We start from the raw sequence: 56,924 nt of genomic DNA, 5'->3' as shown, positions 1-56,924 counted from the left end.
CCAAGCTGCTCGGCATCTGCAACGTGAACGGCTCCACGCTGCCGCGCGAGTGCGACGGCGTGCTCTACACCCACGCCGGGCCGGAGATCGCGGTCGCCTCCACCAAGGCGTTCCTCACCCAGCTCGTCGCGGTCTACCTGATCGCGCTCTACCTGGCCCAGGTCCGCGGGACCAAGTGGGGCGACGAGGTCTTCGCCATGGTCCAGCTGCTCGCGGCGATGCCGGAGAAGGTGGAGAAGGTCCTGGAGACCATGGAGCCGGTGCGCGAGCTGGCCCGGTCGCTGGCGGGCGAGAAGAGTGTGCTGTTCCTCGGCCGCCACGTGGGCTTCCCGGTGGCGCTGGAGGGCGCGCTGAAGCTCAAGGAACTGGCGTACATGCACGCCGAGGGCTTCGCCGCCGGTGAGCTGAAGCACGGCCCGATCGCGCTGATCGAGGAGGGCCTGCCGGTCATCGTGGTCGTCCCGCCGCGCGCCCGTGACGTCCTGCACGACAAGATCGTCTCCAACATCCAGGAGATCCGCGCCCGCGGCGCCCGCACCATCGTGATCGCCGAGGACGGCGACACCTCCGTCGCCCCGTACGCCGACACCCTGATCAGCGTCCCCGCCGTACCGACGCTGCTGCAGCCCCTGGTGACCACCGTTCCGCTGCAGGTGTTCGCGTGCGAACTGGCCACCGCCAAGGGCCACGACGTCGACCAGCCCCGCAACCTCGCCAAGTCCGTCACGGTCGAATAGGCCCAGTCGCCCGGCTCGCCGGGTCCGCCCGATCCGTCACGGTCGAGTAACGGACGGAACCGCCCGCTCGCCCTTCCGCGTCCTTAGGTGAAGCCCGAGGGCGCTGGAGGTGGCGGGTGGACGAGCTCGGAGTCGAGGCACACGGCGTCACGCGGAGCTTCGGCGCCGTGCAGGCGCTGCGGGGGCTGGAGCTGACCGTTCCGTACGGGCAGGTCACCGCGCTGGTCGGGCCGAACGGGGCGGGCAAGACCACCCTGATGCTCATCCTGGCGACGCTGCTGGCCCCCGACACCGGCCAGGTCCGGATCGCCGGGTACGACCTGAGCACCCACCCCGAGCAGGTGCGGAGCTCGCTCGGCTGGATGCCGGACACGTTCGGCGTGTACGACCAGCTGAAGGTCCACGAGTACCTGGAGTTCTTCGCCGACGCCTACAGGCTGCCGCGCGATGAGAAGGGGCGCCGCGTCCGGGCGCTGCTGTCGCTCGTGCGCCTCGAGGAGACGGCCGTACGGCCCGTTCATGCGCTGTCGCGGGGGCAGAAGCAGCGGCTGGGGCTGGCGCGGGCGCTCATCCACAAGCCTCGGGTGCTCCTGCTGGACGAGCCCGCCTCCGGCCTCGACCCGCGTTCCCGGATCGAGTTGCGCGACCTCCTGCGCTCCCTGGCCGCCGACGGCGTCGCCGTGCTGGTGTCCAGCCACATCCTGAGCGAGCTGGAGGAGATCGCCGACCGGGTCGCCATGGTCGACCACGGCCGCAGCGCGGGCGAGCACCGCATGACCGACCTCACCTCCGCCGGGCCCGCGGGCCTGGGCGGGGCGCGCTGGCGGATCCGGGCGCTGGACCCGTCCGGGCTGGTCGAGAGCCTGCGGGTGCGGCCCGGCTTCGGCCTGGTCAGCGACCTGTCCGGCGGCGCCGAGGTCGGTCCGCTCACCGAGGAACAGGCGGCCGGCCTGCTCGCCGAGCTGGTCGCCGAAGGGGTGCGGGTCGTCGCGTACGGCCCGGTCGGGAGCGCGCTGGAGTCGGCGTACCTGGCCATGACAGAGAGCCGGCGGTAAGGGGAGGTCGACGCCATGACCCTGCACGGAATCGGACTGGTGGCCGGGCAGGAGGTCCGGACCCGGCTGCGTACGGGTCGCTGGAAGATCCTGCTGGCCACCTGGTGCCTGGTGGTGAACGCGCTCGGGATCATGTTCCGGGTGTCCCTGGACGGAACGGCCGGTCCCTACACCGGGGAGAACGACAACGGCGTCATCATGTTCGGCGCCCTGCTGCTGGCGGTCCTGGTGCTCACCCTCCTGGTGGTCCCGGTCCTCAGCGCCCAGTCGATCAACGGCGACCGTGAACGTGGCACCCTCGCCACCCTCCAGGTCACCCGCCTCACCGCGGGCGACATCGCGTTCGGCAAGCTCGCCGCCGCCTGGGGGACCGGCCTGGTGATCCTGGGCCTCGCCCTGCCCGCCGCGCTCATCCCGGTCATCGAGGGCGCGATCGGCCCCGGCAGAGCCCTGGTCGTCGTCGCCGTCGTGGCCCTGCAGATCGGCATCATCTGCGCGATGGCCCAAGGCTGGTCGGCCATCCTGGCCCGCAGCATCACCTCGATGATGATGTCCTACCTCACCGTCTTCGCTCTCCTCGCGCTCACTCCGATCGTCTACAACCTCGCCCTCCCGCTCACCGCCGAGAAGGTCCACGGCGGCGACTACAGCTACAACAAGAGCCACAGCGAACGCGTCTGGTGGCTCCTGGCGCCCAACCCGGTGGTCGTCCTCGCCGACGCCAGCCCACGCGTCCCCAAACGCCCCGTGGGCCCCGACGAATACCGCAGCGAACCGACGGACCCCCTGGGCGATCTGGGCCGCGACGTACGCCACATCCGCACCGGCCATCACGGCGACGACACCGACGGATTCGGCGCCGCCGTCTGGCCCTACGGCATGGGCTTCAATCTGGCCCTCGCCGGCGGCGCCGTCTGGCTCACCCGGCGACGCCTCACCATTCCCGCCCACCACCTCCCCAAGGGCATTCGCGTCGCCTAAAGTATTTGGCGCAGGCAGCGGTTCCGCATCAAGAAAGAACGCCACTGTGGAGGATCGGTGCGAGGATTTCTTGTATCCGTGCGTGGACTGCGAATCCTCGCACTGGCTCTGCTCCTGTTGGCGACCATCATCGGGGTGCTGGTGTCACCCTTCGCGATGCGCTCCTTCTTGCTCAAGTGGTCGATCGACTGGCGTCTGCTCAGTGATGTAGGCCAGACGTATGGTGCGATTGCGGCGGTCCTCTCTGCCGGTGCGCTCGTTGCTCTGGGCTTCTCTCTCTTTTTCCAGACGCGTGAGCTGCGGCAATCGCGCGAACAGGCCGCCAGAACGACTCATGCCGAACTCATGAAGATGGTTCTGGATGAGCCCGTTTACAGGGAGTGCATAGGGGCGGGCGATATGACTGACATTGAGCTGCGGCAGGGCATCTTCCTGAACCTGCTGCTGAACTGGTGGCAAATGAGGTGGGTGTTCGGGGACATCTACGAGAGTGAAGTTCACGAGCTGGCCCGGAACGAGATATTCGGCGCCGAACCAGGCCGAAGGTACTGGGAGCTGCACGGGATGACACGTATCGACCGTGCGGACGGCAGTCGAGCTCGGCGGTTCAATGAGATCTTCGATGAGGAGTACGCGGCCGCGGTCGCTTCGGGGCCGCTGCGAGCTCGGCCGGACAGCAGTGCGGCCGCCCTCCCGGGCGGCTCGCTTCGCTGGTCTGCGTCGCTACTTGGAGCGGTGGGCCTGGGGGCGGGACTGGCGGTCGTCGGCGGGCGCCTGATCAACCGGACGAGTGGTGTCCGGAGTCGAGGGCGCCGGTCTTGATCTCTCTGATCAGGGAGTGCCAGTCACGCTGGGTGAGAACGATGGCCGGAGGATCACCGGCCTGATGCTCTCCACGGATCGCGATCGTGTCGCCGGACAGCCGGCGTACCTCCACGCAGGTGTTGCTGGCGCCGCAGTGCCGGCTCTTGATCCATGGACTCGGGGATGCCTGCTCAGCGCGCATCCCACCTCCTCGATGGGTCGGCGGACGTGGACAGGCGTCATTGCCAAGCTGGTTCTACCCATCGCTAAGGCAAAATATTGACGCGCCGAGCGACCTTGTCGGAGGTTACGGAGCGCGTTCGCCGCCTAGATCGGTGGGCCGCCACTTGCCCGGCCGGTCGGCGGTGTGGAACGAAGATTCAAAGTGGCAGAGCGCCCGTCGATGATCTTTGAGACGGGCGCCCCTTTCTCGGTGTGCCGTGTGCTCAGCGATTAAAGGTCGAAATCGCCGCTCTTGATGTTCGTGATGAACGAACGCCAAGTCTTGGCTTCGAACCGTAGTACCGGCCCGTTGGTGCCATCTTTGGTGTCGCGCGTGCCGATCAGGCCGTCCTCGAGCACCCCTACTTCAACGCATGTCGCGCTTCCGCCGCACTGTGTACTTTTCCGCCAGATGACGGATTTCGTCGCCAAGGGTGGCACCTTGGGTCCTCCATGGTTCGGTGTCCGATTTTGAGCGCGCAGGCGGATGCCCTAAGAACCCACAACGGCGTTAAGGCCGTGAAAGCGGGAGTGGCTCAGTCACACTTCGCGCCGGACTTTACCATCGCCCACGCCGCGGGCGTGCCAGGGGGCGCGCCCGCGTCTGGCCGTTTTTCTCAGCTGCTGCGGCGCCACCAATCGCGAATTTCTTCGAGGAGGAGCCTGGACTCGTCAGGTGAAAGGGAGTCCTGGCCCATTTGGTCATGTGCGAGACGATACATGTTCGTCTCGCGTTCGTTTTCCAGATAATGCAGTGTCAGGCTTTCGGTGTGAACGGTGTCCGGGAATGGAGTGTCATAGAGCGGGGGGAACTCCAGCAAGGTGAACGAGCCGCCCAGAATTCGGTGCGGATTGTTCAGTGGCATTATTTGAATCTGAATGTGCGGTGCGGTGGAGATCCGGTGCAGGTGCTCGACCTGTTCGATCATCACTTCCGGGTCCCCGATTCTGCGCTTCAGAACGGCTTCGTCAAGGACGACTCCGAGCTCGAGGGGGCGGGTCTGGCGGTGCACCACCTGCTGGCGCCGCATCCGGACCTCGATGCGCCGTTCGATCTCCTGTGGCGTCAAGGTGTCGACGACCTGCCAGCCCCGGATCACGGAGCGGGCGTAGGCCTCGGTCTGGAGCAGGCCTGGGATCACGAGGTTCTCCCAGCACAGGGCCTTGCTGGCGTCGGCCTCGAGGGCGATCAGCTGGGCGTACCCGGACCCGATGGACGGGTAGTCCTCCCACCAGCGCTTCTCCGCGGCGTCCTTGGCGAGCTCGACGAGTTCCTCGCGGTGCGGGCCGTTGACCTCGTAGAGATCCAGCATGCGGCGGACGTCGGCCAGCCGTGCCCCGGTGCGGGCGTTCTCGATGCGGCTGACCTTGGCCGTGCTCCATTCGAGCCGTGCCGCGACGTCGTCTCCGGTGAGGTCCAGATCCTCGCGGAGCCGGCGCAGCTCGGCGGCGAGCCGGCGCTGGCGAACCGAGGGACGTGGCGATGCGCTCATGGCTGCGGCCTCTCCCGCCCGACGGGGTGCTCTGTTCTCGACCCGTGCGATCCGCGGCGCCGTGGCGAGATTGAGCCTGGCGACGCAGGACCGCGCGTTGATTGATTGTACGACTGAGGGGAATCCTTCACCGTACATGACACTGTAACTTGCACAGCAACCTGCATTTGACCACAATCAGATAAAGCGGCCGACACTAGACAACGACCGCCACGGTCGGACGTTGACCAGGCCACAAGCGTGATCGAGCGCCGATCCCCCTACGATCGCGCCGGCGGCTGGCACCGGCGCGGCAGCAGGGCCCGCGACCGCAACGGAGCCTCGCAGGGCCACCCCCAATTGATCATCTCGGCTCACCCGCCGGGAGAAATGGAGGGGTCCGGTGGACAATCTTCCCCTGCACCGAAGCATCCTCGCCGTCGATATGGAGAGATCGACTAGCCCGCTCCGTACCAATCCCATCAAGGGCGAGCTGCGCGGCCACCTCTACCGAATGCTCGAACAGGCCATGGCCTGCGCCGGAATCGGAACGCGCCAGTGTGACCCGTTCGAAGACCGCGGAGACGGGGTGCTCGCGCTGATCCATCCCAGCGACCACGTCCCCAAGACCTACCTGCTGAGCCGATTCATCCCCGAGCTGTCCCGTCTCCTGGTGGAGTACAACCTCGGCCTGCCTCCGGACGAGTGGCCTCGCCGGGGCCTGCGCCTGCGGGCCGTCGTTCACGCGGGCGAGATCCACCACGACCGTCACGGCTACTTCGGTGAGGCCATCGACGTGGCCTGCCGCCTGCTGGACGCCCGTCCCGTCAAGAAGGCGCTCCAAGGAGTCACCGCTCCGCTCGTCCTGGTCGTTTCGAAGGAGATCTTCGAGACCGTCGTCAAGCACGAGTACGACGGCATCTCCATGGCCACCTACCAGCCCGACGTGCGCCTTCATGTGGCCGGCCAGCGCCGTCAGGGCTGGCTCCACATCCCCACCGAGGCGATGGAACTGCGTGCTTGCGAGCCTTTGGCCTCCGCGCGGGCCCTCCGTCGTTTCAGCCCTGAAGCCGATCACTCGGCAGCCTGATGCCCTGATGCCCTGATGCCGGGTCCGGGATTCCGGGGGTTTAGGAGTCCCGGGCCGCTGAGTTCTCCTGCCGTCGGGTGGCTCACTGGTCGGCGTCACTACTGAACGCCGGCGGGTGGGCGTGGCAGGGTGGGGGCGTGATCGTGGGTGTGGGGATCGACGTGGTCGACATCGCGCGGTTCGAGCGGGCGCTGGAGCGGACGCCGGGCTTGCGGGATCGGTTGTTCACCGAGGTGGAGCGGGGGATGCTGCCGCGGTCGCTGGCGGCTCGGTTCGCGGCCAAGGAGGCGCTGGCCAAGGCCCTCGGGGCGCCGCGCGGGTTGTTGTGGACCGATGCCGAAGTGCAGCGGGGCGAGCGGGGGCGGCCCGTGCTGAAGGTGACGGGGACCGTCGCGGCGGCGGCCGAGGAACGCGGGGTCGATCGCTGGCATGTGTCGCTGAGCCATGACGGTGGGATCGCGACGGCCGTTGTCATCGCCGAGTCTGGGGAGCTGGGATGAGGTACGCGCACGAGGTGGGCAAGGTCCGGGCCGCGGAGGAGGCCCTGATGGCGCGCCTGCCTGAGGGGACCTTGATGCAGCGGGCGGCGGCCGGGCTGGCCGCTGTTTGTGTTCGGCTGCTGCCGGGGGTCTATGGGGCCGAGGTTGTGCTCTTGGTCGGTGGTGGGGACAACGGTGGAGACGCGCTTTATGCGGGTGCGCGGCTTGCCAGGCGGGGCGCTCGGGTTGTCGCCGTTCAGGCGGGGTCTCGGATTCATGAGGGCGGGCTCGCGGCGCTTCGGGCGGCGGGGGGACGGCTTGAGAGCGATCCTGAGGTGCTTGATAAAGCCGATCTCATTGTTGACGGACTGACCGGGATCGGTGGAACGGGGGCGCTGCGGGAGCCTTATGCGGGGCTTGCCGCCAGGGCGTCGGAGTCCACGGGGATCGTGGTCGCCTGTGATGTGCCGAGTGGTGTCGATGCGGGATCTGGACAGGTCGAGGGGGTTGCCGTTCAGGCCGATGTGACGGTCACGTTCGGCACGCACAAGCCCGGCCTGCTGATCGATCCGGGGGCTTCGCGGTGCGGGGTCGTGGAGTTGGTCGATATCGGGTTGGGTGCGGATCTGCCGGATCCGGATGTTGTTGCCCCCTGGCCTGCTGACATTCGGCCGCCTGAGCCCGGGGCCGAGTCCGACAAGTACCGGCGCGGGGTCGTGGGGATCCTTGCGGGCAGCGAGGAGTTCACCGGCGCGGCCGTTCTGAGCACGGGCGGCGCGGTGCACGGCGGTGCGGGGATGGTTCGGTTCGCGTCGGTGCCGCATGCGGTGGAGGTCGTACGGCAGCGGTGGCCGGAGGCCGTCACGGCCGTCGTTGAGCCGGGTCCGAAGGTCGTCGAGCAGGTCGGGCGGGTCCAGGCGTGGGTCGTCGGGCCTGGGCTCGGAACGGGCGCCGAGGCCGAGGCTCTGCTGGAGTCGGTGCTGGGGACCGATCTGCCGGTGCTGGTTGACGCGGACGGGCTGACGGTGCTGGCTCGGCGGCGTGACCTGCTGCGGCGGGAGGCGCCGACCGTGCTGACTCCGCACGCGGGGGAACTGTCCCGGCTGATCGGTGCCGAACGTGAACTGATCGAGGCGCGGCGCCTGGAGTACGTACGGCGGGCAGCGGCGGAGCTGTCGGCGACCGTGCTGCTCAAGGGCTCGACGACGCTGATCGCCGAGGAGGCCCGGCCCGTACGGGTGAATCCGACCGGCACGCCGCGGCTGGCGACGGCCGGGACCGGTGACGTGCTGTCCGGGCTCATCGGGGCCTTGCTGGCGGGTGGGATGGCGGCTATCGACGCGGCGGCGGCCGGGGCCTATCTGCACGGGCTCGCCGCGCGGATCGCGTCCGCCGGGCCGTTCGGGTCGGAGGGCGAGTCGCCGATCAGCGCCTACGACGTCGTAAGCGCCCTGCCCCAGGCCTTTCGGTCGCTAGGCTGAACTTAGGCTGGGGCCCGCACGTCCAATGGATGTGAGACAGGTAAAACCCGACCACGCACGCGAGCGCGCAACCTGAGCGGGGAGCGAGCCGCAGGCGAAGCTCCTCGCGAAGACGGCGAAGCCGTGTCGCGCTCGCCGCTTCGCGGTTCGGGTCCGAGCCGCCAGGCGAGGGCCCGAGGCCGCGAAAGCCAAGCAAGCAAGGTAACCATGAGAAGTCCAGCACTGGCACGGATCGACCTCGACGCCATCAGCCACAACGTCTCGCTGCTGCGGGAGCGGGCCGGTGGCACCGAGGTCATGGCCATGGTGAAGGCCGAGGCCTATGGGCACGGCCTGGTCCCGGCCGCCCGTGCCGCGATCGCGGGCGGGGCGACCTGGCTCGGCGTGGCCAAGCTCGCCGAGGCCGTGGAACTGCGGCGCGCCGGGGTCGTCGGCGTGCCCTTGCTGGTGTGCGTGAGCGTGCCGGGCGAGCCGTACGACCAGGCCGTCACGCTGGGGATCGACCTGACCGCGGGCACGCCCCGGATGGTCGAGGAGATCGCCGCCGCGGCGGAACGGGCCGGACGCCCGGCCAGGCTTCACCTCAAGGCCGACACCGGGATGTCGCGGGGCGGCGCGGCGCCGGACGAGTGGCAGCCGCTGGTGGACGCGGCGCGCAAGGCCGAGACCGCCGGGCACCTGAACGTCGTGGGGCTCTACTCGCACTTCGCGTGCGCCGACGAGCCGGGCCACCCGTCGATCGCGGGCCAGCTCTCGGCGTTCAACGACTTCGTGGCGCTGGCCGAGGGCGCCGGGGTGCGGCCCGAGGTGCGGCACCTGTCCAACTCGGCCGCGATCCTCACGCTGCCCGAGGCCAGGTTCGATCTCGTACGGCCGGGCATCGCGATGTACGGCCTCACGCCGATGCCGCAGCTCGGCACGTTCGGGCTCCGGCCCGCGATGACGCTCACCGCCGACGCCGCGATGGTCAAGCGGGTCCCGGCGGGCAGCGGCGTCTCGTACGGCCACACCTACGTCACCGAACGCGAGACCACGCTCGCGCTGGTCCCGGCGGGTTACGGGGACGGGGTGCCGCGGCACGGATCCAACCTGCTGGAGGTGCTGGCGGGCGGGCGACGCCGCCGGATCGCCGGGCGGGTGTGCATGGACCAGTTCGTGATCGACCTGGGCGACGACAGCCTGTCCGAGGGGGACGAGATCGTGCTGTTCGGCCCGGGAGACCGCGGCGAGCCGACCGCTCAGGAGTGGGCGGACGCGCTCGGCACGATCTCGTATGAGATCGTCACCCGGATCGGATCCCGGGTTCCGCGAATGTACGCAGGCGGTCCGTCGTAGGGGGCGACCATGGACAGTAAGAACAAGCGCAGGTTCGGCATCGCGGGCGCGGTGGCGGGCGTCGGCGCGGCGGGCATCGGTGCCGCCGTCGGGCTGCGGCACCTGGCCGTCGGGCGGGTACGGCTGCGCCCCGACCCCGACGCGGGCGAGCCGTTCGGGGAACTGCGCGGCCGCGAGCTCACCGTGCTGGCGGACGACGGGCTGCCGCTGCACGTGGAGATCGACGGGCCGGACGACGCGCCGCTGACGCTGGTGTTCTGCCACGGCTACACGCTGAACCAGGACTCCTGGCACTACCAGCGCCGCGATCTCGCCGACGTACGGGCCGACGCGAGCCCGGCGTCCCGGCCGCGGATGGTCTTCTGGGACCAGCGCAGCCATGGCCGTTCGGGCCGCAGCAAGCCGACGCACGCGACGATCGACCAGACCGGCGAGGACCTGTACGCGGTGCTGCGCGCCACGACCCGGCCCGGCGACGCGGTCGTGCTGGTCGGGCACTCCATGGGCGGCATGTCGATCATGGCGCTGGCCGAGAGCCACCCCGAGGTCTTCGAGGACCAGGTCAAGGCGGTCGCGCTGATCAACACCTCCGGCGGCTCGCTGGCCGAGGTCTCGATGGGGCTGCCCCTGGTCGTGGCCAAGCTGGTCAGGCCGCTCGCGCCCGGCGCGCTGCGCGGCCTCGGCCGCCAGGCCGTCCTGGTCGACCGCGCACGCGGGCTCGGCGCCGACATCGCGTTCTTCGTCACCCGCCGGATGGCGTTCGCCGACAAGTACGTCAGCCCGACGGTCGTGGACTTCCTCGAGCAGATGATCAGAGCGACCCCGATCGATGTGATCGCGGAGTTCTACCCGGCCTTGATGGCGCACGACAAGGCGGGCGCGCTCAAGGTGATCGGCAAGGTCCCCGTGCTGGTCCTGGCCGGCGGCGAGGACCGCCTCACCCCGGCCGCGCACGGCCGCCTCATCGCCGAGTCCGTCCCGGACGCCGAGCTGGTCGAGGTCGACGACGCCGGGCACGTCCTGCCCCTCGAATACCCGGGCATGGTCACCGGCGGCCTGCGTCGCCTCGTCGAGCGCATCCGCCCCCGCCTGGAAGAACGCACCGCATGATGGGTGGAGTAGTGGTGAAGTGGTTGGAGGGCGGAGCGTGAGCGTGGCGATCTCGGTGCCGGCGGCGGAGGACATGCGGGACCTGGGCCTGCGGCTGGCCGGGCTGCTGCGCGCGGGGGACCTGCTGGTGCTGACCGGGGACCTGGGCGCGGGCAAGACCACCCTCACGCAGGGCATCGGCGAGGGGCTGAAGGTGCGCGGGCCGATCACCTCGCCGACCTTCGTCATCGCGCGGGTGCACCCGTCGCTGTGCGGCGGGCCGCCGCTGGTGCACGTGGACGCCTACCGCCTGGGCGGGTTCGCCGAGCTGGACGATCTGGACCTGGACGCCTCGGTCGGGGAATCGGTCACGATCGTCGAATGGGGCGAGGGTCTTGCCGAGGGCCTGACCGAAGATCGACTAGAAGTGATCATTTCTCGGGAGGCCGAGGACGGCTCCGAGAAACGGTCGGTAAAGATCGCCGGAATCGGCCATCGCTGGGCCGGCATGCTCGACGACCTGGCCTGACAGGAAACATCAACCGTTTTTTCTGTAAGTGTGATCCGACCACTTTGCGGTGGCATGACGTACTCTTTGCCGGAACGAACCTCACCTGCGTGACATGTCAGGTTTTCCCCCACGGGAGTTGAGTTCTGGTGAGTGGCAGCCATCGCAGCGGGAGTCACCGCTCTGACAGCGGGAGCTATCCGGCGGGATCCGGGGGCTACCGCGCGGGCAACAGCGGCGGGTACCGGTACGTCGAGGACCCGCGGCGGACGGGCAGCGGCAGCCACAGGGTCGTCCGCGAGGAGCGCCGCTCCGGCAGGCGCTGGATCTTCGTGTTCGCGGGCGTGGTGGCCGGGGCCGGGGCCTGCGTGCTCGCCGCGTTCGCCATCATGACCGGGCTGAACGCCGGCGAGCGGTCCTCGGGCGGCACGGTCAGCAGCAGCGGCGCCGCCGACAGCACGCCGATGTCGAACGGGGAGCGTTCGGTCGTCCCGGACGCCTGCCAGCTGGTCGGCGACGACCTGGCCGGCAAGCTCGCCCCGAACGCCGACCGCACTCAGGCCGACAACTACCAGAACAGCGACACCCAGAACCAGTGCGTCTGGGGCGCGTACACCGGCAGCAACAAGCGGCAGCTGACCGTCGAGCTGCGCGCGATCAGCGGGGCCCAGGAACAGAGCGCCACCGCCGCCGCCAAGGTCGCGTTCTCGGGTGAGCAGAAGGCCGACGAGTCGGGCAAGTCCCTGCTGGGCGGCCAGGAGCTGACCGAGAAGCAGCGGCTCAGCGACGTCGGCGACGAGGGCTACGTCGTCTACAGCGTGGACAAGGGCCAGGGCTCGGGCGAGGCGATCGCCAACGTGCGCGTGGTGAACGTCCTGGTGACCATCCACTACTCGGGCGCCAACCACGGCGAGCCGCTGGACGCGGGCAACGCGATCAAGGGCGCGATCGACACGGCCAAGAGCGCGGTCACGGGCCTCAGCTCCTCCTGACAGGTCCCCACCTCCTGCGCGGTACGGGTCGCGGTACGCGTGAGCTGCACTACGCTTTGAATTCGTGCTGGTCTTGGCTTTCGACACCGCAACCGCCGCGGTCACCGTCGCGCTCTATGAATGGTCCCCCGGAGAGGGGGTCGGGCGCCGCGGCGCCGCCGAGGCGGTCGACAGGCGCAGGCACACCGAGCTGCTCACCCCCTCCATCGCCCAGGTCATGGCCGAGGCGGGGGCGGCGCCGGGTGATCTCAGCGCGATCGTCGTCGGGGTGGGGCCCGGCCCGTACACCGGGCTGCGCGTCGGCCTGGTGACCGCCCGCGCGATGGGCGAGGCCCTGAAGATCCCGGTGCACGGCGTGTGCACGCTGGACATCATCGCCTGGGCCTCCGGCCGGGAGACGCCGTTCGCCGTGGCGACCGACGCCCGCCGCAAGGAGGTCTACTGGGCCCGCTACGACTCCAAGGGCGTGCGCGCCACCGATCCGGCCGTCGGCCCCGCCGCCGACGTACGGGAGGACGCGCCGGACGACCTGCCGGTGATCGGCGAGGGCGCGGAGCTCTACGCCGACGTTCTCGGTACGCGGGGCCAGGACCCTGCGCCGCTGCTGCCGTCCGCGACCGCGCTGGCCGAGCTCGCCGTGGCGCGCCTGTCGGGCGCCGTCCGCACCACGATGCTGCCGCCCGAGCCGCTCTACCTGCGCCGCCCGGACGCCAAGGAGCCCGGTCCCCGCAAGAAGGTCACGCCCGCATGAGCGAGACGACCCTGCGGGCCATGACGTACGACGATCTACCCGCCGTGATGCGGCTGGAGCACGAGCTGTTCCCCGAGGACGCGTGGAGCGAGCAGATGCTCCGCGGCGAGCTCGACGACCAGCCGCGCACCCGGCACTACGTGGTCGCCGAGACCGCCGAGGGCGAGATCATCGGCTATGCCGGGCTGGCGGCCGCGGGCGGGCAGGCCGACGTTCAGACGATCGGCGTGCTGCCCGGCCATCAGGGCGGTGGCGTGGGCGCGGCGCTGCTGACCGAGTTGCTCGACGAGGCGGTGCGGCGGGGGAGCGAGGCGGTGTTCCTGGAGGTGCGCGCCGACAACGACCGCGCGCGCCGGCTGTACGAGCGGTTCGGGTTCGACCGCGTGGGGCTGCGCAAGCGTTACTACCAGCCGTCCGGGGTGGACGCGATCGTGATGCGCCGCAACCTGGGCGGCGGAGCCGCTTCGGGGGGCGCGGGGGGTCGTCCCCCCTCGGGAAACACTGAGCGTGCGCCGCGCCGCGCGCCCGTCGGCTTCACCAGGGAGCAATCATGATCAGAGACTCCGAGCCCCTGGTCCTGGGGATCGAGACCTCCTGCGACGAGACCGGCGTCGGGATCGTGCGCGGCCACACGCTGCTGGCCGACGCGATCGCCTCCAGCGTCGACCAGCACGCGCGGTTCGGCGGCGTGGTGCCCGAGGTGGCCTCGCGCGCGCACCTGGAGGCGATGACGCCGACGGTCGAACGGGCGCTGGCCGATGCGGGCGTGGCGTTCGAGGACATCGACGCGTTCGCCGTGACCGCCGGCCCCGGCCTGCCGGGCGCGCTGATGGTCGGGGTGGCGGCGGCCAAGGCGTACGCGCTCTCGCTCGGCAAGCCGCTGTACGGGGTCAACCACCTCGCCGCCCATGTGGCCGTCGACCAGCTCGAACACGGCCCGCTGCCCAAGCCCTGCGTGGCCATGCTGGTGTCGGGCGGGCACTCTTCGCTGCTGCTGGTGCCGGACGTGGCCTCCGATGTACGGGCGCTGGGCTCCACCGTGGACGACGCGGCGGGCGAGGCGTTCGACAAGGTCGCCCGCGTGCTCGACCTCGGCTTCCCGGGCGGGCCGGTGATCGACCGGATGGCCCGTGAGGGCGACCCGGCGGCGATCGCGTTCCCGCGCGGCAAGTACGCCGACGGCACCTACGACTTCTCGTTCTCCGGCCTCAAGACCGCGGTCGCCCGCTGGGTCGAGGCCAGGGAACGCGCCGGGGAGCCCGTGCCGGTGGCCGACGTCGCCGCGTCCTTCCAGGAGGCCGTGGTGGACGTGCTGACCCACAAGGCGCTCAAGGTCTGCAAGGACAACGAGGTCACCGACCTGCTGATCGGCGGCGGTGTCGCGGCCAACTCCCGCCTGCGCGCGCTCGCCAAGGAACGCTGCGAGGCGGTGGGCGTACGGGTGCGCGTGCCGAGGCCGAAGCTGTGCACCGACAACGGCGCGATGGTCGCGGCCCTCGGCTCCGAGCTGGTCGCCTCCGGCCTGGCCCCCTCCGAGCTCGACCTCCCCGCCGACTCCAGCCTCCCCATCGAGACCATTCGCCTCTAATACGCCGATCTTGCTCTCAGCGCCCTTCATTCGCGCGTGGAAGGGCGCTGAGAGCAAGATCGGCGAGGTTTCAGGGGGTGGGCGCTCCGAGCTCGGCGAGCTGGGTGGCCAGGTGCTCTTCGAAGAGCGGGATCTGGGCCTCGTCCAGGACCCGGTGGGAGTCCTCGGGCAGGAGGTCGAGCACGGCCCGGATGTCCCAGAACGGGTCGTGCCGGTAGCCGCCCGACACCTGGTCGAACGCGGCCAGGAAGCGGTCGGCGGCGGCCTGGCCGTACCGCAGCACCAGGCTCAGCCGCATCTGCGCGATGTCGACCGCGACGGGTCCGTACGAGGCGTCCGACCAGTCGACGACGCCGGTGAGGCGCCCGTACGACCAGAGCGTGTTGTCGGGGTGGTAGTCGCGGTGGATGAAGCGCGACGGCGCCTCGGGCGCGGGCCGCGCGGCGACGTCGAAGGCGCTCTCCCACACCTCGGGGCGCAGCGCGTGCTTGGGCGGCAGCCGCACGCCGAGCCGGTTGTACGGGTTGTACGGCGGCATCGTGGACGCGCCGTTCAGCGCGTGCACGCTCAGCAGCGCGGCGGCGAGCTGGATCAGGTACTCGGGGAGGTCCTCAGGTGCGGGCCGCGGCGGATGGCCGATCAGGCGGGTGATGAGCAGCGCTGGAGCGTCCGCGTAGGCGCCGCCGGGGTCGGCGGCGACGAGCGAGGGGGTCGGCAGCTCGCAGCCGGCGAGCAGGGCGAGTGCGGCGATCTCACGTTCCGGCGAGAACTCGGCACCGCCGCGGCCGCTCGCCATCATGCCCGCGCTGAAGCCCGGGCTCACGCTGAGCGTCGGCCCGCCGATCGCGGGTACGCGCGACGCCGGCATGCGCGACGCGGAGCCTGAGGCCGATGCCAGGTCCGTGGTGGACGCGAGGTCCGGGCCTGCTGCCAGGTCCGTGGTCGACGCGACGTTCGGGGAGGACGCGACGTTCGGCGCGGGATCGGCCGGGGCGGCGGGCGCGGTCAGGTGGGCGGGCAGCCAGCGGCGCAGGACGAGCCGGTGGGCGCTGCCCGAGCGGCTCTCGGCGAGCACCGCGTGGTTGACGTGCGCGACGCCGCCCGCCAGGGGGCGGACCATCTTCACCGAGGCGCCCTGGCCGAGGCACTGCTCGACCCATCGCAGGGTCGAGCGGCTGGGCGGTGCGCCGTTCGGTAGGCGGAGTGCCGGACTCTTGGTCACGACTTCCATGAAAACGGATTCCGATGGGTATTGAGAGTGATTTTGTAAACCCGGAACGTAACGAAACGCACGTCATGGCGCTAAACGGAAGATGTGGGCGGGGGAAAGGGGGTGACTGGGGGATCAGGTGGTGCGGCCTTGGCGGAGCATCGCGCGGTCTTGGCGGAACGGCGTGCGGGCCGGGTGAAACCGGACGGCCTTGGCGGAGCGCCCCCGGAACCGGGAGGGAGCGCCCCGCCACTGGGCCTCAGTCCTTGCCTTCGCGGCGCGGACGCAGCAGTGCCTCGGCGAGCGCCAGCATCGTCTCCTCCAGCGTGGAGAGCCGCTTCAGAACGTCCTCGTGCACGGCGGTCACCTGCTTGGTGACGTCGTCATGGACGCTGTCGACCTTCTTGCCGACCTCGTCCTGCACGTTCTCAAAGCGCTTGCCGACCTCCAGCTGAACGGCCTCGGCGCGGCGGGTCACCTCGTCGGTGACGCCGTCGAACCGCTTGGCGAACTCCTCGGCGGCGCCGCCGACCTTCTTGGCGACGTCCTCATGAATGCCGTCGACCTGCTTGGTCACGTCCTCGTGAATGCCGTCGACCTGCTTGGTCACGTTCTCGTGGATCCCGTCGATCCGCTTGGTGACGTCGTCGTGGACACCGGTGACCTGGCGGGACACCTCGGTGTGCACGGACTCGACCTGCTTGGTGACGTCGGTGTGCACCGACTCGACGCGGCGGGAGACGATGTCCACCTGGTTGGTGAACTCCTCCAGGGCGCCGTCGACCTTCTTGGTGACCTCCTCGTGGATCCCCTCGATCCGCTTGCGGACGTCCTCGTGCACGTCCTCGAACCGGCGGGAGAACTCGTCCATGCGCTTGGCGACGTCGCTGTAGGCCGTCTCGGCGATCTGGGACATGGTCGCCTTGACCTCGTCCCGGTCCGGCCTGGCCCGCAGCTCCTCGATCAGCGGGTCGACCGCGTCGACGAGGTGCTTCTCCAGCGCGTCGAAACGGTCGCTGTGGTCGACCACCGGACGCTGCGCCAGCTCGGTGAGACGCCGGTGCAGCTCGGAGATCTCCAGCGTGGCGGGGAGCTGCCCGATGCGGTCGTTGACCCCGTCGATGCGGTCGTCGACGCCCTCGAACCTGCCGTCCAGCCCGTCCAGCTTGCCCGACAGCCCCTCGAGTCGGCCATCGAGCCCGTCCAGACGCCCGTCGAGCCCGTCCAGCCGGCCGCCGACGCCCTCGACCCTGCCGTTCACGGCCTCCAAACCCTGGTCGACCCGCTCGGCCATCTCACCCAGCGACTGGTCGACGCGGGTGGTGACCCCGTTGATCGAATGCTCGAGCTTCTCCGCCCGGTGCCCGAGTTCGGCGAGGGACTTGTCCAGCCGGTTGAAGCGCACGGAGGCGGCTTCCATGCTGCCCTGGAGCTTGTCCAGGCGCTTGGTCATCTCCTCCATCCGCTGCGACGCCTGCTGGGTGGCGTCGGTGATGTTCTGCGCGGAGTCCAGGACCGCCTGCAGCCGGGAGAGGCCCTCATCGACGTTCTCGGCGACCACACCGACGTCGGCCCAGAGCGCGGGCAGCTCGGCCACCGGCTTGATGCGGTCGCCCACCGCCTCGATGTGCTCGGCAAGCCCCTCGGCCCATTCCGGCGGCTTGGCCGACAGCTCGTCGACCTGACCCCGCACACTGTCCAGCTGCCCCGTCAGCCCGTTGAGCTCCCGCTCCCGGACCTCCCGCAGCAGCCACTCCATACCTTCCAGTCGCTGGCGTATCTCATCCAGGACCTGACCCTGTGAGCGCTGTTCATAGACGTGGTCCTGCGCCGCACGGGCGAGCAACTCCCGCATCCGGTCCGAAACCGGTTGACCCCCCGTCTGCAGGAAGTTGTGATTCGTTTCCACCCGATGCTCCTTCGTGTGCCGACGCGATGAAATGGTGCGCGGCAATGAATCGTGAAGAAGCCAACTGTAGTGCGTCCGCCGGGCGCTTATTAGAGGGAGCAAAGAACATTACGAGTTCTGTGGAATGCGCTTCTTTCCCGAGTGGTGCGGAAAGTGGGCGATCATTACCTCTGCCCTGATTCGGGCGATCTGCCTAAAACCGGCGGTGACGTCCCTCGTACGCCCGGCCGCCGTGACCGTTGCTGGGCAGCGGCGGCGGGAGACTGCAGCCGCACGTCTCGACCAGCTTGACCAGCTCGTATTCCCCTATGAGCACGGCCCGGCAGGCGGTGCACTGCTCGATCAGGATCCCGTCGCGCTGGTAGCCGACCATTTCGGCACGGCATTTGGGGCAGTGCATCGGCCGCCTCCCCGGGTGATGATCAAGGTACGCCGTTTCGCGCCCCGTGGATAACGACCTTGCCCCTTGGTCGCTAACCATAGTGAGCGCAATGCCGGAAAGCGCGTAAGGATTTGCTCTGCCGTGGCGAGTTGCGCCCGCCTGCTTGGCGTTCCCGCGCCGGGCGAAGATCTTTCGGATTGATTAACGGGAGTTCAGCGTATCGGGCGTGTCAGCAACGCCACCGGGGCCGTATCGACCCGCGTCAGGACGACCACGAGTTCCGGTCCGCCTTTGGTCTTCCGCAATCCCAGATCACGCCGCAGCCGCTCCAGGTCCACCGCCGACCCGCGCTTCTTGAGCGTCAGTGCCCCGACCTCCCGCCGCCGCACCTCGGCCCGCAGCCGCTTCAGCGAGAACGGCATCACGTCCTCGATCTCGTAGGCGCTCGCGAACGGCGTTTCCACCAGCTCGTCCCCGGTCACGTACGCGATCTGCGGATCCGCGAGCCCGCCCCCGACCATCTCCGCCACCTCGGCGACGAGATGAGCCCGGATGACGGCCCCGTCCGGCTCGTACAGATACCGACCCCAATTCTTGACCCGGGGCTCGACCGCCCCGGGCGTCAGCGTCACCGTCTCCGCGCCTGAGATCAGCGTCGCCCGCCGCCCGACATCACCGGCCAGCTCCCCGAGCCACAGCGCGGCCTCCTTCACCTCGCCGCCCACCGAGACCCACTCGGCCTCCGCCCCCTCCGGGATCGCCTCGTACGGGATCCCGGGCGCCACCTTCACGCACCCTCCCGGCGCACGTGAAGCCAGCTCCAGGACCATGTCCAGCGGCGGCTGATAAGCCTTCGGATCAAAGACCCGCCCCCGCCCTGTCCGCCGCCCCGGATCCGCGAACACCGCAGCGAACCCCCGAGGGTCCTCCTCGGCGGCATCGCCCTCTCGTACGGAAACCAGCTCCGTCAGCCCGAACGCGTCGACATTCGCCCGAGCCACCGCGGCCGTCAGCGGATCAAGCTCCACCCCCACCCCCGGCACCCCCGCACGCCCCCGCGAGATGAGGTCACCCCCGATCCCGCACCCCAGCTCCAACACCCCACGCGCAGCCTCCGCCCGGCGCGAGGTCTCCGCCTCGCGCGCAGTGGAAACGTTTCCATCGGCGGTTCGGTCTGCGGTTCGGTCTGCGGTTCGGTCTGCGGTTCGGTGGGCGGTGAAGCGGTGGGCGGTGAAGCGGTGGGCTCGGTGGGCGGCGACGCTCGCGCGCGTGGACTGCTCAAGCCCGGCCGGGGTGAAGTACATGCGGGCGGCATCCTCGCCGAACTTCGCGCGGGCGCGTTCGCGCAGACGGACCTGAGTGAGAGCGGCCGCCACCAGCTCCGCGGGGTGGCTCTTGCGCAGTCGTGCGGCCGTCGAGATGAGGGCGTCCTCCGAGACGTCAGAGGCGCCCGCGGCGGCGAGAACCGCCTGGCCATCCGGGGTGAGCAGGCCGAGGAACGCCTCAAGGTCCATAGGGTGGACGGTAGCGGCCGGGTGAACGGCGGAGGTCGGTGCCGGGGGCGACCGTGTTCGTGTTGACGGGTTACCGGGCATTGCATAGTCTCCATGACTGGCACTCTCAATGCGAGAGTGCCAACCACACAGCGACACAAAGGTCGGTCTGGCACCCGCGACGACAGGCCGGTCCAGGGTCGCCTCTTCTGCCACATGTGCGGTCGGCCACCGATGGTCGACCGAGGACACCACGAAGGGGAGGTCAGATCGTGACGACCGCCACCAAGGTTGCTCTCAAGCCGCTCGAGGACCGCATCGTGGTCCAGCCGCTCGAGGCCGAGACCACCACCGCGTCGGGCCTTGTCATTCCCGACACCGCCAAGGAGAAGCCCCAGGAGGGCACCGTCCTTGCGGTCGGCCCGGGCCGCGTCGACGACAAGGGCGACCGCGTGCCGCTCGACGTCAGCGTCGGCGACATCGTCCTGTACAGCAAGTACGGGGGCACCGAGGTCAAGTACAACAACGAGGAGTACCTCGTTCTCTCGGCGCGCGACGTGCTCGCGATCATCGAGAAGTAATCACCCGAGACGTGATGCAGCCGCCCCGGAATCGCCCGCTTGAGGGGCGATCCGGGGCGGTCGCGTGACTGTGCTCCCCGTATACGCAATTTGGGAGTTTTCCGCATGGCGAAGATCCTGGAATTCGACGAGGACGCTCGCCGGGCTCTTGAGCGCGGCGTCAACGCTCTCGCGGACGCCGTCAAGGTGACCATCGGCCCGCGCGGCCGCAACGTCGTCATCGACAAGAAGTTCGGCGCGCCGACCATCACCAACGACGGCGTCACCATCGCCCGCGAGGTGGAGCTGGAGGACCCGTACGAGAACCTCGGGGCCCAGCTCGCCAAGGAAGTGGCGACCAAGACCAACGACGTCGCCGGTGACGGCACCACCACCGCCACCGTGCTGGCCCAGGCGCTCGTACGCGAGGGCCTGCGCAACGTGGCGGCCGGTGCCTCGCCGCTCGGCCTCAAGCGGGGCATGGACCAGGCCGCGGCCTACGTCTCCGACCAGCTGCTGAAGGTCGCCCGCGAGATCGAGGAGAAGAGCGACATCGCCGGTGTCGCGACCATCTCCGCGCAGGACGCCAAGATCGGTGAGCTGATCGCCGAGGCGTTCGAGAAGGTCGGCAAGGACGGTGTCATCACCGTCGAGGAGGCGCACACCTTCGGCCTGGAGCTGGAGTTCACCGAGGGCCTCCAGTTCGACAAGGGCTACCTGTCGCCGCACATGGTGACCGACCCCGAGCGCATGGAGGCCGTCCTCGAGGACGCCTACGTGCTGATCGTGGACGGCAAGATCTCCAACGTGCAGGAGTTCCTGCCGCTGGCCGAGAAGGTCGCCCAGACCAAGAAGCCGCTGCTGGTCGTGGCCGAGGACGTCGAGGGCGAGGCCCTGGCGCTGCTGGTGGCCAACAAGATCCGCGGCACCTTCCTGTCGGTCGCGGTCAAGGCGCCCGGCTTCGGCGACCGCCGCAAGGCGATGCTCGGCGACATGGCCGCCCTGACCGGTGGCCAGGTCGTCAGCGAGGCCATCGGCCTGAAGCTGGACGGCATCGGCCTGGAGGACCTGGGCAAGGCCCGCCGGATCACCGTCACCAAGGACGCCACCACCGTCGTCGATGGCGAGGGCGACCAGGGCGAGATCCAGTCCCGGATCAACCAGATCAAGGTCGAGATCGAGAACAGCGACTCCGACTGGGACCGCGAGAAGCTGCAGGAGCGCCTGGCCAAGCTGGCCGGCGGGGTCTGCGTGCTGCGCGTCGGCGCCGCCACCGAGGTGGAGCTGAAGGAGAAGAAGCACCGCCTCGAGGACGCCATCTCGGCGACCCGCGCGGCCATCGAGGAGGGCATCGTCGCCGGCGGCGGCACCGCCCTGGTCGATGTCGCCAAGGGCGGCGTGGACGCGCTCGGCCTGACGGGCGACGAGGCCACCGGCGCCGAGGCGCTGCGCAGCGCGCTCGTCGAGCCGCTGCGGTGGATCTCGGAGAACGCGGGCCAGCAGGGCTACGTCGTGGTGTCCAAGGTCCAGGACCTGCCGCTCGGGCACGGCTTCAACGCCGCCACCGGCGAGTACGGCGACCTGGTCGCCCAGGGCGTCCTCGACCCGGTGAAGGTCACCCGTTCGGCCGTCAGCAACGCCGCGTCCATCGCGGGCATGCTGCTGACGACCGAGGCGCTCGTGGTGGACAAGCCGGAGGAGGCCGAGGAGCCCGCCGGCGGTCACGGTCACGGTCACGGTCACGGCCACTGATCGGCTGAACGATCACTGATCGCCCGGGCGGCCACCGGTCGTTCGCCGGTCACTGATCACCGGGACGGTCGTCACCGATCGTTCCCGCGCACGAACGAGGGCCCCCATCCGGTTTCGGATGGGGGCCTTCGTTGTTCGCCCCGGTTGCCGTGATCGTAGGTATTCGTCCCTTGCTGAGCTGTATGCAGCTATTTGTAGTGTGACGTGGGACATTCGCGACACCGTGCGCGGTCGGATGACCGCGTTACGTAATATCGGCAGGCTCGTCCCCGCACTGTGACCATTCCGTTGTCGTGGACAGTGGAGACAGGCCCCAGCCCGCTGGGCATCATGCTCTACGTGACCGAGGGAGCTTTCGCCGGGACCACGACCGCGCGCGCTACCGAGCTCTCGGGGGGGAACGCCCCCCCGACAGCTCGCGATGTCGGTCGAGGGGTGCGGGTCGTGCGTACGGCGAAAGCCGACGAAGGCGACCTGAAGGAACTGACGAGCCTTGCCGTGCAGGGCGACCCGGGCGCGATCGAGATGCTCATCGGGCACGTGCGCCCGATGGTCGTGCGCTACTGCCGGGCCCGCCTCGGCCGGGTGTCGGGGCAGTACCACATCGCCGACGACGTGGCCCAGGAGGTCTGCATCGCGGTGCTGTCCGCGCTGCCGCGCTACCGCGACATGGGACGCCCGTTCGCCTCGTTCGTCTTCGGCATCGCCGCGCACAAGATCGCCGACGCGCTGCGCAGTGCCGTCCGTGCGGCCGTGCCGACCGAGGATCTCCCGGACGGGCCGGACGACCGGCCGGGTCCCGAGGAGACCGTCGTGCGCTACATCGAGGCACAGCGCGCCCGCGATCTGCTGACGCGCCTGCCCGACCACCAGCGTGAGCTGGTGTTGCTGCGAGTGGTGGCGGGGCTGTCGGCGGAGGAGACCGGTAATGTGCTGGGCATGTCCGCGGGGGCCGTACGCGTCGCGCAGCACCGGGCCCTGGCCCGGCTGCGGGCGATGGCCAGAGAGGAGTCGATCGCTTGACGGAACACCGGGCGCGGCGGGGCGAAGCCACGGGGGCGGAGCACGGCCACGAGACCCCGGATCCGGCCGAGCCTTCGACCCCAGACTCTCGCGCGGGCACAGCCGACCTCAGCGCCGTGCGCCGTACCGACGCGATTTTCGACGCCCTGGCGGCTCGCCGCGTTGCGGCCTCTGAGCCGTCCGGCTCCACCGACCCGATCGGCTCCACCGACCCCGATCACGTCCTGCCGCTCGTCCCCGCGCCCGAGCCCAAGACCGGCGCGCTCGGCGCTCCAGAGAGCGCTTCCGGAGATCCGGCCGTACGCCTCCTCCGCGCCCTCATCGCCGACGTCGACGAGACCCCCGCGACCACCGCCGTCACGGCCCCGGAGACATCTGCCGCCCCGGCGGTCGCGATCGCTCAGGCGGCGTCCGCGGCTCGGCGGGGCGATGGGGACGCTGACGCGGATGGCGACGCGCCCGCGGAGGCGGGGGCGACGCCGTCGACGGCAGGGGGCGGGCGGCGGCGCGGGTCGCGCACGATCGTGGCGCTCGGCGTGGCCGGGGCGGTTCTGGCCAGTACGGGGGTGGCGGCGGCCGGTGGCGGGATCGCCGAGCACCGTTCGGCGCCCGCGCCCGACAAGCCGGGACTCTCCGAGGACGCCCGTTCCACGGCGCCTGCCGAGCCGAAGAAGCAGCCCGACCCGGCGCCCGCGCCCGTGGCGCGGCCCGGCGGGCATGAACGGACCGACGGCAAGGGCACCAAGGACGATCAGGTGCGCAAGCAGATCGAGGACCTCAAGCAGCGCCTCGAAGACCTGCTCAAGCCGCGCCCGACGCCGCGCGGGACCCACGGCACGCCCTGGCAGTTCCCGCCGCCGCGGCACGACTCCGACGACACGCGCAAGAAGCTCGAGGACATCCGCAGGCAGGCGCAGAAGCGGATCGACAAGTACCGGAACGACCACTGACGAGAACGACCACTGACCAAGGACGACCACTGACGAGAACGACCACTGGCCAAGGACGACCACTGACCGATGCGGCGGGCGTCAGTCGTTGTCGCGGCCCTCTTCGCTGTCGATGACGCCGTCGACGTAGCCGCGGGCGTACTCCCAGCTGACGTAGTCGACCGGGTCGGGGGCCAGGGCGGGCTCGTGCACGCGGGGCAGGCCCTGGTCGAGCAGGTGGCGGAGGTTGCCGTGCAGGAGGTCCCAGTCGATGTAGTGGAGCTTGCCGCAGTCGCCGCAGTCGACGGTCAGCCCGCGTACGCCGAGCGGCTCCAGCAGCGCCCGGAACACCTCGAGGTCGGCGAGGTCGGCCAGCACGTCTTCTCGCTCCGCCACGCTGAGCGGAGCGACCTCTTCCCCAGGGTCGCCGAGTGACGCCGCCGGATCCTCCGGATCACCGGCGAACGGGTCGAGCGGGGCATCGTCGTGCACACCCCCACGCTACTGCGCCTCACCGGGGCAGGTGCACCCCCTGTCTCTTCTGTACGCGAACAGTCACCCCTCGGGGGCGTTCCGCAAAGGCCCACAGGGGGTTTCTTTAATGTCCGGTACCGGGCCCGGGCGGGGACGGGCGGGCGGAGGCGCCGCGCGAAACCCCTTGCGATCACTCGCGGATCACCGGCGGCCCGCCTGGGGTTCGCCCGAGGTCCGCGGGAATTCGGCAGGGCCCGTCCGGCGTTACGGAGTGTCATCAACGCCACGTGCTTCGCGCTGGAAAGCGGCGGGTTCCCGGGCGTGTCACGCCCTACCATGGAACGAGGCCGCCGTGACCTGGCGGGATGCCGTTCCACATGCCGTTTCCATCCTGGGCCACCCACTACGGGAAGGTAGTCATGAACCCCGCAGCCGACCCCGCGAAGTTCGTACAGCAGGGCCTGACCTTTGACGACGTGCTGCTGCTGCCGGGTTATTCCGACCTGCAGCCCGGCGACGCCGACACGACGACCCGGCTGTCGCGCAACATCACGCTGCGGATCCCGCTGGTGTCGGCGGCGATGGACACCGTGACCGAGGCCCGTACGGCGGTGGCGATGGCGCGCCAGGGCGGCGTCGGCGTGCTGCACCGCAACATGCCGGTCGAGGAGCAGGCCGAGCAGGCCGACCGGGTCAAGCGGTCCGAGGCCGGGATGGTGACCAACCCGGTCACCTGCCTGCCGGACGCGACCCTGGCCGACGTCGAGGAGCTCTGCGCCCGCTTCCGGATCTCCGGCGTGCCGGTGACCGATGTACGGGGCGTGCTGGTCGGCATCGTGACCAACCGCGACATGCGCTTCGAGACCGCCCTGTCGCGGCCGGTCCGCGAGGTCATGACCCCGATGCCGCTGATCACCGCGCCGGTGGACGTGTCCAAGGACGAGGCGTTCCAGCTGCTGGCCAGCAACAAGATCGAGAAGCTGCCGCTGATCGACGGCGAGGGCCGGCTGCGCGGGCTGATCACGGTCAAGGACTTCACCAAGAGCGAGCAGTACCCGAACTCCACCAAGGACGCCGACGGCCGGCTGGTCGTCGCGGCGGCGGTGGGCGTCGGCGAGGACGCGATCCGCCGCGCGCAGGCCCTGATCGAGGCCGGCACCGACGTGATCATCGTGGACACCGCGCACGGCCACTCCAAGGGCGTCGTGGACACCATCGGCAAGATCAAGGCCAACTCGCGGGTGGACGTGGTCGGCGGCAACATCGCCACCTACGCCGGGGCGAAGGCCCTGATCGACGCGGGCGCGGACGCGGTCAAGGTCGGCGTCGGGCCCGGCTCCATCTGCACGACCCGGGTCGTCGCGGGCGTCGGCGTCCCGCAGATCACCGCGATCTACGAGGCCGCGCGGGCCGCGCGCGAGGGCGGCGTCCCGGTGATCGGCGACGGCGGCCTGCAGTACTCGGGCGACATCGCCAAGGCCATCGTTGCGGGCGCCGACACGGTGATGCTCGGCAGCCTGCTGGCGGGCGTCGAGGAGTCCCCGGGCGAGCTGATCTTCGTGCACGGCAAGCAGTACAAGTCGTACCGCGGCATGGGCTCGCTCGGCGCGATGCGCAACCGCGAGCGCGGCGGCCTCTCGTTCTCCAAGGACCGCTACGCCCAGGCGGACGTGTCCGCTGAGGAGAAGCTGATCCCCGAGGGCGTCGAGGGCCAGGTGCCCTACCGCGGCCCGCTCTCCAACGTCGCCCACCAGCTGGTCGGCGGCCTCCACCAGTCGATGTGGTACGCCGGGGCCCGGACGATCCCCGAGCTGAAGGAGCGCGGCTCGCTGATGCAGATCACCGCGGCGGGCCTGAAGGAGAGCCACCCGCACGACATCCAGATGACCGTCGAGGCCCCGAACTACCAGGGCCGCTAAGCGGTTCCCCCGCTCGACGACATAGGCTCCGCCAGGGCTTGTTTTCGCCGTGCGCGGGAACACTCCTTGTTGATCAAGGTTTGAGAGGAAGATCTGTGGCTGCTGAGGTGGAGATCGGGCGGGGCAAGAGCGGCCGCCGGGCGTACGCGTTCGATGACATCGGCATCGTGCCGTCGCGCCGGACGCGCGACCCCGAGGAGGTCAGCGTCGCCTGGCAGGTCGACGCCTACCGGTTCGAGATCCCGCTGCTCGTCGCGCCGATGGACAGCGTGGTCAGCCCGGCCACCGCGATCGCCATCGGCAACCTGGGCGGGCTCGGCGTGCTCGACCTCGAGGGCCTGTGGACGCGGTACGAGAACCCCGAGCCGCTGCTGGCCGAGATCGCCTCGCTGGACGACTCGCGGGCGACCCGCCGGCTCCAGGAGATCTACACCGAGCCGATCAAGGAGGAGCTGATCGGCCGGCGGATCGAGGAGGTCCGCGAGGCGGGCGTGACCGTCGCGGCCCGGCTGTCGCCGCAGCGTACGGCCCAGTTCCACAAGGCCGTGATAGACGCGGGGGTGGACCTGTTCGTGATCCGCGGCACCACGGTGTCGGCCGAGCACGTGTCCGGCCGGGCCGAGCCGCTGAACCTCAAGCAGTTCATCTACGACCTGGACGTCCCGGTGATCGTCGGCGGCTGCTCGACGTACACCGCCGCCCTGCACCTGATGCGGACCGGCGCGGCCGGGGTACTGGTCGGTTTCGGCGGGGGTTCCGGACACACGAGCCGTACCGTTCTGGGCGTCGCCGTGCCGATGGCGACCGCGGTCGCCGACGTGGCCGCGGCCCGCCGCGACTATCTCGACGAGTCCGGCGGCCGGTACGTGCACGTGATCGCCGACGGCGGCATGACCAACAGCGGCGACCTCGCCAAGGCGTTCGCCTGCGGCTCGGACGCCGTCATGATCGGCTCGCCGTTCGCCCGTTCCACCGAGGCGCCGGGCCGCGGCTACCACTGGGGCAGCGAGGCCCACCACGGCGACGTGCCGCGCGGCACCCGCCTGCACCTGGGCACGATGGGCAGCCTGGAGCAGCTGCTGTACGGCCCGTCCCACGTGGCCGACGGCTCGATGAACCTGATCGGCGCGCTCCGCCGGGCCATGGCGACCTCCGGCTACACCGAGCTCAAGGAGTTCCAGCGCGTCCAGGTCGTGGTCGCGCCGCGCCGGGACTGAGGGCACGGCCGCCGGGACTGAGAGTGCCGCGCCGGGACTGAGGCCTGGGTCTCACTCATCCGCGACCGGAATCGGTGGTCTTGGTGCGGGTGCTTCCTTACTGTTGGGTAGGTAGAGCTAGCAGAGCTTGATAACCCAACCGTGCAAGGGGTGGCGCGATGACGGGATCACCGGTGACCGGACTGGGCAACTCGCGGCTGGGGCCGGCGGAACGCGCGGCGGCCCTGGACCGGATGGGGCGCGAGGAATTCGACGTCGTGGTCGTGGGCGGCGGCATCGTCGGGGCGGGCGCCGCCCTCGACGCCGCCACCCGCGGCCTGTCGGTCGCGGTCGTGGAGGCGCGCGACTTCGCCTCCGGCACGTCCTCGCGTTCGTCCAAGCTCATCCACGGCGGGCTGAGATATCTGGAGCAGTACAACTTCGACCTGGTCCGCGAGGCGCTGACCGAACGCGGGCTGCTGCTCCAGCAGATCGCGCCGCATCTCGTGCGCCCGGTGCCGTTCCTGCTGCCGACGACCAAGCGGGTCTGGGAGCGCGGCTACTTCGGTGCCGGCGTGGCGCTGTACGACCTGCTCTCGGTGCAGATGGGCAGCACGCGCGGCGTGCCGCACCACAAGCACCTGACCAGGCGGGGCGCCCTGAAGCTGGCTCCGTCCTTGCGTAAGGACGCCTTTGTTGGAGCGATCCAGCTCTGGGACGCGCAGATGGACGACGCCCGCTACGTGATGATGGTGCTGCGCACCGCCGCGGAGTACGGCGCCCAGATCGCCTCCCGCACGCAGTGCATCGGCTTCCTGCGCGAGGGCGAGCGGGTGACCGGGCTGCGCGTGCGCGACCTGGAGTCCGGCGCGACCAGCGAGGTGCGCGCCAAGCAGGTGGTGAACGCGACCGGGGTGTGGACCGACGACATCCAGGAACTGGTCGGCGGCCGCGGGCAGATCCACGTGCGCGCGTCCAAGGGCATCCACCTGGTCGTTCCGAAGGACCGCATCCACTCGGCCACCGGGATCCTGCTGCGCACCGAGAAGTCGGTGCTGTTCGTCATCCCGTGGGGACGGCACTGGATCATCGGGACGACCGACACCGGCTGGACGCTCGACAAGGCCCACCCGGCCGCGTCCAAGGCCGACATCGACTACGTCCTGGACCATGTGAACTCGGTGCTCACGACCCCGCTCACCCACGACGACGTCGAGGGCGTCTACGCGGGGCTGCGGCCGCTGCTGTCGGGGGAGAACGACGAGACCTCCAAGCTGTCCCGCGAGCACATCGTCGCGCACCCCGTGCCGGGGCTGGTCTTGATCGCGGGCGGCAAGTTCACCACGTACCGGGTGATGGCCAAGGACGCGATCGACGCGGTCGCGCACGGCCTGGACGGCAAGGTGGCCGAGTCGTGCACCGACCGCATCCCGCTGGTCGGCGGCGACGGCTTCCAGGCGATGTGGAACGCGCGGCACCGCCTGGCCGCCAAGTCGGGCCTGCACGTGGCGCGGATCGAGCACCTGCTCGGGCGGCACGGGACGCTCGTCGACGACCTGCTCGGGCTGATCAAGGACAAGCCCGACCTCGGCAAGCCGCTGGCGGGCGCCGACGACTACCTGCGCGCCGAGATCGTCTACGCGGCCTCGCACGAGGGCGCCCGGCACCTGAACGACGTGCTGGCCCGCCGCACCCGGATCTCGATAGAGACCTGGGACCGCGGCATCGGCGTCGCCAAGGAGGCCGCGGACCTGCTCGCGCCGGTGCTCGGCTGGTCGAAGAAGCAGACCGACCGCGAGGTGGAGTACTACCGCAAGCGCATAGAGGCCGAGCGCGACTCGCAGAGCAAGGTGGGCGACCAGGAGGCCGACGCGACCCGTCGCGGCGCCCCCGACATCGTGCCCACCGCCACGCCCTGACCTCGCGTCGCTGTGGCGTCGTGATGCCGCGTCGCCACGGCGTCGTGACAGGTCATGACGCTGTGACGAGATTTGTCACATGAGGAGCAACGACATTTATCACTTGAGGTGAATGTCCGCTCTTGTCGTGAAGTGTTAACCTCCCGCTTGGCCGGATCATGTGACCGGCGAGGCGGGAGGGTTTAGTGCGACGGCTGGCGATCGTTACCGGAGGACTTCTCATCACCACGGCGATGGTCTCCGCGGAGGCCACCGCGGCCTCGGCGGCGTCCACGCCGGCGCTGGTGAAGCCCATGACGGGCAAGAAGAACAAGAAGAGAAAGCCGGTGCTCGTCCCGCAAGGCCCTCACTTCAACAAGCCGTCGGGCAACCTCCAGCAGCAGGGCTCGATCGACCTCTACATCAAGAAGCTGATCGCCCACTCGGCCAAGGGCTCGGAGATCGACCTCTCGCTCTTCAGGCTCAACACCGAGGGCATGGCCAAGGCGCTGGTCGCGGCCAAGCGGCGGGGTGTGAAGGTCCGCCTGGTGCTCGACTACGGCGCCGCGTTCAAGCACCCGAACGTCCTGGCGTACATCAAGCGCAACCTCGGGACCGACAAGCGCAAGGCGTCCTGGGTGGACATGTGCCCCAAGGACCGCGGTTGCATCGCCCCGGCGGTCCCGGGCAAGACCGGTGAGTACGGGGCCAAGAACCACAACAAGTTCTACTTGTTCACCCACACCTACGACTCGCGCAACGTGCTCGTGCAGACCTCGGGCAACGCGACGGGTGGCATGTACGCCCAGTGGAACGACTCCATCACCCTGACCGACCGCAAGCTGTACGACGCCTACCGCGGCTACTTCTACGCGCTGTCCAAGCACAAGGCCAACGGCAACTACTTCCGTGAGGTGCGGTCGGGCACCAGCAAGGTCTCGTTCTTCCCCAAGGCCACTGGCGACCCGATCGTGTACGACCTGAACAAGGTGCGGTGCACGGGCGGCACGAGGATCCGCCTGTCCAGCGGCATCTTCGACCGCGCGGAGGTCGCCAAGAAGCTGAGCGACCTGGACGCCGCGGGCTGCGAGGTGCAGGTCGTGAGCGGCAGCATCGGCGTACCGGCCCGCAAGGAGCTCTCACGCGGAGGGCCGCACGGCGGCGCCGACGTCAGGTTCTTCGACAACCAGGTGGCCTCGGCGCATTCCAAGTACCTGCTCATCGACGGCTACTACGACGGCCGCCGCCGCAAGGTCGTCATGACGGGCAGCCACAGCTACACCAACGCGGCCCTTCGTCATAACGACGAGGCGATGGTGACCCTGGAGAACGCCACCGTCCACGACGCCTACGTTCGCAACTTCAACCAGGTGTTCGGCCTCGCCAAGGGCCGTCTTCACATCACGTCGTGGCTCGTCAACGAGAACGTCCCCACCCCGCCCGAAGGCGCAGTGGACGACGCCGGTTAGGCGACGCAGGAAGCAAGCCGTCTAGGCGAAGCAGGCAGCGAGCCGGCTAGGCGAAACAGGCAGCAAGAACGCAGGCCAAGAAGAGGGGGCCTCCCGTTCCTCCAGCGGGAGACCCCCTCTTGGCGTGCGACCACCGGGTGGGAGCGGGGCCAGGGGCCGCCCGGTGGCTTGGCGCACGCGCGATGGATCAGCCTGGGCCAGGCCCAGCCCAGCTCAGCCCAGGCCGTCCTGTGGCCTTAGCCGAGTGCGTCGGCCGCGGCCTTGATGTCTCCGGCGAACGAGCTCACCTCGCCGTAGACACCGGGCTTGCCGGGACGGGCGCAGCCGTCTCCCCAGCTGACGATGCCGACTTCGATCCACTCGCCCTGGTCGTTCTTGCGGACCATCGGGCCGCCGGAGTCGCCCTGGCAGGTGTCGACGCCGCCGGTGTCCAGCTTCCCGGCGCAGATCTCCACGGCCGGCACCAGGTTGCTGTAGGCGGCCTGGCACTTGGCGTCGTCGACGAACGGGACCTGGGCCTTCAGGAGGTAGCGCTGCTGGTCGCCGCCCTCCTTGTCGGCGCCCCAGCCCACGATGTCGAAGTCGCCGCTGTTGAGGGAGTCGTCCTCGGCGATCTTCAGGGTGGGAAGGTCGAGGGCCTTGTCGAGCTTGATGACGGCCCAGTCCTTCTTGCCGGGACCGCCACCGGCGGTGATCTTGGTGGAGTGCGCGACCTGGGCGGCGGGGTCCTGCAGGTCGATGACGCCGGCGGTGGCGGTGACCCCGGTCGGGTCCTCGCCGGCGACACAGTGCTGTGCGGTGAGGACGATGTCCTTGGCGTAGAGGGCGCCGCCGCATCCCATGGACAGGCGCACCATCCACGGGTACTCGCCCGCCTTGGCGGGGGTGCCGCCGACCACGTAGGGCTTCGGCGGCGGGGTGGGCTTGGCGGTGGCGTGGGCGATGGTGGCGGGGGACGCGAGCATGGCCAGCGAGGCCGCTCCGATCAGAGCCGCCCTGCTGAAACGGTGGGTCATGTACGTGCCTCCTGGGGGGAGCGGAGCGACCCGTACGGCTTTGTACGGGCCGGACATGAAGCACGCTCATAATGAACATTGGCTCTCAAACGGGTGCAAGAGCCTCGGACGGGTCATGTGCCACTTTGGCCACATACGGCCGTCAGGATCGGTAAACCCTTTGGTTGATCCAGGCGACGTGGTACATCGCGCGCGTGATGCACGTCACCGCCCGGGTTGTCACGGTCGAGATCACCCAACGGTCCCCTCTGTGAGCCTCGCTGAGCCTCAGTGGGGCGCTCCCGAGGGAGGATGACAGTGGAGACCCTGACAGTCCGGCGCGTCATCGCCGCACCGATCGCCGACGTATTCGACTGGTGCGCCACGACGACCAACTACACCCGTTCCGCGCTCATCCTCAGGGCGCGGCTGGCCCGGCACGGCCAGGGAGCCCCGTACGGAGTGGGCGCGATCCGGCTGCACACGTGGGCGATCGGCTGGTTCCGCGAACGGATCACCGCCTACAACCCGCCGCACGACTTCGACTACACCGTCGACCGCTCCATCCCGCCCGCCCGCCACGAACTCGGCCGCATGACGTTCACCGAGGTCGCGCAGGGCACCGAGATCGTCTGGACGACCACCTTCGAGGTGCCCGTCCCGTTCGGCGCGGTCGTCACCCGCGTCGTCGCCAAGCCGGTGATCGCCTACGTCTTCGGCAGGATCCTGCACGCCGCCGACAAGGCGCTGACGACGCCCTAGGCAACGGGGTCGTTCGCCTGGAGCTCGTCGAGGACCCTCCGGATGTGCGGCTGGCGGGACTCGCCCGCCCTGGTGAACGCGGAGATCGTGCGGGTGATCGGCTGGGCGAGCGGATGCACGCCGACTCCCTGCACGTTCGCGGGCAACGCCATCTCCGGCACGAGCGCGACGCCCGCGCCCGCCGCCACGAGCGCGGTCAGCACGGAGAAGTCGCTGGCCACGGCGACCGGGCGGGGTACGAATCCGGCGGCTCCGCATGCCCGCCTGGTCAGTTCGTGGCACGAGGTCTCGGGTCCGGGCATCAGCCAGTCGTCCTCGGCGAACGACCCGAGGTCCACGACCGCGCCCGCCTCCACTCGTCCCTCGGGAAGGGCGAGCAGGACCGGGTCGTCCATCACCCGATGCTGCTCGCATCCGGGCGGCAGTTCGCGGGGGAGCAGGCTGTAGGCGTGCACGACCGCGACATCGGCGTCGCGCTGCCGCAACGCCTCGACGGCCGGACCGGGCTCGCGATCGGTCAGGTGCAGCTCCAGGTCGTTCGCCAGCCGCCGCCAGACGCGCGGCATCAGCACGCGAGCGGCCGACGGGAACGCCGCGATCCGGACCACGCCACGGCCGCCGCCGCGCAGCGCCTCCAGGTCGGCCTCCGCGGCGGCGAGGCCGCCCAGGATGACCTCGGCGTGCTCGACCAGCAGGCTTCCGGCCGCCGTGAGCCGCAGCCGGCGGCCCTGCTTCTCCAGCAGCGGCATCCCGGCCTCGCGTTCCAGCGCGGCCAGCTGCTGTGACACGGCCGGGCCGGTGAGGTGCAGCGCCTCGGCCGTCGCCGTCACGGTCCCGTGAACCGAGAGCTCGCGCAGCAACCGCATCCGCCGCGTGTCCAACATTAAGAAGACCTTCTCAATCAGCCAATAAAGAGTAACTAGACCTTTCCTATCCTACGCGTGAGCCTGAAAGGCGTGAAGACCTCGCACCTGGCCCTGGCCGCGACCGTCGTGCTGTGGGCGTCCGCGTTCCCCGCGATCCGCGTGGGCCTGAACGGCCTGGGAGCCGGCGGCCTGTCGTTCCTGCGCCTGGCAACGGCCTCCCTGGCGCTCGCCCTCACCGCCGTACCGCTGCGGGTCCGGATGCCGCGCCCGCGGGACCTGCCCCTCATCGCGCTCTCCGGCCTGACGGGCATGACCGCCTACCAGCTGCTCCTCAACTGGGGTGAGGTGCACGTGCCCGCAGGGACGGCGAGCCTGCTGGTGGCGACGGCGCCGGTCTACAGCGTTCTGCTCGCCACGGCCCTGCTGGGTGAACGCCTGACCGCCCGGATCGCCGCCGGCAGTGCGATCGCCGTGGCCGGATCGGCCGTCATCGCCGTCGCGGGCGGGAACGCGCGCTTGTCCGCGAGCGCGCTGGTGGTCCTGGCGGCGGCGATCGTCCAGGGCGTCTACCACTTCGCGAGCAAGCCGCTGCTCAAGCGCTACACGGGCGTCGAGGTCGCCTCGTACGCCATGTGGACCGGGACGCTCTTCCTCGTCCCGCTCGCGCCCTCGGCCGTCCGCGCCGCCGCCACCGCCCCGCCGTCCGCGACCGCGTCGGCCCTCTATCTGGGCCTGCTGCCGTCCGCGCTCGGCTTCGTCGTCTGGGCGTACGCCGTCGCACGCCTCAGCATGGCCTCCTCCACCGCCGCGCTCTACCTGGTCCCGCCGGTCGCGCTGGCCGTCGCCTTCGTCTGGCTGGGCGAGGTCCCGCGCCTCGTCGAGCTCGCCGGGGGCCTCATCAGCATCCTCGGCGTCGTTCTGATCAACGTCCAGGGGCGGCCGCTGTCCGCGTCGGCCGGGGGCGGGTCCGACGAGAACGGCGACGCGGGCATGGACGTTCAGGAGGAGGTCGCGCTGCCCGCCCGCGAGACCGCGACGCCCCGTTAGGGGAGTGAGTGCTCCAGGACCATGCGCATGCCGGTGGCGTAAAGCTTGGCGTCGACGCGGTCGGGGTCCAGGAGGTGCTGGAACGCCAGGCCGAAGTCCAGCGCCATGACGAGCGTCGCGCGGTCGTGGGACGAGACGTCGTCGGTCTCGGCGAGGCCCCGGGCTATGTACGCGCGGCGTTCGGCGTACCAGTCGGAGATGCGCCATCCGGCGGCGAAGTCGCGCATGCCGTACAGCCAGAACTCCACGAGGAGCAGGGCCAGCAGGCGCGCGTCCTCGGTCTCCAGGCGTGCGGCATAGGCCTGCCCGGCGCGTTCGAAGCGTTCCTCCAGGGGCCGCTCGGTGTCGCGGAGCTCGTCGCAGACCTCCGTACCGATGCGGTCGTGGGTGTAGCGCTCGAGCAGGGCCAGCAGCAGGTCGGTCTTGCCTGCGAAGTTGGAGTAGACGGCTCCCTTGGTCAGCCCCGCGGCGGCGGCGACATCGTCCAGGGACGCGCCGTGGATGCCGCGTTCGGCCCAGAGCTGCTGGGCCGCCCCTAGCAATGCGCTGCGCGTGTGTTCTCGGCGCTCCTGGCGGCGTCCTCCCTTGGAGCCGCCGACGGTGCTTCTGCCGTTCATGGTGGCCCTGCCGACGGCGGGCCCGCCGTTCGGCGCCTGGCCCGCCGGTATCTGGCCGTCCGGCGTCTTGCTGCCGCTCTCCGCTGTCCGGCGTCCGTTCTGGGCGTCGATCATGGTGGTGGATCTCCCCTCACTCGCGGCACAAGGTCCCCGGGGCCGACGGGCGGGACGCGCGGCAGCAGACATCCCACTCGGCGACGACGGGTTCACGCTGTGTTCGTCTCCACTTCCCGGAATACACCGACAGGTCATGGTCAGTCCGCAGGTTCGGTCAGAACGGCCATTCTGGAACGGTCCGTATTCGATCAGCGGAGAGTGGTCCATCCGGGGGTGGACAAGCCTCTTGCCTGGAGTGGTCCGCTGGGGCGCCCAATACGGGGGACTGCTATTGGATATGTGGTCCAGATCACCGCGAACGCCTCGTTACCTGCGGGTAGCGTCGGGTGGCCAGGTGGTCATAGTCTGCTGACATGGCATCTCCGAAGGTCTCCGGGCATACCCTCTCAACTGCCTTGATCGAGCGGCTGACCTCGCACATCGTGGCCGGTGGCGCCGACACCACGACGATCTCCGCGCCGTTCACCGGCGAGCCGCTGGCCAAGCTGCCGGTGTCCAGCGCGGACGACGTGCGCACCGCCTACGAGCGGGCCCACAAGGCCCAGCGCGCGTGGGCCGCCCTCCCCGTTCGCGAACGGGTGAAGCCCTTCCTTCGGTTGTCCGAGGCCCTGGTGGACCGCCGCGAGGAGATCCTGGACGTCATCCAGCTGGAGACCGGCAAGGCCCGGCGCCACGCGCTGGAGGAGTTCCTGGACGTCGCGCTCTGCTCGCTCTACTACGCGCGCCGCGCCGAGAAGCTGCTGAAGCCGCGCCGCCGCCAGGGCATGATGCCGGGCGTCACCCGCGTGCAGGAGCTGCGCCACCCGAAGGGCGTCGTCGCGCTCATCTCGCCGTGGAACTACCCCTTCGCGCTCGGCGCCAGCGACATCGCGCCCGCGCTGATGGCGGGGAACGCGGTGATCCACAAGCCCGACACCCAGACGTGCCTGTCCAGCCTGTGGGTGCTGGACCTGCTGGTGTCGCTCGGCCTGCCCAAGGACATCTGGCAGGTCGTCGTCGGCGACCCGGCCGAGATCGGCGACCCGCTGGTGGAGAACGCCGACTACGTCTCGTTCACCGGCTCCACCCGCGCCGGGCGCGCGATCACCGAGAAGGTCGCGCCGCGCCTCATCAGCTACTCGATGGAGCTCGGCGGCAAGAACCCGATGATCGTGCTGGACGACGCCGACGTCGAGCGCACCGCCCGCGGCGCCGTCCGCGCCTGCTTCACCAACGCCGGGCAGCTGTGCATCTCGATCGAGCGGATGTACGTCCACGAGGACATCTACGACCGCTTCGTGCCCGCGTTCGTGAAGCAGGTCGAGAACATGAAGCTCGGCAGCGACCTGGACTTCAGCGCCGAGATGGGCTCGCTGACCTTCCCGCGCCAGCTGGACGTGGTCAGCCACCACGTCGAGCAGGCCGTCAAGGAGGGCGCGACGGTCCTGGCGGGCGGCAAGGCCCGGCCCGACGTCGGCCCGCTCTTCTACGAGCCGACCGTGCTGACCGACGTCACCACCGACATGGACCTGTGCGGGAACGAGACGTTCGGCCCGGTCGTGTCGATCTACAAGTTCCGCAGCGAGGACGAGGTCGTCGGCACCGCCAACGACACCACCTACGGCCTGAACGCCTCGATCTGGACCAAGGACGTGGCGCGCGGCCGCCGCCTGGCCGGTCGCATCCAGGCGGGAACGGTCAACATCAACGACGGCTACGGCGCCGCCTACGCCTCCTACGACGCGCCGATGGGCGGCTTCAAGCAGTCGGGCGTCGGCCGCCGGCACGGCTCGGAGGGCCTGCTGAAGTTCACCGAGGTGCAGACGGTCGCCAGCCAGCACTTCATGGACCTGGAGCCGCCCGGCAACATCTCCTACGACAAGTTCGCCGACATGATGGCGAACGGCATCAAGATGATGAAGAAGCTGCGGATCAAGTAGTAGGGCTGTTGCGGATGGACTTCGACGTTCTGGTCATCGGCTCGGGCTTCGGCGGCAGCGTCACGGCGCTGCGCCTGACCGAGAAGGGCTACAAGGTCGGCGTGATCGAGGCGGGCCGCCGCTTCGACACGGGCCAGGGCGGTGAGCCCGGGTCGCGCTACCCGGAGCTGCCCAAGACCAACTGGAAGCTCTCGCGCTACATCTGGGCGCCCGGCCTCGGGCTCACCGGCATGCAGCGCATCCACCTGATCAGGGGCGCCAAGTCCAGCCGCGTGATGGTGCTCGCGGGCGCCGGCGTCGGCGGCGGCTCGCTCAACTACGCCAACACGCTGTACGTGCCGCCCGCGCCGTTCTTCGCCGACCGGCAGTGGGCGCACATCACCGACTGGCAGAACGAGCTGGCGCCCTACTACGACCAGGCCAAGCGGATGCTCGGCGTCGTGCGGAACCCGACGATGACCGACGCCGACCGCGAGATCAAGAAGGTCGCCGACCGGATGGGCAAGGGCGAGACGTTCGTCATGACCCCGGTCGGCGTGCACTTCGGCGCGGGCCCCGGCGTGGAGAGCGACGACCCGTACTTCGGCGGCGCCGGGCCGAAGCGCCGCGGCTGCACCGAGTGCGGCGAGTGCATGGTCGGCTGCCGCCACGGCGCCAAGAACATGCTCACCGAGAACTACCTCTACCTGGCCGAGAAGGCCGGCGCCCGCGTGATGCCGCTCAGCCGGGTCACGCGCGTGACGCCGCTCGCGGGCGGCGGGTACGAGGTGGAGATCGTGCGGACCGGCTCGTTCGGCCGCAACCGCAAGACCTTCACCACCTCCCAGGTCGTCTTCGCCGCCGGGACGTACGGCACGCAGAAGCTCCTGCACAAGCTCAAGAAGACCGGCCTGCTGCCGCGCGTCTCCGACCGCCTCGGCGCACTCACCCGCACCAACTCCGAGGCGATCCTCGGCGCCGGGCGCAAGAACGGCGTGCCCGGCCCGGACTACTCCAAGGGCGTGGCGATCACCTCGTCGTTCCACCCGACGCCCGACACCCACATCGAGCCGGTCCGCTACGGCAAGGGCTCCAACCTGATGGCGGGCCTGCAGACGCTGCTCATCGACGGCGACGGCCCCGGTGAACGCCACAAGCCGCGCATCCTGAAGTTCCTGCGCGAGGTGGCCCGCCGCCCGCAGGACCTCGCGCAGCTCTTCGACGTGCGGACCTGGTCCGAGCGCACCGTCATCGCGCTGGTCATGCAGACCCGCGACAACTCGATCACCCTCAAGCCCAAGCGCGGCTCGTTCGGCTGGGACGTGCGCGCGGGCGAGGGCCACGGCGAGCCCAACCCGACCTGGATCCCCGACGGCCACGAGGCGTCCCGGATGCTGGCCGAGGAGGTCGGCGGCATCGCGGGCGGCTCCTGGGGCGACCTGTTCGACATCCCGATGACCGCGCACTTCCTGGGCGGCTGCGTGATCGGCGACTCCCCGGAGACCGGCGTCATCGACCCCTACCACCGCGTGTACGGCCACCCCGGCCTGCACATCGTGGACGGCTCGGCGGTGTCGGCCAACCTCGGCGTGAACCCGTCGCTCACCATCACCGCGCAGGCCGAACGCGCCATGTCGTTCTGGCCCAACAAGGGCGAGGTGGACGCGCGCCCGGCCCCCGGTGAGGCCTACCAGCGTCTGTCCGCCGTGGCGCCCAAGAACCCGGTCGTCCCGGCCAACGCCCCCGGCGCCCTCAACCTCCCCATCGTCGGCACCACCTGACGCCCTAGCCACCTGACGCCCTAGCCACCTGACGCCCTAGCCACCTGACGCCCTAGCCAACCGTCCGTCATTGCCGCTGGCCGCCGTCCGCTGCTGGCTGTCGTCCGCCATCTGCCGCTGGCTGCTGCAGTCGATCGGCCACTGTCTGCCCGCCACGGTCTGCCCGTTACCGTCCGCCGCCACCGTCCGCCGCGGTCTGTCCGCCGCGGTCTGTCCGCCGCGGTCTGTCCGCCGCGGTCTGTCCGCCGCGGTCTGTCCGCCGCGGTCTGCTCGCCACCGTCTGCCGCCACCGTCTGCCGCCGCCGTCCGCCTCTTGCCGTTCGCCGCTCGCGAAGGGACTGCACACGCGGTGCGCGGCCGTTCGCGTCTTGTGTTCGATGAGCAGTCATTGCAGTTCGGCTGCCGTGGATTGGCGGGCAGGTTTCGGTGGGTGGGCGCCGCGACGTTGACTGCCGCAGGTTGGCTGCCGCAGGTTGGCGGGCGCTTTTGGCAAGTGGGTGTTGCGGTGTGGCTGCCGCAGGTTGGTGGGCAGGTCTCGGTAGGCGGGCGTTGCGGTGGTGGCTGCCGCAGGTGGGGTGCGGGGTTGGTGCCGACGATCGCCTTCTCGTGGCTGGGGTTGGGTGCGTGGCTGGGGGCGATCGGCACGCGCCGCTTCCGGTGCTCGCTCGCTGGCGCTCGCTGCGCGCCGGGTCGGCGCGTCTCGGACGGCCGTGGCTGGGCGGCGCGCGTGACCAGGGTGGACCCCTCCCGGTCGGCGGGGGCGGTGCGGCAGGTGGTGGGTTGCCGTCACTTCGGCTGAGGTTGCTGGCTGAGGAAGGGTGATGTTGTCGCGGTCGTTGCGGCTGGGCATCGCTCATCGCCTGCGGCGATGAGCCAGACTCCGGGCAACCTGAATCGTCCGGAATTCGCTTGGGAGAATGTCGCGATCGGGTGCTTGGCCGCGAATGACGGTTTGTGGACGTGAATGCCCGTCGCCTACCGGACCACGCGCCGACAGTAACCAGATCACCCCTCCTTCACCAGCGACCTCAGCCAACGTGACAGTAACGCGCGCATCGTTCAGCGGGCGCGCAGTGGGTCACTTCGGCGTTCCCTCAGCCGTCCACCCAGCTCAGCCACGTAGTTTCCCTGATTCACCCGTGCTCAGCAACGCGCCTACCGTTGGACGAACAACCAGGCCGCACCGGCTGCCACTCCAGACCCGCACCTCTCCGATTATCTGCAGCCACACTTTTGTCACCTGAATACCGATGATATGAATCACTCATGTGTTCGATTGTTTGATAAGGTCGGGTGTATGAGTTCGGTTGTGCTCGACACTGGCACCGCCTCCACCACCCAGTTGGTGCAGGCGGCCGCCGCCATCGCCGCCGAACTCGCACACCGCGACCCCACCACCGGCGCCGATCTCACTCCGGCCGCTGCGATGCAGCAGGCCGAAACGATCGCGGCGGCCATCGACCTGCACGAGACCACCCTGGCCAGGCTGATCGGCATGGTGGATGGGGCGGGGGTGCTGGCCGAGTGGGCACTGCCGTCCACGCTGGCGTGGCTGCGCAACCACCTGGGCATGCGCGAGGGGCGGGCCAAGGACCGCCTCACTTACGCCCGCCAGCTGCCTCGCCTGCCGCAGGTCGCCAAGCGTGCCGCCGCAGCGGACCTGTCCTACGGCTACGCGGCCACGATCGCGAGTGCGGTGCACCGTCTGGACGATGCTGACTGCGGCAAGGCCGAAGGCGTTCTGCTGGGGCTGGTGGATGAGGGCTGGTCGGCGGGCAAGATCGCCGCGTTCGGCAAGCGCATCACCGACCTGATCGCCGAGCGCGACGGCAGCGACACCCCTCCCGAGGACGCCGCGCACGGGTATGAACGGTCGTGGCTGGACACCTCCCGGTCGCTGGACGGCGGCCGCTACGTGCGGGGCTGGCTGAACGCCGAGGACGCCGCCGTGCTGGATGGTGCGCTGGGCACCCTCACCAAACCCGCTGGCACCGACGACCTGCGCGACCACAGCGAACGCACCGCCGCCGCACTGATGGTCATCCTGGCCGGTGGGCACAAGGACACCCGCGTCACCATCATCGTCGACCTGGACACGTTGACCGGGGGCCAGGCCCCCGCGCGGCTGCTGGACGGGTCTCCGGTTCCGGCCGAGCAGGCCCGCCGGATCGCCCTTAGCGCGGGTGTATCCCCGTTGATTCTCGGCCCGGGGAACCTGCCGTTGTATCTGGGACGGACGGTGCGGATCGCCACCGCCGCACAACGCCGCGTACTGGAAACGCTCTACGCGACCTGCGCGATGCACGGATGCGAGGTACCTGCGGCGCTATGCGAGGTTGACCACGTCGACGGATGGGCCCTCGGCGACAGCCCCACTGACATCGACAAGCTCGCACTGTGCTGCGGATGGCACAACCGCTGGAAACACACCCACCCGGACCGGATGCACATCAGCCACGACAACGGCCGCTACACCTACCGGGCACTTCCACCCAACGAACACTGGAGGGCCCGGCCCAGCCGAACTGGTTTCGCCTGGACCAGCAGTCCGCCGCCGGCAGCCAGTGATCCACCTGGCGACGACCACCGTCAAGGCATTCGTCGCGATACGGGCCAGACCAATCACGGGCACCAGGATCGCCCACGCCCAAAAGCCGCATGATCAGGCCTGCCGACGTGGCACTGGCCAGGGATGTGGTGCCGTCCAGGGATGCGGCGTCCGTTCAGGGATGTGGTGCTGGCTAGGGGCGTGGCGCTGGCCGGGGGCGTGGCGCTGGCTAGGGATGCGGCGTCCGTTCAGGGATGTGGCGCTGGCCGGGGGCGTGGCGCTGGTCAGGGATGCGGCGTCCGTTCAGGGATGTGGTGCTGGCTAGGGGCGTGGCGCTGGCCGGGGGCGTGGCGCTGGCTAGGGATGCGGCGTCCGTTCAGGGATGTGGCGCTGGTCAGGGATGCGGCGCCCGTTCAGGGATGTGGTGCTGGCTAGCGGCGTGGTGCTGGCTTGCCGACGCGGTGCTGGCTGGGATGTGGTGCTGGTTAGGGACGCGGCGCCATCCAGATGTGGGTGGCCGGGGCTTCCATGAGCTCGGCATCAATGAGTTCCGGCCAGTCGTCGTCGGCGAGACCGGCGGCGGCCAGCAGGTCACGCCAGTCCGTGCGGCCGAGCGTCAGGGCATCGTCCAGCTTGCGCAGATCTCTTCGAGCCAAGATGAGAGCAGCCGCCTGGATACGCTCGACGGCAGCCGAACCGTGACCTTCAGCAGGCAGTAGGTCATCGGTCAGCTCAGCCAACGCTCCCAGCACCTGATCAACCTGATGCGGGAAATCAGCCTGGACACGACGCCCTACACGCTCGGAGACCTTGACCACGACTCACTGTCGCGCGTTCCGCCCATGCGCCGCAAGACCTCACTGGCCTGGCCCTTAAAGCGCCTTGAGGGCTTGTAGCAGGTCGCCGAACTGAGCGGTGGTGAGGGCGACGATCGGGGCGTTGGAACGCCCGTCCTTGGAGCCGCGGACTCCGATGAGCCCGAAGCACACCTGGTCCACGGCACGCGGGAACGTTCGCGCTCACGCTCGCTGAGTCGTTCGCTCGAGGCCGGCGCAGCGACCAACTTCCGCGCAGGATGGACGGCCCGCCACCTCCAGGCCGACGGCCAGGCAACGGCGGGATCGTCACCGGGCGCGGCAACGCTCACTTGCGGTTCCGCTACGAACGGGCGGATCTGGCCAGGCCCGCGCTACCTACCTTGGCGGCGGCCGCTGCGCTGTTGTCGGTGGGCTGGCACCGTCGTGGCTACAGCGCCCTGATGGTCTTCAGCAGGTCGCCGAACTGAGCGGTGGTGAGAGTGAGGAACGGGGCGTCCGCCCGCTTGTCCTTGGAGTCGCGCACTCCGACGGCGGGCGCAAGGTCGGCGACCTCGATGCAGGAGCCGCCCTCTTCGCCTGAGTAGCTCGACTTCCGCCAGTGGGGGGTGTGGTTCACAGGGCCTCCATCACGGTCCGGATCATCTGGACCGAATCCTCGGGGGACAGCGCCCAGGTTCGAATGCGGTCGAACTGTATCCAGAGCGCGTGCACCTCCGCAGGGGGCTCGATCAGCTTTCCATGCCCCCCGGCAGACTCAACATAAGCCAAGTCTGGATCTTCCGGATAGCCCAGCAGGACGATCTCTCCACTCGGATAGGCACGGGCGCCTGCCGGGATGATCTGGAGATCGATGTTGCGCTGCTCGGCCAGTTCCAGCAGGTGAGCGAGCTGCTCACGCATGATCTCCGCGTTGCCGACGATCTCACGGATCACTCGCTCGGCCAGCAGCACCAGGAGGTACGGCGGATCGGTCTTGTCGAGGATCGCCTTGCGGGCAGTGCGGGTCTCGAGTTGTTCGTCCAGTTTCTCGGATGATGCGGCGGCACTGAGGATCTCGCGCGCGTATGCCTCGGTCTGGAGAGGGCCGAAGACGTACAGCGGCTCGTAGGCGCGGACGGCGTCTGACTGCTCTTCCTGGCTGACGTAGGTGAGGAAAACAGCGAGAGTCCCGGCCTCCTGGACCACGAGTGGCTGAAGACCCTCGAATACGGCGGGAAGACCGTACAGCCGGTCGAGTCGTTTGCTGCCGTCAAGGGTCGGGAGGCGCCGCAGGTTTTCCCAGTGGCCGTAGAGCTGAGGGGAGATCTGTAGCTTCTCGGCGACCTGGCTCTGGTGGAGGTCCGCCGCCTCGCGGTGTTTGCGTAGCCATTGGGCGTACAGGGCCCGGGCTGGGTAGTTCGGCTGATCCTTCATGGTCGGTTACCGTACGCCCGCGCTTGGTGACTGTCAGGAGTAAATGTCAACCCTGCGTATTAATGTCACGGGCGTAACGTGGGCCACATGAACATCGCCGACGCGGTGGCTCAGGTCGAGGCTGAGCTGCGCGCCCAAGGGGATCCGGTTCGCGCGGAGAGCGAGAAGCGCTACCTCAAGAGCGACTTCGTGCACCTCGGCGTTCCGATGGCCCCGCTGCGCAAGGTCGCCCGTTCGGTCGTCAAGGTGGAGCCCTCGCGGGTCGACCTGCTGGCGCTGGCCGAGACGCTGTGGTCGGTGGCGGAAGGGGGCCGTCCCATTCATGAAATGCGGATGGCGTCGATCGAGGTGTTGATTCGCCGAGTCAACCTGCTGGGTCCCGGCGATCTCGGTCTGGCCGAAACCCTCATCCGCGACTCGGCGAGCTGGGTCTATGTGGACCATCTGGCTGAGAAGATCGTCGGTGGGCTGGTGCTGGCGTTCCCCGAGCAGGTGGGCGTGCTGGATCGGTGGGTGTCGGACCCGTACTTCTGGATTCGCCGGACGTCCTTGTTGGCACTGCTTCCCGGTGTACGGGCGGGGGAGCCGGACCTGGAGCGGATCTCGCGTTATGGGGACGCGCTGATCGGGGAGAAGGAGTTCTTCATCCGCAAAGCGCTCGGGTGGGTGCTGCGCGAGCTCACCAAGAAGGGCCACGCGGAGTGGGTCACCGCGTGGGTGGGTGAACGGACCGACAGGATCTCGGGCGTCGCGATCCGGGAGGCCGTCCGGCATCTCCCGGAGACCGACGGCGAGCGACTCCTGGCCGCGTACAAGACGCGGTAGGCCGCTCATGGACCTGTAATTCTCCAGACGGGCAAGAACGGGTGTCACGACCGACACCGAGAGGCCGACGATGCCCGAACCCAGTGTGACCACGCCCAGACGGCGGTCACCCGAATCCCCCGAAGACCTTGACGACGCGTCCGTCATCGCGTGGTCCCGGCGCGAACCCGAGCGATTCGAGTCGCTGTTCCAGCGGCACGCGCCGACGATCATGCGCTACGTCGTGCGGCGGCTGGGCACCGAGCCCGCGGACGACATTGTGGCCGAGACCTTCCTGGTCGCGTTCCGCCGGCGGGAGTCCTACGACCTGGCACGGACCGACGCCCGCCCCTGGCTGTACGGCATCGCGACCAATCTCGTGCGGCGGCACCGGCGCTCGGAGGTCAGGCAACTCCGGGCACTGGCGCGGACCGGAGTCGATCCGGTGACCGAGTCGTTCACCGAGGCGGCCGACACCCGGCTCAGCGCGGACGCGGCGCGCCGTCCGCTGGCGGCGGCGATCGCCCGGTTGCCCGCCGCCCAGCGCGACGTGCTGCTGCTCGTCTCGTGGGAGGGCCTCACCTACGACGAGGCGGGCCGGGCGCTGGGTGTTCCACCGGGCACGGTGCGCTCACGGATGAACAGGGTTCGCAACAAGCTGCGCGCGGCGCTCGGCGGGGTCGATCCGACCGCCATGACGGAGGAGTCAAAGGGATGACTGAGCTGCACGAAGTTGAACGTCTGCGCTCCGAGGTTCCCCTGGACCTCGACCTGACCGGCGCCGAGTCCCTTTTCCAGGACGGCGTGAAGAAACCGAGGAGGGGCCGGTTCCGCCCGAGCCCGATGCGCCCGCTCCTGGCGACCGCCGTCCTCGCAGCGGCGGGTGCGACGGCGGGCGCCTACTTCAGCGCCACGCCGGGGGACGAGAAGACTGTTCCGGTGGCGGACGTCTCGGTGGTCATGGACCGGGCCGCGGCCAGGGCTCTGGCCGATCCGCTGCCCACCCCACGCTCGGGCCAGTACATCTACCGGGAGGTACAGGAGACCCAGCAGGCCGATGCGTACGAGCAGGACGGCAGTGCCAGATGGTTGGAACACCAGCGCACGGAGACCTGGCAGTCGGTGAACGGCGCCCACCCCGACCTCACCCGTTCCAAGGACCGGCAACGCCTGCCGATGCCGGGCAGGACGTTGCCTCCCGAAGCCACGCGCATGCCTGCGTCGGCTGCCGATGAGATGGTGACCAAGCCCTGCGGCGTCCGGCCGCCGCTCGAGCGTCCCTTCCTGGACGCGGTTCCGGCGGACGCCGACGCTCTGCTGCGTTTGATCGACAAGGTGGACGACCCTGTTGACGACGACGGTGATGGCGCCGAGGACGATCGCGGTGCCCGGCTCTGGGAGACCGCGTCGGACCTGCTCGTCGGCTCGGCCGCGCCCGCGCCCGTGCAGGCGGCGCTGTACAAGGCGATCGCGAAGATCCCGGGGGTCGCGCTGGTCGGCGACTCGGTCGACGCGGCGGGCCGGCACGGCTTCGCGGTCGCCCGGGTGAACGGTGACGAGCGGAACGAGCTGATCTTCGACCGTGCGACCTACCGTTTCCTCGGTGAGCGCAGCGTCGTGGTCAAGAGCGGTGACTCGGGACCGGCGGGCGCGTTCCTTGGAGCCAGCGCGATCCTGCGCACGGCGGTGGTCGACGCGCCGCCCAAGCCCGGGCCGCACGCGCAGTACGGCGACTGCTGAGGCTTGTGGTCAGGGCGGCCGCTGAGGCGTTCGGTCAGGCGCGGTAGGCGGACCAGACCTTGCGCATGCGGTCGCCCTGGCCGCGGGTGAACTGGTTCATGCACGTGTCCCAGCCGTAGTCCATGTAGTTGTGGACCGGGTCCTCGCCGGGGGCGTCGCAGGTGTCCTTGCTCAGCGGGCAGCCGTTGGTGGGGTCGCGCTCGGCCGGGGTGTCGGAGACGCGGTCGCCGGGGCTCGAACAGCCGTCCTGGAACGTGTGGTAGAGCCCGAGCCAGTGGCCGGTCTCGTGGGTCGCGCTGAACCCCTGGTTGAAGTGGTCGATCGACCCGCCGGGCATGCTGCCGACGTGGACCACCACGCCGTCCATCTTCGGGTCGCCCTTGTACTTCCAGGGGAACGTGGACCAGCCGAGCAGTTCGTCGCCGGTGTCGGCGCTGTAGAGGTTGAGCGTGCCGGCCTTGCCCTTGTGCAGGCGGGCCTTGAACGTGCTCTCGTACTGCTCGGGGTTGGAGTACCAGCCCGGGTTGTTCGAGCGGGTGACGCCGCGCAGCACGAAGCGGAAGTGGGTGTCGGCGCCACCGTTGCCGCCGCCGTACGAGGCGTTCAGGACGTTGATCTGGCGCTCGATCGTGCCGGACGGGACGTTGCCGTTGCTGCCGTCGTGCAGGACATGGAAGTACACCGGAACGGTCACCTGACCCTGGCTGCGGTCGCGCAGCGTCGTCGTCCGGCCGTACTCGTCAGTGGCGGTCAGCCCGGACAGCAGCCCGTTGAGCTGCGCCTCGACCGCCGAGACCTGGGAGGGCGTGAGCTCGTTGCGCTCCCGTACGCCCGTTCCAGGCTGCCGAACGCGCGCGTCGGCGCCGGCGTGAGCGTCCGCGCCTGCGCGCGTGACGCCGCGAGCGGTGGCGGTGGCGGTGGCGGTGGCGCGAGTGTCGGGCCGTGCGCATCCGCCCTCGGGCTCGGCTGTGGCCTTCGTCATGGTGATCGGAACGGCGGGCACGGACGCGGCGATCAGGGCGGCGGCGACGACGAGCAGCTTCACGTCGATCCTCGGGGTGTCGGGGGCGGACGGAGACGGAGCCGATGCACAGCGTGACCAATTGGTATCAGAACGGGGTCGTGTGGCGGGTGAGGTCCGGTCAATCGGAAGCAGGTCGTTACCGGACAGACCCGGAGGGTCACGGCCCGGTCCGGGGGGTGCGCGTTCGCCCAGGCAGGGGCCTCTAGACTGGAGACTCTCCGCCGATTCCGTGAAAGGCGCTGTGGGTGTCCGTCGACCAATCCTTTGACACCGTTCTCGTCGTCGACTTCGGCGCGCAGTACGCGCAGCTGATCGCCCGTCGGGTGCGCGAGTGTCACGTGTTCAGTGAGATCGTTCCGTCGACCATGCCGGCGGCCGAGATGGCCGCCAAGAAGCCGAAGGCGATCATCCTGTCGGGCGGCCCGGCGTCGGTCTACGCGGAGGGCGCGCCGGTGGCCCCCGAGGGGCTCTTCGACCTCGGCGTCCCCACGTTCGGCATCTGCTACGGCCACCAGGTGATGGCGCAGGCGCTCGGCGGCACCGTGGAGAACTCCGAGATCGCCGAGTACGGCGCCGCGACCATCGCCGTCGCCGAGCCCGGGATGATGTTCGCCGGGCTGCCGCAGCACCAGTCGGTGTGGATGTCGCACCGCGACTACGTGAGCCGCGCGCCCGACGGCTTCACCCTGACCGCGCGTACGGACGTGACGCCGGTCGCCGGGATGGAGGACCGCGAGCGCGGCTTCTACGGCGTGCAGTTCCATCCCGAGGTGCTGCACACCGAGCATGGCATGGAGCTGCTGCGCCGCTTCCTGTACGAGGGCGCGGGCTGCCGTCCCAACTGGACGATGGTCAACATCGCCGAGGAGTCGATCGAGGCGGTCCGGTCGCAGGTCGGCGGCAAGCGCGCGATCTGCGGGCTGTCGGGCGGTGTGGACTCCGCCGTCGCCGCCGCGCTCGTTCAGCGGGCCATCGGCGACCAGCTGACGTGCGTCTTCGTCGACCACGGGCTGCTGCGCAAGGGCGAGGCCGAGCAGGTCGAGAAGGACTTCGTCGCCGCCACCGGCGTCAACCTCCATGTAGTGGACGCCCAGGAGCGCTTCCTCGCCGCCCTCGACGGGGTCACCGACCCCGAGGAGAAACGGAAGATCATCGGCCGCGAGTTCATCCGGGTCTTCGAGGAGGCCGCCCGCGAGATCGTGGGCGAGGCCGCCGCCGAGCCCGTCGAGTTCCTCGTTCAGGGCACGCTCTACCCGGACGTCGTCGAGTCGGGCGGCGGTACGGGCGCGGCCAACATCAAGTCGCACCACAACGTCGGCGGCCTGCCCGACGACCTGCAGTTCAAGCTGGTCGAGCCGCTCCGCACGCTGTTCAAGGACGAGGTGCGGGCACTCGGCGAGCAGCTCGGCCTGCCCGCCGAGATCGTGTGGCGCCAGCCGTTCCCCGGACCCGGGCTCGGCATCCGCATCATCGGCGCCGTCTCGCGTGAACGGCTCGACATCCTGCGCGACGCCGACGCGATCGCCCGCGAGGAGCTCACCCGCGCCGGGCTCGACCGCGAGATCTGGCAGTTCCCGGTGGTGCTGCTCGCCGACGTCCGTTCGGTCGGTGTCCAGGGCGACGGCCGCACGTACGGTCACCCGGTCGTGCTCCGCCCGGTCACCAGCGAGGACGCGATGACCGCCGACTGGGCACGCCTCCCGTACGACGTCCTCCAGAAGATCTCCACTCGCATCACCAACGAGGTCCGCGAGGTCAACCGCGTCACCGTCGACATCACCAGCAAGCCCCCGGGCACCATCGAGTGGGAGTAGCCGCTCGCTGAGCGAAATGTCGAAGGCCCGGAGGGACGTCCCCTCCGGGCCTTCGACGTTGTTCGTTCCGCGTCAGACGGTGGCTGGGGCCAGGACGGCCTCGGCCTCCAGCGTCGCGGCGGCGGCGTGGACGACCGCGGCGATGCGCAGGGCCTCCTGGACCAGCTCGCGCGACATGCCGCCGTCGCGCAGCACCTTCTCGTGCGACTCCAGGCAGCGGCCGCAGCCGTTGATCGCCGAGACGGCCAGGCACCACAGCTCGAAGTCGATCTTGTCGACGCCGGGCCTGCCGATGACGCTCATCCGCAGCCTGGCCGGGAGCGTCGCGTAGGTCTCGTCGCCGATCAGGTGGGTGGCCCGGTAGTACACGTTGTTCATGGCCATGATCGACGCGGCGGCCTTGGCGGCGGTGAACGCCTCGGCGGACAGGTTGTCCGCGGCCTCCTCCGCCAGCTCGCGGATGACCTGCGCGTTCTTGCTGGCCAGTGCGGTGGCGAGCACCGTGCCCCACAGCTGCTGCTCGGTGAGCTGCGACGTGGTGGTCACCGAGCCGAGGTTCAGCTTGGTGTCCTTGGCGTAGTCGGGGAGGGCGCTCTTCAGCGCGTCGACGCTCACGCGCCCGCCATGAGCTTCTGGGCGTCCAGGGTGGCCTCGCCCTTGTTCCAGTTGCACGGGCACAGCTCGTCGGACTGCAGCGCGTCCAGGACCCGCAGCACCTCCTTGACGTTCCGGCCGACCGAGCCCGCCGTCACCATCGAGAACTGGATCTCGTTGTTCGGGTCGACGATGAACGTGGCGCGCTGGGCGACGCCGTCCTCGGTGAGGATGCCGAGCGCCTCGGTGAGCTCGCGGCGCAGGTCCGACAGCATCGGGAACGGCAGCTCGCGCAGGTCCGGGTGGTCCTTGCGCCAGGCGAAGTGGACGAACTCGTTGTCGGTGGAGGCGCCCAGCACCTGCGCGTCACGGTCGGCGAACTCCTCGTTCAGCCGCCCGAACTCGGCGATCTCGGTCGGACAGACGAAGGTGAAGTCCTTGGGCCAGAAAAAGACGACGCGCCACTGGCCCTCGTAGGTCTTGTGGTTGATCGTCTCGAACGCGGTGTCGGCGTCGAGCGAGACGCAGGCGGTCAGTTCGTACTCCGGGAACTGGTCACCGACAGTAAGCACGCATGCTCCTTGTTTCTGCGATTTCTTGTGAATTGAGGCCCAGATCACAGGACAAAAGAGGCCTGGATCACAGGAGTGAAAGGGTGGGCCCGACAGGCCCGTCCGGTGTCACTCAGCGTGCCGGAATTCGAGTGAGAAGAGAAATCGATCTACCACTCGAAGGCGATAGGATATTTCGATCAAACGCTTTCTTTGTGGGGTTGATCACGCGAAAGGGGAACGTCATCAGCAGGCCCACGGTCGCGCAGCTGCGCGCATTCCTGGCGCTCGCCGAACACCTGCATTTCCGGGACGCCGCCGCCGCGCTGCGCATGAGCCAGCCCGCCCTGTCCGGCGCCGTCGCCGCCCTCGAGGAGACCCTCGGCACCCAGCTCGTCGAGCGGACCACCCGCAAGGTCCTGCTCACCCCCGCCGGTGAACGCGTCGCCCGCCGCGCCGAACTCGTCCTCGCCGAGCTCGACCGCCTCGTCGAGGAGGTCAACGCGACCCGGGGCCCGCTCACCGGCCCGGTCCGCGTCGGCGTCATCCCGACCGTCGCCCCCTACCTGCTGCCGGTGATCCTCCCCGAGCTGTCGGCCGAGTTCCCCGAGCTCGAACTCTCCGTCCACGAGGAGCAGACCGAGGCCATCACCGCCGAGCTCCTCGCCGGCCGGCTCGACGTCATCGTCCTGGCCCTCCCCGCCCCGGCCCAGGGCATCACCGAGGTCCCGCTGTACGACGAGGAGTTCGTCCTCGTCGCCCCCGAGTCGTCCGGCCTGGGCGGCGACGGCGACGGCGGCGATCCGGTGCCGCGCGACGTGCTCAACGACCAGGAGGTGATCCTCCTGAACGAGGGCCACTGCCTGCGCGACCAGGCCCTCGACGTCTGCCGCCAGGTCGGTGCCCGGGCCGCCGCCGCGACGTACGCCACCAGCCTGTCCACGCTGGTCCAGCTCGTCTCCGGCGGCCTCGGCGTCACCCTCGTTCCCGAGACCGCCCTGGCCGTCGAGACCCGCCGCGCCTCCTCCATCGCCACCCGCCGCTTCACCGCGCCCGCCCCGTACCGCCGCATAGGCCTCGCCTACCGCACCACCTCGCCGCGAGCCGAGGACTTCGAGGCGCTGGCTCGCAGCATCAAGGCCGCCGCGCCCAAAGCCCTGCCCTGAGCCAAAGCCCTGCCCAAAAGCACCCCGCCTCCCAGCGGCCTGCGTTTCACTCGTGGGATGGAAACAGCGGCCGCAGGGTTGCACGCCGAGCTCGACGAGGTCTGGGCCCGCGACGGCCAGATCCGGTTCGTGGGCACGCTGCCCGAATCCCTGCGCGACCGCTCCTGGTGGTTGCGTCTCACTCCGCGCGAGCCCGTGCCGCTCCTCTCGGGCTGGCTGCGGGTGCTCCACCCCGTTCAGCGGATGCGGATGAGCCTCAGCCTTCCGCCCAGCCCATACGAGGTCGCGGTGGGCGAACGTTTCGAGGCGGAGATCCCCATCACCGACCTGACCCTGCCGCTCCCGGTGCTCTCAGCCGAATGGGACGCCCACCTGGTCTCCGGATCGATCGGGCTCCGGCTGGGACGGCACTGCGGCGTCCCGTTGAAGGCGAACGCCATCACCTTCCCCTGGCAGCGCGTCGCGGGTCAGTGGCCGTGCAAGGTCAGGCCGCGCTACACCGGCGACGACCACCTCGTCCTGGAGAGCCGGCGCACCCGATGAAGATCACCTACGTTCTCCTCCACGCGTACGGGATGGGCGGCACGATCCGCACCGTCATCAACCAGGCCAACGCGATGGCCGAGGCGGGACACCAGGTCGAGCTCGTCAGCGCCACCCGCCGTGCCGCCGCACCCAACTTCTTCGTCGACCCGCGCGTCCGCCTCACCACGCTCACCGACCAGCGCACCCCTGCGCCCGCCGCCCCCGGCATCGAGATCCCGTACGGCGAAGCCGCCAAGGACACGTTCACGAGCGCCGTCGAACGAGGGGTCATCAATTACCTGCGGACCGTGGAGACCGAGATCCTGGTCACCACCCGTCCGGGCCTCAACCTCCTGTCCGCCCGCTACACGCCCGCCCACATCGTCCGCGTCGCGCAGGACCACATGCACCTGGGCCGCTACAAGCCCGCGGTCCGCGCGGCCATCCTCCGCGACTACCCCCGGCTGGACGCCGTCGTGTCCCTCACCCGCAAGGACCAGTACGAATACCGCCAGGCGTTGGGCGACGACGGCGGCGTGCGCGTCGAGCAGATCCCCAACCCGCTGCACACCCTCGACGTCCCGCAGACCGACCACACCGGCAAGGTCGTCGCAGCGGCCGGTCGCCTGACCCGCCAGAAGGGCTTCGACCTGCTCATCCTGGCCTTCGCGAAGGTCGTCGACCGCCACCCCGACTGGCGTCTGCACATCTACGGCTCAGGCAAGGCCGAGCCCAAGCTCCGCAAGCTCATCCACGCCCATCACCTCTACAACCACGTCTTCCTGATGGGCCGTACGAAAGAGCTCGACGAGGAACTGGCCAAGGCCTCCATCTACGCCCTGAGCTCCCGCTTCGAAGGCTTCCCCATGACGCTCCTGGAAGCACTCAACTGCGGCCTCCCCGTCGCGACGTTCGACTGCCCGACGGGCCCGAGCGAGATCATCGTCGACGAGGCGAGCGGCCTCCTGGTCCCGCCCGAGGACACCGCCGAGCTGGCCGCCGCCGTCTGCCGCCTCATCGAGGACGAACCCCTCCGCCGCCAGCTGGGGGCGGCCGCCCGTACGACGGCCACCGCCTACGGCTCCGACGCGATCCGCCTCCGCTGGGAGACCCTCTTCACCTCGCTGCTCACCGCCAAGACCGAAGCGTCAGGCTGAGCTCTTCGCCTCAGGCTGAGCTCTTCGCGGCGCGCGCCCAGCGGACCGTACGACGAAGCCCCGGCACCTGCTTGGCGGCCTGCCGAAGCATCGACGGCTTGCGGGCGTCCGCCTCGTCTCCAGGGGTGACGAGCAGAACGCGGCCGTCCTCGTGCACGTCCACCGCCGCCCCCTTGATCCGGCGATCCACACCCCACCCGCACGCGCTCAGCCGTACGCGCACGTCCCACCGGCCGGCCGCGAGGGCCTCGCCTTGCGACACGGTCTCGGCCCGCGCGGAAGCCCTGCCGGACAGCGCCACGATCATGCCCTCGTCGGTCGCCTCGCCCCGCTCGACCTTCGTCGGCAGGAAGACCTCCAACCCCGTGGCCTTGTGCCGGAGGAAGACCTCCAGGTTGCTCTTGCCGAGCTCGCCGGTCGCGTCGAGCGCCTCGGAGGGAAGCGGCGTGGTCAGCATCGCCGGCGGATCCCACAGCAGCCGGTCGGCGCCCTCGATCCGTTCCTTCCTGAACGACACGTGCGCGCCGCTCCGGTAGACCAGCTCACCCTCGACATCGAACGTGATCGTGCCGTCCCGCAGCTCCATGGTGTTCAGGTTCGGGCGGACCGTGAGGCCCTTCTCCACCTCGGCGAGCCTGATCAGGTCCTCGAAGGCGCCCGCGCGGAGCAGCGCGGCGCGCGGCCGGAGGTTGCGAGGCAGCAGCGCGTCCACCGCCGGGTCGAACCGGTCCAGCGTGAGCTCCCGGACGACGTCGTACATCGCCCGGCGATGCTCGGGCTCGTACGACAGGAAGGCGCGGCCGCCCATCCGGCCCAGCATCTTGCCGCGCAGCCAGTGCAGGTAGAACCGGTCGCGCGTCGGCCCCGGCTCCACATGGGCGTCCACGACGTCGAGCACCTCGCGTACGGCCCCGTAGTAGTGCGCCGGATCGAACCGGTTCGAGGAGTAGTTGCCCTCGTCGGCCCGCTTCACCCAGTAGCAGCACGGGTAGTCGGCGAGCACCGAGATGACCTCGGCCTTGAAGTAGGCCGGAACGCAGAACCGGTGATCCTCCAGCCGTACCGGCCCCTCCGGAAACCGCAGTCCGTGCTCCCGCACGAACTCGGTGCGGAACAGCTTGTGCGGCGTCAGCAGGCTCAGCAGGTGGTGCTTGAGGATGTCCGCCCGATCCTGCGACTTCCGAAAGAGAAACCGCGGAACACCTCGTCCGCCCTGCCCAACGAGCCGTCCCACCACGATGTCGGACCCGTTCCGCACGGCCATCGCGTACATCCGCTCGAGCGCCTCGGGGCCGAGCCAGTCGTCACAGTCGAGGAAGTACACGTACTCGCCCTGAGCGAGCTCCAGCCCGATGTTGCGCGGAGCGCCGGGGCCACCGGTGTTGTCGATGTGAACGACCCGAACGTGCTCGTGACCCACGGCGGCCTCGTCCAGCTTGCGGCCCGTTCCGTCGGTCGATCCGTCGTCCACGAAGATGACCTCGTAGTCCGCGGCGTTCATCGTCTGGTCCAGCAGCGAGCGGACGCACGCGTCGATGTAGATCCCGCCGTTGTAGGCGGGCACCACCACGCTGACCTTGACGCTCATCGGTCCTCCTGAGGAAATCCGAGCCCCGCCGTCCGGCGGTCGCAGACCACGAGAGCACCCACGGTGTGCCTCCGGCCGTTCTCCCGCGCCACTCTTTGCGGGCTGCTTGCTAACCACCGGGACTGTCTCGAACCGAGCGCGACCGGACGCGGCATGTGATTCGCCGGTTGTACGGCCATCCGGGCTAGCTGCGGGTCAAGTCTGGGTCATGCAATCGCCCGGCAATCGCGATGCTTCGCAGCATCGCGACCGCCGGAAACCATGCTGCTTGCATGCCGACGTTTTCGCTGGATGACGTGCGCGCGGTCTGCAAGGGGCGCGACGCGTGGTGGACGGTGCTGCTCGTCGACCCCGTGGCGACCCGCCTCACCCGCGTCGTGGCCAACCGGACGTCGGCCACCCCGAACCAGATCACCACGGCCGCCTTCGCGCTGGGCCTCGGCTCCGCCGCCTGCTTCACGCAGGGCACGGCCGGCTGGCTCGCGCTCGGCGCGGTGCTCTACCACCTGTGCTTCGTCCTGGACTGCGTCGACGGCAAGGTCGCACGCCTCAAGGGCACGGGCTCCCCGTTCGGTGCCTGGCTCGACTTCATGCTCGACCGCGTGCGCGACTGCATCTGCGCGATCGCCCTGGCCCAGGGCCAGTACGCCCTGACCGGCAAGCCGATCTACCTCTGGATCGGCTTCACGATCGTCGCCGTCGACATGGTCCGCTACCTGAACGGCCCGAAGATCGCCAAGGCCCGCCGCCAGATGACCCACGACCTCACCCCGGCCAAGCCGAAGCGAGCCCCACGCCCGAAGACCGCATCAACCCCGAAGACCGCATCAACCCCGAAGCCGCGCCCCACCCGCTACCTCCGCCTCCGCCGCAACCTCCAACGCCGCCGCATCCGCATGCACCTCTTCAGCGGCATCGAGTTCCAGATGGCCGTCTTCATCGTCGGCCCCCTCACTGGAGCCGTGATCCCGGTGACCACCGCCGCGGGCGCTCTGCTCCTCACCTTCGAGGCGCTGCTCGTCTACAAGTTCTGGGGCGTGAGCCGTTCCTTCGCCAGGCGCGTGCAGGGGAGCGAGTCGCTCGCCGTCCAGGGCGCCGTCCAGGGCGCCGTCCAGGGCGCCGTCCAGGGCGCCGTCCAGGGCGCCGTCCAGGGCGTCGTGCCGGCTCCCAGGAACCCGGCTGAGGCAGTGACGCAGCGCGGCCCCCTCGTCGACGCCGACCACTGAACCTGCTGCCGGCCCCTCCCTGACCAGGAGACACATGTCACCGAAGCTCAGCGTCATCGTTCCCTTTCACAATGAGGAGGTCCACCTCGAAGAGTGCCTGGAGTCGCTGGCCCGGCAGACGCTGCGCGACCTCGAGGTGATCCTGGTGGACGACGGGTCCACCGACGGCGGTGCCGTGCACGCCAAGACCATGGCCGAACGCGACGAGCGGTTCGTGCTGCTGCACCAGGACAACTCCGGTGCCGGCGCCGCTCGCAATCGGGGAGCGCGGCTGGCGAAGGGCGAGTTCCTGGCCTTCGCGGACGCCCACGACGTCGTGGTGGGCAACGCCTACGAGCTGCTGATCGGCTCTCTTGAGAAGACCGGATCGGATCTGGCCTGCGGCAACGTGCTCCGGCTGGAGTCCGGGCGCACCTCCCAGTCGCGGGCGCACCGCGAGGCCTTCGAGGCGGGCGCTCAGAAGACGCACATCACCCGGACTACGGCGCTGCTCCGGGACCGCCGAGTCTGGAACAAGGTCTACCGACGGTCGTTCTGGGACGAGCAGGGCCTGTCGTTCGGCGACGGCCTGCACACCGACGGCCCGGTCTCGGCCAGGGCGCACGTGCTGGCTTCCTCGGTCGATGTCCTCGAAAGCCCCGTCTACTGGTGGCGCAAGGTGGCGGCCTCCCCGGCGGACAAGCGCAACGGCGCCGTCGATCTCGAAGACCGGATGGCCTCGGTTCACGCCGTGTGCGACCTGCTCGGCGAGCGCGCGCCGAAGCTGCGGCGGACCTACCACAAGCAAGTGATCAGGCGAGAGCTGGACACGCTCGTCAAGAAGCTGCCCAAGACCCCGGAGGACGAGCAGCGGGCTCTGCTCGAACTCGGTGCCGCGTTCGTCGAACGGGCGGACCGCGGTGCGATCGGGCAGCTCAAGGCGTTCGAGAGGCTCTGGGTCCACCTGCTGGGCCACCGTCAGCTGCCGGAGCTTCTTGAGGTCATGGCCCCGGACGACCGGGCCCAGATCCTCGGTGCGCCCGTCACGCGGCGGGGGGTGCTCAAGCAGCGCTGGTACGCGCGCTACCCCTTCTTC

55 protein-coding genes (2 of these 55 cut by a window edge) are annotated in these 56,924 nt (G+C 69.7%); 36 read left to right on the top strand and 19 right to left on the bottom strand.

Going from position 1 to position 56,924, the window contains the following annotated elements; all coding sequences use genetic code 11:
• The 4 genes from glmS to J4573_RS56775 all read left to right on the top strand — a co-directional run.
• Positions 1–737 carry the 3' end of a glutamine--fructose-6-phosphate transaminase (isomerizing) gene (glmS, locus tag J4573_RS34485; protein WP_208260124.1) on the top strand. 1,111 nt of this gene lie to the left of the window's left edge, so 737 of the gene's 1,848 nt are visible here — the last part of the coding sequence; the start codon falls outside the window, past its left edge; the stop codon is at positions 735–737.
• Between the two features lie 116 nt (positions 738–853).
• The gene (locus tag J4573_RS34480) at positions 854–1,792 is read left to right on the top strand and encodes an ABC transporter ATP-binding protein (protein WP_208260123.1); all 939 of its coding nucleotides are present in this window, start codon (positions 854–856) and stop codon (positions 1,790–1,792) included.
• A 15-nt stretch (positions 1,793–1,807) separates the two neighbouring features.
• Positions 1,808–2,773 carry an ABC transporter permease gene (locus J4573_RS34475; RefSeq protein WP_208260122.1) on the top strand — a complete coding sequence of 322 codons (966 nt, stop codon included), beginning with the start codon at positions 1,808–1,810 and terminating at the stop codon, positions 2,771–2,773.
• A 156-nt stretch (positions 2,774–2,929) separates the two neighbouring features.
• Positions 2,930–3,595 carry a DUF6082 family protein gene (locus J4573_RS56775; RefSeq protein ID WP_372442950.1) on the top strand — a complete coding sequence of 222 codons (666 nt, stop codon included), beginning with the start codon at positions 2,930–2,932 and terminating at the stop codon, positions 3,593–3,595.
• On the opposite strand, the gene J4573_RS34465 is transcribed toward J4573_RS56775, so the two are convergent.
• The 3 genes from J4573_RS34465 to J4573_RS34455 form a co-directional block, all read right to left on the bottom strand.
• Positions 3,552–3,779 (bottom strand): DUF397 domain-containing protein, encoded by a 228-nt coding sequence (locus tag J4573_RS34465; protein ID WP_208260119.1) that lies wholly within the window; start codon positions 3,777–3,779, stop codon positions 3,552–3,554. The genes J4573_RS56775 and J4573_RS34465 overlap by 44 nt on opposite strands.
• A 251-nt stretch (positions 3,780–4,030) precedes the next feature.
• Positions 4,031–4,231, bottom strand: coding sequence for a DUF397 domain-containing protein (locus tag J4573_RS34460; RefSeq protein ID WP_208260118.1), 201 nt, complete (start codon positions 4,229–4,231; stop codon positions 4,031–4,033).
• A gap of 185 nt (positions 4,232–4,416) precedes the next feature.
• Positions 4,417–5,292, bottom strand: a complete 876-nt coding sequence (locus tag J4573_RS34455; RefSeq protein ID WP_208260116.1) for a helix-turn-helix domain-containing protein — start codon at positions 5,290–5,292, stop codon at positions 4,417–4,419.
• A 424-nt stretch (positions 5,293–5,716) separates the two neighbouring features.
• Here J4573_RS34455 and J4573_RS34450 point away from each other — a divergent pair, with 424 nt between their 5' ends.
• The 10 genes from J4573_RS34450 (at position 5,717) to tsaD (ending at position 14,584) form a co-directional block, all read left to right on the top strand.
• A complete protein-coding gene (locus J4573_RS34450; protein WP_208260115.1) occupies positions 5,717–6,361 on the top strand; it encodes a hypothetical protein in 645 nt (214 codons plus the stop codon).
• Positions 6,362–6,498: 137 nt separating this feature from the next.
• Entirely contained in the window at positions 6,499–6,861 is a 363-nt protein-coding gene (locus tag J4573_RS34445) for a holo-ACP synthase (RefSeq protein WP_208260114.1), read from the top strand.
• Positions 6,858–8,321, top strand: a complete 1,464-nt coding sequence (locus tag J4573_RS34440; RefSeq protein WP_208260112.1) for an NAD(P)H-hydrate dehydratase — start codon at positions 6,858–6,860, stop codon at positions 8,319–8,321. The genes J4573_RS34445 and J4573_RS34440 overlap by 4 nt, the downstream gene beginning before the upstream one ends.
• A gap of 207 nt (positions 8,322–8,528) precedes the next feature.
• Positions 8,529–9,656 carry an alanine racemase gene (gene alr / locus J4573_RS34435; protein WP_208260111.1) on the top strand — a complete coding sequence of 376 codons (1,128 nt, stop codon included), beginning with the start codon at positions 8,529–8,531 and terminating at the stop codon, positions 9,654–9,656.
• 9 nt (positions 9,657–9,665) lie between these two features.
• Entirely contained in the window at positions 9,666–10,766 is a 1,101-nt protein-coding gene (locus J4573_RS34430) for an alpha/beta fold hydrolase (RefSeq protein WP_208260110.1), read from the top strand.
• 73 nt (positions 10,767–10,839) lie between these two features.
• Positions 10,840–11,274, top strand: a complete 435-nt coding sequence (gene tsaE / locus J4573_RS34425; protein WP_208260230.1) for a tRNA (adenosine(37)-N6)-threonylcarbamoyltransferase complex ATPase subunit type 1 TsaE — start codon at positions 10,840–10,842, stop codon at positions 11,272–11,274.
• A 128-nt stretch (positions 11,275–11,402) separates the two neighbouring features.
• Positions 11,403–12,245, top strand: a complete 843-nt coding sequence (locus J4573_RS34420; protein ID WP_208260109.1) for a hypothetical protein — start codon at positions 11,403–11,405, stop codon at positions 12,243–12,245.
• A gap of 64 nt (positions 12,246–12,309) precedes the next feature.
• Positions 12,310–12,996: a tRNA (adenosine(37)-N6)-threonylcarbamoyltransferase complex dimerization subunit type 1 TsaB gene (gene tsaB / locus J4573_RS34415; protein ID WP_208260108.1), complete on the top strand. Its 687-nt coding sequence runs from the start codon at positions 12,310–12,312 to the stop codon at positions 12,994–12,996.
• Positions 12,993–13,550 carry a ribosomal protein S18-alanine N-acetyltransferase gene (gene rimI / locus J4573_RS34410; RefSeq protein ID WP_307797126.1) on the top strand — a complete coding sequence of 186 codons (558 nt, stop codon included), beginning with the start codon at positions 12,993–12,995 and terminating at the stop codon, positions 13,548–13,550. The genes tsaB and rimI overlap by 4 nt, the downstream gene beginning before the upstream one ends.
• On the top strand, positions 13,547–14,584 hold the full coding sequence (gene tsaD, locus J4573_RS34405; protein ID WP_208260103.1) for a tRNA (adenosine(37)-N6)-threonylcarbamoyltransferase complex transferase subunit TsaD: 1,038 nt from the start codon (positions 13,547–13,549) through the stop codon (positions 14,582–14,584). The genes rimI and tsaD overlap by 4 nt, the downstream gene beginning before the upstream one ends.
• Before the next feature lie 70 nt (positions 14,585–14,654).
• Here the strand turns inward: tsaD and J4573_RS34400 are convergent, their stop codons facing one another.
• The 4 genes from J4573_RS34400 to J4573_RS34385 all read right to left on the bottom strand — a co-directional run bounded on the left by J4573_RS34400 (position 14,655) and on the right by J4573_RS34385 (position 19,599).
• The gene (locus J4573_RS34400) at positions 14,655–15,815 is read right to left on the bottom strand and encodes an aminoglycoside phosphotransferase family protein (protein ID WP_372442942.1); all 1,161 of its coding nucleotides are present in this window, start codon (positions 15,813–15,815) and stop codon (positions 14,655–14,657) included.
• Between the two features lie 238 nt (positions 15,816–16,053).
• The gene (locus J4573_RS34395; RefSeq protein WP_243773994.1) at positions 16,054–17,553 is read right to left on the bottom strand and encodes a hypothetical protein; all 1,500 of its coding nucleotides are present in this window, start codon (positions 17,551–17,553) and stop codon (positions 16,054–16,056) included.
• A 343-nt stretch (positions 17,554–17,896) separates the two neighbouring features.
• Positions 17,897–18,103, bottom strand: coding sequence for a TFIIB-type zinc ribbon-containing protein (locus J4573_RS34390; RefSeq protein ID WP_208260101.1), 207 nt, complete (start codon positions 18,101–18,103; stop codon positions 17,897–17,899).
• Positions 18,104–18,297: 194 nt separating this feature from the next.
• Positions 18,298–19,599, bottom strand: coding sequence for a class I SAM-dependent methyltransferase (locus J4573_RS34385; protein ID WP_208260100.1), 1,302 nt, complete (start codon positions 19,597–19,599; stop codon positions 18,298–18,300).
• A 251-nt stretch (positions 19,600–19,850) separates the two neighbouring features.
• Here J4573_RS34385 and groES point away from each other — a divergent pair, with 251 nt between their 5' ends.
• The 4 genes from groES (at position 19,851) to J4573_RS34365 (ending at position 23,863) form a co-directional block, all read left to right on the top strand.
• Positions 19,851–20,159 (top strand): co-chaperone GroES, encoded by a 309-nt coding sequence (groES, locus tag J4573_RS34380; RefSeq protein ID WP_443606252.1) that lies wholly within the window; start codon positions 19,851–19,853, stop codon positions 20,157–20,159.
• Between the two features lie 105 nt (positions 20,160–20,264).
• The gene (groL, locus tag J4573_RS34375) at positions 20,265–21,890 is read left to right on the top strand and encodes a chaperonin GroEL (RefSeq protein WP_208260099.1); all 1,626 of its coding nucleotides are present in this window, start codon (positions 20,265–20,267) and stop codon (positions 21,888–21,890) included.
• 444 nt (positions 21,891–22,334) lie between these two features.
• Entirely contained in the window at positions 22,335–22,913 is a 579-nt protein-coding gene (locus tag J4573_RS34370) for a sigma-70 family RNA polymerase sigma factor (RefSeq protein WP_372442941.1), read from the top strand.
• Positions 22,910–23,863, top strand: coding sequence for a hypothetical protein (locus J4573_RS34365; RefSeq protein WP_208260097.1), 954 nt, complete (start codon positions 22,910–22,912; stop codon positions 23,861–23,863). The genes J4573_RS34370 and J4573_RS34365 overlap by 4 nt, the downstream gene beginning before the upstream one ends.
• Positions 23,864–23,944: 81 nt before the next feature.
• Here the strand turns inward: J4573_RS34365 and J4573_RS34360 are convergent, their stop codons facing one another.
• Complete coding sequence (locus J4573_RS34360; RefSeq protein WP_208260096.1) at positions 23,945–24,334, bottom strand: DUF5319 domain-containing protein; 390 nt, start codon at positions 24,332–24,334, stop codon at positions 23,945–23,947.
• A 401-nt stretch (positions 24,335–24,735) separates the two neighbouring features.
• On the opposite strand from J4573_RS34360, the gene guaB reads away from it, so the two are divergent.
• The 4 genes from guaB to J4573_RS34340 all read left to right on the top strand — a co-directional run bounded on the left by guaB (position 24,736) and on the right by J4573_RS34340 (position 30,798).
• Positions 24,736–26,235, top strand: coding sequence for an IMP dehydrogenase (guaB, locus tag J4573_RS34355; protein ID WP_208260095.1), 1,500 nt, complete (start codon positions 24,736–24,738; stop codon positions 26,233–26,235).
• Between the two features lie 107 nt (positions 26,236–26,342).
• Positions 26,343–27,452, top strand: coding sequence for a GuaB3 family IMP dehydrogenase-related protein (locus J4573_RS34350; protein ID WP_208260223.1), 1,110 nt, complete (start codon positions 26,343–26,345; stop codon positions 27,450–27,452).
• A 158-nt stretch (positions 27,453–27,610) separates the two neighbouring features.
• Positions 27,611–29,350, top strand: a complete 1,740-nt coding sequence (locus tag J4573_RS34345; RefSeq protein ID WP_208260094.1) for a glycerol-3-phosphate dehydrogenase/oxidase — start codon at positions 27,611–27,613, stop codon at positions 29,348–29,350.
• A 233-nt stretch (positions 29,351–29,583) separates the two neighbouring features.
• A complete protein-coding gene (locus J4573_RS34340; protein WP_208260093.1) occupies positions 29,584–30,798 on the top strand; it encodes a phospholipase D-like domain-containing protein in 1,215 nt (404 codons plus the stop codon).
• A 236-nt stretch (positions 30,799–31,034) separates the two neighbouring features.
• Here J4573_RS34340 and J4573_RS34335 read toward each other — a convergent pair whose 3' ends face one another.
• Positions 31,035–31,814 (bottom strand): S1 family peptidase, encoded by a 780-nt coding sequence (locus J4573_RS34335; RefSeq protein ID WP_208260092.1) that lies wholly within the window; start codon positions 31,812–31,814, stop codon positions 31,035–31,037.
• 297 nt (positions 31,815–32,111) lie between these two features.
• Here J4573_RS34335 and J4573_RS34330 point away from each other — a divergent pair, with 297 nt between their 5' ends.
• The gene (locus tag J4573_RS34330) at positions 32,112–32,555 is read left to right on the top strand and encodes an SRPBCC family protein (RefSeq protein ID WP_208260091.1); all 444 of its coding nucleotides are present in this window, start codon (positions 32,112–32,114) and stop codon (positions 32,553–32,555) included.
• On the opposite strand, the gene J4573_RS34325 is transcribed toward J4573_RS34330, so the two are convergent.
• Positions 32,552–33,439 (bottom strand): LysR family transcriptional regulator, encoded by an 888-nt coding sequence (locus J4573_RS34325; protein ID WP_208260090.1) that lies wholly within the window; start codon positions 33,437–33,439, stop codon positions 32,552–32,554. The two genes, J4573_RS34330 and J4573_RS34325, sit on opposite strands and share 4 nt — an antisense overlap.
• 57 nt (positions 33,440–33,496) lie before the next feature.
• Between J4573_RS34325 and J4573_RS34320 the strand changes: the two genes are divergently transcribed.
• Entirely contained in the window at positions 33,497–34,468 is a 972-nt protein-coding gene (locus J4573_RS34320; protein WP_208260089.1) for a DMT family transporter, read from the top strand.
• On the opposite strand, the gene J4573_RS34315 is transcribed toward J4573_RS34320, so the two are convergent.
• Positions 34,465–35,199 (bottom strand): TetR/AcrR family transcriptional regulator, encoded by a 735-nt coding sequence (locus J4573_RS34315; protein WP_243773993.1) that lies wholly within the window; start codon positions 35,197–35,199, stop codon positions 34,465–34,467. The two genes, J4573_RS34320 and J4573_RS34315, sit on opposite strands and share 4 nt — an antisense overlap.
• 356 nt (positions 35,200–35,555) lie before the next feature.
• Here J4573_RS34315 and J4573_RS34310 point away from each other — a divergent pair, with 356 nt between their 5' ends.
• The 3 genes from J4573_RS34310 (at position 35,556) to J4573_RS34300 (ending at position 41,543) form a co-directional block, all read left to right on the top strand.
• On the top strand, positions 35,556–37,121 hold the full coding sequence (locus J4573_RS34310; RefSeq protein ID WP_208260088.1) for a succinic semialdehyde dehydrogenase: 1,566 nt from the start codon (positions 35,556–35,558) through the stop codon (positions 37,119–37,121).
• 14 nt (positions 37,122–37,135) lie between these two features.
• Complete coding sequence (locus J4573_RS34305) at positions 37,136–38,881, top strand: GMC oxidoreductase (RefSeq protein ID WP_279575673.1); 1,746 nt, start codon at positions 37,136–37,138, stop codon at positions 38,879–38,881.
• 1,297 nt (positions 38,882–40,178) lie between these two features.
• Entirely contained in the window at positions 40,179–41,543 is a 1,365-nt protein-coding gene (locus tag J4573_RS34300; RefSeq protein ID WP_208260086.1) for an HNH endonuclease signature motif containing protein, read from the top strand.
• Positions 41,544–41,914: 371 nt separating this feature from the next.
• On the opposite strand, the gene J4573_RS34295 is transcribed toward J4573_RS34300, so the two are convergent.
• The 4 genes from J4573_RS34295 to J4573_RS34285 form a co-directional block, all read right to left on the bottom strand.
• Positions 41,915–42,247: a hypothetical protein gene (locus J4573_RS34295; RefSeq protein ID WP_208260085.1), complete on the bottom strand. Its 333-nt coding sequence runs from the start codon at positions 42,245–42,247 to the stop codon at positions 41,915–41,917.
• A 54-nt stretch (positions 42,248–42,301) separates the two neighbouring features.
• Positions 42,302–42,427: a hypothetical protein gene (locus J4573_RS55570; RefSeq protein WP_279575672.1), complete on the bottom strand. Its 126-nt coding sequence runs from the start codon at positions 42,425–42,427 to the stop codon at positions 42,302–42,304.
• Positions 42,428–42,674: 247 nt separating this feature from the next.
• Complete coding sequence (locus J4573_RS34290; protein WP_208260084.1) at positions 42,675–42,863, bottom strand: DUF397 domain-containing protein; 189 nt, start codon at positions 42,861–42,863, stop codon at positions 42,675–42,677.
• Entirely contained in the window at positions 42,860–43,660 is an 801-nt protein-coding gene (locus J4573_RS34285; RefSeq protein ID WP_208260083.1) for a helix-turn-helix domain-containing protein, read from the bottom strand. Before J4573_RS34285 ends, J4573_RS34290 begins: the two co-directional genes overlap by 4 nt.
• Positions 43,661–43,747: 87 nt before the next feature.
• Between J4573_RS34285 and J4573_RS34280 the strand changes: the two genes are divergently transcribed.
• From J4573_RS34280 to J4573_RS34270, 3 genes are all read left to right on the top strand, one after another.
• On the top strand, positions 43,748–44,485 hold the full coding sequence (locus J4573_RS34280; RefSeq protein ID WP_208260082.1) for a DNA alkylation repair protein: 738 nt from the start codon (positions 43,748–43,750) through the stop codon (positions 44,483–44,485).
• 85 nt (positions 44,486–44,570) lie between these two features.
• Entirely contained in the window at positions 44,571–45,182 is a 612-nt protein-coding gene (locus tag J4573_RS34275) for an RNA polymerase sigma factor (protein WP_307797121.1), read from the top strand.
• Entirely contained in the window at positions 45,179–46,204 is a 1,026-nt protein-coding gene (locus tag J4573_RS34270; RefSeq protein ID WP_208260080.1) for a CU044_5270 family protein, read from the top strand. Before J4573_RS34275 ends, J4573_RS34270 begins: the two co-directional genes overlap by 4 nt.
• A 34-nt stretch (positions 46,205–46,238) precedes the next feature.
• On the opposite strand, the gene J4573_RS34265 is transcribed toward J4573_RS34270, so the two are convergent.
• Positions 46,239–47,249: a zinc metalloprotease gene (locus tag J4573_RS34265; RefSeq protein ID WP_208260079.1), complete on the bottom strand. Its 1,011-nt coding sequence runs from the start codon at positions 47,247–47,249 to the stop codon at positions 46,239–46,241.
• 218 nt (positions 47,250–47,467) lie between these two features.
• On the opposite strand from J4573_RS34265, the gene guaA reads away from it, so the two are divergent.
• Positions 47,468–49,042, top strand: coding sequence for a glutamine-hydrolyzing GMP synthase (guaA, locus tag J4573_RS34260; protein WP_208260220.1), 1,575 nt, complete (start codon positions 47,468–47,470; stop codon positions 49,040–49,042).
• A 72-nt stretch (positions 49,043–49,114) separates the two neighbouring features.
• Here the strand turns inward: guaA and ahpD are convergent, their stop codons facing one another.
• A complete protein-coding gene (gene ahpD / locus J4573_RS34255) occupies positions 49,115–49,657 on the bottom strand; it encodes an alkylhydroperoxidase, AhpD family (RefSeq protein WP_208260078.1) in 543 nt (180 codons plus the stop codon).
• Positions 49,654–50,208 carry a peroxiredoxin gene (locus tag J4573_RS34250; protein ID WP_208260077.1) on the bottom strand — a complete coding sequence of 185 codons (555 nt, stop codon included), beginning with the start codon at positions 50,206–50,208 and terminating at the stop codon, positions 49,654–49,656. Before J4573_RS34250 ends, ahpD begins: the two co-directional genes overlap by 4 nt.
• A 200-nt stretch (positions 50,209–50,408) precedes the next feature.
• Between J4573_RS34250 and J4573_RS34245 the strand changes: the two genes are divergently transcribed.
• From J4573_RS34245 to J4573_RS34235, 3 genes are read left to right on the top strand one after another with little or no spacing between them, the layout of a single operon-like run.
• On the top strand, positions 50,409–51,353 hold the full coding sequence (locus J4573_RS34245; RefSeq protein WP_243773992.1) for a LysR substrate-binding domain-containing protein: 945 nt from the start codon (positions 50,409–50,411) through the stop codon (positions 51,351–51,353).
• 57 nt (positions 51,354–51,410) lie between these two features.
• The gene (locus J4573_RS34240) at positions 51,411–51,896 is read left to right on the top strand and encodes a hypothetical protein (RefSeq protein ID WP_208260075.1); all 486 of its coding nucleotides are present in this window, start codon (positions 51,411–51,413) and stop codon (positions 51,894–51,896) included.
• Entirely contained in the window at positions 51,893–53,035 is a 1,143-nt protein-coding gene (locus J4573_RS34235; RefSeq protein ID WP_208260074.1) for a glycosyltransferase family 4 protein, read from the top strand. The genes J4573_RS34240 and J4573_RS34235 overlap by 4 nt, the downstream gene beginning before the upstream one ends.
• A gap of 10 nt (positions 53,036–53,045) precedes the next feature.
• On the opposite strand, the gene J4573_RS34230 is transcribed toward J4573_RS34235, so the two are convergent.
• Entirely contained in the window at positions 53,046–54,623 is a 1,578-nt protein-coding gene (locus J4573_RS34230; protein ID WP_208260073.1) for a glycosyltransferase family 2 protein, read from the bottom strand.
• 272 nt (positions 54,624–54,895) lie between these two features.
• On the opposite strand from J4573_RS34230, the gene J4573_RS34225 reads away from it, so the two are divergent.
• Together J4573_RS34225 and J4573_RS34220 are read left to right on the top strand one after the other, a co-directional pair.
• Positions 54,896–55,849, top strand: coding sequence for a CDP-alcohol phosphatidyltransferase family protein (locus J4573_RS34225; protein WP_208260072.1), 954 nt, complete (start codon positions 54,896–54,898; stop codon positions 55,847–55,849).
• A 34-nt stretch (positions 55,850–55,883) separates the two neighbouring features.
• Positions 55,884–56,924 carry the beginning of a bifunctional glycosyltransferase/CDP-glycerol:glycerophosphate glycerophosphotransferase gene (locus J4573_RS34220; protein WP_208260071.1) on the top strand. 2,451 nt of this gene lie beyond the right edge of the window, so 1,041 of the gene's 3,492 nt are visible here — the first part of the coding sequence; it begins with the start codon at positions 55,884–55,886; its stop codon lies beyond the right edge, outside the window.

The sequence above is a fragment of the Actinomadura barringtoniae genome (genome assembly GCF_017573505.1).
Classification (GTDB): Bacteria; Actinomycetota; Actinomycetes; order Streptosporangiales; family Streptosporangiaceae; genus Spirillospora; species Spirillospora barringtoniae.
The sequence above is the reverse complement of the archived record's forward strand: the minus strand, read 5'-3'. Positions and strand labels throughout refer to the sequence as shown.

Coding starts and splice junctions, on each gene's coding strand:
- J4573_RS34475 (WP_208260122.1), top strand. CDS start 1,808: ATGACCCTGCACGGAATCGGACTGGTGGCCGGGCAGGAGGTCCGGACC.
- J4573_RS56775 (WP_372442950.1), top strand. CDS start 2,930: ATGCGCTCCTTCTTGCTCAAGTGGTCGATCGACTGGCGTCTGCTCAGT.
- J4573_RS34465 (WP_208260119.1), bottom strand. CDS start 3,779: ATGCGCGCTGAGCAGGCATCCCCGAGTCCATGGATCAAGAGCCGGCAC.
- J4573_RS34455 (WP_208260116.1), bottom strand. CDS start 5,292: ATGAGCGCATCGCCACGTCCCTCGGTTCGCCAGCGCCGGCTCGCCGCC.
- J4573_RS34450 (WP_208260115.1), top strand. CDS start 5,717: ATGGAGAGATCGACTAGCCCGCTCCGTACCAATCCCATCAAGGGCGAG.
- J4573_RS34440 (WP_208260112.1), top strand. CDS start 6,858: ATGAGGTACGCGCACGAGGTGGGCAAGGTCCGGGCCGCGGAGGAGGCC.
- alr (WP_208260111.1), top strand. CDS start 8,529: ATGAGAAGTCCAGCACTGGCACGGATCGACCTCGACGCCATCAGCCAC.
- J4573_RS34430 (WP_208260110.1), top strand. CDS start 9,666: ATGGACAGTAAGAACAAGCGCAGGTTCGGCATCGCGGGCGCGGTGGCG.
- tsaE (WP_208260230.1), top strand. CDS start 10,840: ATGCGGGACCTGGGCCTGCGGCTGGCCGGGCTGCTGCGCGCGGGGGAC.
- rimI (WP_307797126.1), top strand. CDS start 12,993: ATGAGCGAGACGACCCTGCGGGCCATGACGTACGACGATCTACCCGCC.
- tsaD (WP_208260103.1), top strand. CDS start 13,547: ATGATCAGAGACTCCGAGCCCCTGGTCCTGGGGATCGAGACCTCCTGC.
- J4573_RS34400 (WP_372442942.1), bottom strand. CDS start 15,815: ATGGAAGTCGTGACCAAGAGTCCGGCACTCCGCCTACCGAACGGCGCA.
- J4573_RS34395 (WP_243773994.1), bottom strand. CDS start 17,553: ATGGAGTGGCTGCTGCGGGAGGTCCGGGAGCGGGAGCTCAACGGGCTG.
- J4573_RS34390 (WP_208260101.1), bottom strand. CDS start 18,103: ATGCACTGCCCCAAATGCCGTGCCGAAATGGTCGGCTACCAGCGCGAC.
- J4573_RS34385 (WP_208260100.1), bottom strand. CDS start 19,599: ATGGACCTTGAGGCGTTCCTCGGCCTGCTCACCCCGGATGGCCAGGCG.
- groL (WP_208260099.1), top strand. CDS start 20,265: ATGGCGAAGATCCTGGAATTCGACGAGGACGCTCGCCGGGCTCTTGAG.
- guaB (WP_208260095.1), top strand. CDS start 24,736: ATGAACCCCGCAGCCGACCCCGCGAAGTTCGTACAGCAGGGCCTGACC.
- J4573_RS34345 (WP_208260094.1), top strand. CDS start 27,611: ATGACGGGATCACCGGTGACCGGACTGGGCAACTCGCGGCTGGGGCCG.
- J4573_RS34340 (WP_208260093.1), top strand. CDS start 29,584: ATGGTCTCCGCGGAGGCCACCGCGGCCTCGGCGGCGTCCACGCCGGCG.
- J4573_RS34335 (WP_208260092.1), bottom strand. CDS start 31,814: ATGACCCACCGTTTCAGCAGGGCGGCTCTGATCGGAGCGGCCTCGCTG.
- J4573_RS34325 (WP_208260090.1), bottom strand. CDS start 33,439: ATGTTGGACACGCGGCGGATGCGGTTGCTGCGCGAGCTCTCGGTTCAC.
- J4573_RS34315 (WP_243773993.1), bottom strand. CDS start 35,199: ATGATCGACGCCCAGAACGGACGCCGGACAGCGGAGAGCGGCAGCAAG.
- J4573_RS34310 (WP_208260088.1), top strand. CDS start 35,556: ATGGCATCTCCGAAGGTCTCCGGGCATACCCTCTCAACTGCCTTGATC.
- J4573_RS34305 (WP_279575673.1), top strand. CDS start 37,136: ATGGACTTCGACGTTCTGGTCATCGGCTCGGGCTTCGGCGGCAGCGTC.
- J4573_RS34300 (WP_208260086.1), top strand. CDS start 40,179: ATGAGTTCGGTTGTGCTCGACACTGGCACCGCCTCCACCACCCAGTTG.
- J4573_RS34285 (WP_208260083.1), bottom strand. CDS start 43,660: ATGAAGGATCAGCCGAACTACCCAGCCCGGGCCCTGTACGCCCAATGG.
- J4573_RS34280 (WP_208260082.1), top strand. CDS start 43,748: ATGAACATCGCCGACGCGGTGGCTCAGGTCGAGGCTGAGCTGCGCGCC.
- J4573_RS34270 (WP_208260080.1), top strand. CDS start 45,179: ATGACTGAGCTGCACGAAGTTGAACGTCTGCGCTCCGAGGTTCCCCTG.
- J4573_RS34240 (WP_208260075.1), top strand. CDS start 51,411: ATGGAAACAGCGGCCGCAGGGTTGCACGCCGAGCTCGACGAGGTCTGG.
- J4573_RS34235 (WP_208260074.1), top strand. CDS start 51,893: ATGAAGATCACCTACGTTCTCCTCCACGCGTACGGGATGGGCGGCACG.
- J4573_RS34230 (WP_208260073.1), bottom strand. CDS start 54,623: ATGAGCGTCAAGGTCAGCGTGGTGGTGCCCGCCTACAACGGCGGGATC.
- J4573_RS34225 (WP_208260072.1), top strand. CDS start 54,896: ATGCCGACGTTTTCGCTGGATGACGTGCGCGCGGTCTGCAAGGGGCGC.